This window comes from Microbacterium sp. AISO3 (assembly GCF_002204305.1).
GTDB classification, from domain to species: Bacteria; Actinomycetota; Actinomycetes; order Actinomycetales; family Microbacteriaceae; genus Microbacterium; species Microbacterium arborescens.
Genome location: NZ_NHRF01000011.1, coordinates 1 through 57671 on the forward strand (window position 1 = coordinate 1; position 57671 = coordinate 57671).

Genomic DNA, 57671 nt, shown 5'->3' on the forward strand with positions numbered 1-57671 from the left:
CGGTGCGGGGCCGAGCGTCTACCCGCTCATCTCCGGGGGAGCCGAACCGGGAGCCGCCATCGAGATCGTCGACGAGACCGGCACGGTCCGCGCCCGGACGACCTCGGACGAAACCGGTGCATGGTCGGTCTCAGATCTCTCGAACGGACGCGACCAGACGGATGCCGCGGCCTACCTGCCTGCGGGCGACCATGAGCTATCCGCACGGCAGACCAGCGCCGGCCGGACCTCCCCGCTCAGCGCATCGGCCCCCGTCTCCGTTCTGCCGCCGCCGGTGCCGACCTCGCCTCTCGCCGGCGCCGCGGTCCTGGCCGATGGGTTCGAGCTCAGGATCTCCGGAGAGCCGAACCTCCGGGTCCAACGCGCCAGGGTCGGCGATGCCGCGCCCTGGCGCAGCCAGCTCATGCGCCTCGACGGCGAAGGTGCGGTGACCGCGCGCTTCTCCGTCCCCGCTCCCGGCCCCGTCATGCTCGGGGTGCGCTACCTCGATCCCGCCACGGGGCGGTTCGGGCCGGCATCCTTCGTCTCGTTCACGGCGTACTGAACACACCGCGCAACGCAGCCCACGCGGTCAGTGCCCACCGACGTTGCCGGTCAGGCGCCCGTGCAGAGCGGACGCCGCGGCATCGAGCCCCTCGATCGTGACAGTCTTTCCGTGCCGGTCGTACTTGTTCACGACCGCGTCGAGCGCGGCCACGGTCGAGGCATCCCAGACGTGCGACCGACTCATGTCGATCACGACGCGCTCGGGGTCCTCGGCGTACGCGAACTGCGTCGTGAGGTCGTTGCTCGAGGCGAAGAAAAGCTCGCCGTCGACCTCGTAGCGCGCCACCGGCTCGTCGCCGGCAGGGTCGAGCCGGCGGGTGACGGTGACGAGATGCGCGACGCGACGGGCGAACATCACCATCGCGGCGAGCACGCCGAGGATGACGCCGACCGCGAGGTTGTGGGTCCAGACCGTCGCGACGACGGTGATGAGCATGACGGCCGTCTCGCTCTTCGGCATCCGCCGGAGGGTCGCGGGCCGGATGCTGTGCCAGTCGAACGTGGCCACCGTGACCATGATCATGACCGCAACGAGCGCCGCCATCGGCATGATCGCGACGACGTCGCCGAGCGCGAGCACGAGGATCAGCAGGAACACCCCCGCGAGGAAGGTCGAGATGCGCGTGCGCGCCCCCGACGCCTTCACGTTGATCATCGTCTGCCCGATCATGGCGCAGCCGCCCATCCCGCCGAACGCACCCGACAGGATGTTCGCGGCCCCCTGACCGAGCGCCTCGCGGGTCTTACGCGAGTGGGTGTCGGTGATGTCGTCGACGAGCTTCGCGGTCATGAGTGATTCGAGCAGACCCACGACGGCCATCGCGAGGGCGTAGGGCGCGATGATGCGGAGCGTCTCGAGCGTGAGCGGAACGTCGGGCACGAACAGTTCGGGCAAGCTCGCGGGCAGCTCCCCCTGATCGCCGACGGTCGGCACCTGCCAACCGAAAGCCACGACGGCCGCGGTGAGCAGCACGATCGTGACGAGCGGGGCCGGGATCGCCTTCGTCAGCCACGGCAGCACGACGAGGATCACGAGCCCCGCGACCACGAGCGGCCAGACGAGCCACGGGATGCCGGCACCGAAGAGCTGCGGCAGCTGCGCGAGGAAGATGAGGATCGCGAGCGCGTTGACGAAGCCCACCATCACCGACCGCGGGATGAACCGCATGAGCTTCGCGACGCCGAGCACCGCCAGCACGATCTGGATGACACCCCCGAGCAGGACGGTGGCGACGAGGTACTCGATGCCGTGCTCGCGCGCGACGGGCGCGATGACGAGGGCGATCGCACCGGTGGCGGCGCTGATCATGGCCGGGCGTCCGCCGAGGAACGCGATCGCGACCGCCATGACGAACGACGAGAACAGCCCGACGCGGGGGTCGACGCCGGCGATGATCGAGAACGCGATCGCCTCGGGGATGAGCGCGAGGGCGACGACGAGCCCCGCCAGCACCTCGCGCGTCAGCAGCCGAGGGCTGCGGAGGGCCTGCACGACGGTGGGTTCGATGCGGTAGCGCGACGCGCTGTCGCGGGCGGGGGTGACGGCGGTCACGCGGTGCCTTTCGGTCGGTGCCCGGCAGGGCGGGCGGGCGATCGCGCGAGCGCGCGCAGCGCCGGCTGTCCGACGCGGGAAGAATGAAGGGGGTCGGCGCGGAACGGCGCCGACAAGAATCTAACGTAACGTGAGGTTTGATGTCGAATCGCGATGAGGTCACCATGCGCATCGGAGAGGTGACCGAGCGGACCGAGATGTCGTTCCGCACACTCCGGCACTACGACGAGATCGGCCTCGTCACCCCGTCGGCGCGCACCGAGGGCGGGTTCCGCCTCTACACGGAGACCGACGTCGCCCGCATCCTGCTCATCCGACGCATGAAGCCCCTCGGCTACAGCCTCGACGAGATGCGGGAGCTGCTCGACGTCGTCGACGCCCTCACCGCCACCCCGGCCGACGCGGAGCTGCGCGCGCGCCTCGAGGCGATCCGGGCCGGCGCGGCCGAGCGTCGCGAGAAGCTGACCCGCCAGGTCGCGATGGCCGACGAGTTCCTCGCGCAACTCGGCGACATCTGACCGGTCTCGCACCGGGACGCCGCCGCCCGCTGCCGCAGCTCACGCGTAGGCCCGATGCACGTGCCACCCGCCCGCGCCGCAGTACACGTCGAACACGAACGCCTCGCCGTCGGCATCCGTCGCCTGGAAGCGCCAGCCGTAGAGCCCGCGTCGCCGGTCATCGTCGGCGGCGAGAGACCAGACCGAGTCGCGCAGACGGGTCGGGATGTCGCTGACGGTCCAGCGCCGGCCCGCGTAGAACATCCGCGCAGGGATGTCGTCGACGAGCCAGAGGGTCACGTCATGGGCGCTCGTCGTGTCGGTCATGACAACCGAGGATAGAACACATCTTCGATACTCGCCAGGGCGCGCCGTCGACACTCGGCGCGCCGGTCGCGTCAGCTCAGCCTTCGCCGCGGTCGACGCCGATTCCCGCCACGCCTCGGATGTCGTCGACGCCGACGACGTCCGCCATGGTCACGACCCCGCGAACATCGCGCTCGACCATGCGGGTCGCCGCGAGGGCCGCCACCCGCCCCGTCGCCAGCGACTGCCCCTCTCCCGAGGCCGAGAACCGCCGGCCGCTCTGCCGATGGACGGCGCCGACGCGCCAGCGACTCGTGCCGAGGTGCGGCGCGCGGCGAAGCAACGGCGCCAGCAGTGGAACGACCCCGACGGTGCGCAGCGCAGCCGTCGCCACCCTGCTGTCGAGCGCCAGCCAGCTCCGCACGGCGACGCCCGACCGCGAGCCCCACAGCAGATCGTCGGGGAAGTCCGCGCGGAGATATCTTCGATTCTCCGCCGCCGACCGGAATCGCCGGACCGACCGCAGGTTGACGATCCGCTCAGCCTCCGGCGCGGCGTAGAGCGGCGCGCCGGCGAGCCGGACCGTCCAGTCGACGGCTGCCGCACCATGCGACTCGCCGGCCCCGAGCATCACCGTGACGTCGACATCGTCGCCGGGGGCGGCACCGAGCGCGCTCGCCAGAACGGTGCTCACCCCCGGCGCGATCCCGGCCCCGAGCAGCACCGCCCCGCCGTCGGCGACGCCGCCCGCGAGCCGAGCGAGGTGGGATGCCGTCGCCGACACGTCGACAAGAGGCGTCGAACCGACCGCCTCCTGCACCGCGGTGATCTCGAGCCCGCTCGCATCGATCACGGCATCCGCTCGGCGCGCGGCGGCGGCGAGCACCTCGCGGCCCTCGAGCGTCGTGACATCGACGGCGAGACCGCCCGGCCCAGGGCGGCGCGATGCCCCCACGACAGCATGGCCGCCGGCGCGCAGCGCGTCGGCGGCGGCAGCGCCGACCGCTCCGCGCGACCCGAGGACGAGAACGGACAGTGGTGACATGAAAACCCCAAACGTCTGGTTGGAGACCACCGTACGCACAGAACGTCGAACACGCCAACCAGAAGGTTGGAGTTGCTAGGCTCGGATCATGGCGTGGGACACCGAGGCGACGCGGCGCCGCCTGCTCGAAGCCGCGACCGAGCACTTCTCCGCGCGCGGATACGCCGGCGCGCGCGTCGAGGCGATCGCCCGGACCGCCGGGGTGAACAAGGAGCGCATCTACTCGTACTTCGTCGACAAGGCGGGCCTGTTCGGCGCCGTGCTCGCCGCCGAGGTCGACCGCCTCCTCGACGGCATCGAGATCCGCGGCACCGGTGCCGACGCGCTCGGCGGGCTCGCCCACGACCTTTACGACCGAGCCGCGTCGCACCCGCAGCTCGCACGCCTGCTGTCGTGGGAGAGTCTCGAGCTCGATGCGCCGGTGTCGGGGCCCAGCCGTGCCGAGGGGTGCGCCGCCATGGTCGACGCTCTTGCTGCCGCTTTGCCGGGCCGCTCCCGCGACGAGGCGGCGCAGCTGCTGGTGAGCATCATCGCGATCGCGACGGCCGACGGATGCCTCCCCCACCTGGTCACGCTCATCACGGGCTCGGCATCCGCGGACGCCCGCCGAGACGCCGTCGTCGCGCAGGCCCGATCGCTCGCCTGAAGCGTCGACCGAATCTGTCTACGCTGAGGCGATGGACCTCCACAGCCTCTTCGGACTCTCCGGCCGACGCGCCCTCGTGACCGGCGGGAGCTCCGGCATCGGCCGCGGGATCTCCGAGGCACTGGCGGCCGCGGGAGCCGAGGTCGTCATCGCCGCCCGCGGTCGCGACCTGATCGACGAGACCGTCGGGCGCATCCGCTCCGAGGGCCGGCGCGCGTCGGGAATCGTCGCAGACCTGTCCTCGCGCGCGGGCTGCCACGAGCTCGCCGATCAGGCCGGCGACATCGACATCCTCGTGAACTCGGCGGGCATCAACATCCGCCCTCCCCTCCTCGAGCTCGATGAACCCGCCTGGGACGCCACGATGGCCGTCAACCTCGACGCGCCCTTCATCCTCGGCCAGCGATTGGCCCCCGGGATGATCGAGCGCGAATACGGCCGCATCATCTCCATCAGCTCGCAGCAGGCGAGCCGCGCCTTCGCGTCGAGCGGCGCCTACGGCGCATCGAAGGCCGCCCTCGAGGGTCTCGCCCGCTCGCAAGCGGAGGCGTGGTCGGCAGCCGGGGTGACCTCTAACGTGCTGGTCCCGGGTTTCGTCCTCACACGCCTCAACCAGCGCCTCGCCAGCGACCCCGACGTCGTCGACGCACTGGCCGCCCGCACCTTCGTCGGCCGCAACGGCCTGCCCGACGACTTCGCCGCCGCGGCGATCTTCCTCGCCGGCCCGGGCTCGGCCTATGTGACCGGCCAGTCGATCGCCGTGGACGGCGGCTTCTCGGTCCACTGAGGCTGACCTTCCTTCGCCCATACCAGGTGAGCGCTCCCACGGGAAGGGCTCCCCTTCGACCCGGGGCTCGGACAGACTGAGCCGCTAGGTCGATCAACACGGGGAGTCGTCATGGCAGTGCAGGGTGAGACATCGTCGGCATCGGCAGTCCTCGACGCGCTGTGGGCGTACGAGGCCGCGGAGGGCGCCATTCGACTGCGCCTGCGCGACTCGATGCTCGTGTGCGAGAACGACCTGATCGCGCTCGAGAAGCTCATCGAGGCACAGGACCGCGACATCGCGCTGACCCCGTCGAACATCACCCAAGAGCTCGGGATCTCGTCCGCGAGCACGACCGCCATGCTCGATCGCCTCGAGCGCTCCGGGTATCTCCGGCGGCAGCCGCATCCGTCCGACAGACGCAAGGTCTTCGTGACGCTCGGCGATCGCCCGGTCGAGCGCCTGCGCCAGTCGGGATCGGACGTGCAGCATCGCGTCGAGGACGTCATCGCCCATATGCCGCCCGGATCCGCCGCCGTGCTCGTCGATTTCCTCTCGCGCATGCGGGTCGCCGCCGAAGCGGCCTGACACGCCTCGGCCGAGCGGCGCGCCGCGCCCGCGATGCAAGGCATCCGCCCCGACACCCCGGCCCGGATGCCGCGTCCCCGGCGCGTCGCCCGCGATCCCTTGCATTCGAGCGCGGGACAACGCGACACATACGCCGGCCGGGTGCCGCCTAGACGGCGGCGGTTGACCCCCGCACGATCAGCTGAGGCTCGACCACGACGTGCGTGGGGCGCTGTCCTGTGCGGATTTCGTGATGAAGCATGCGGAACGTGTCGGCTCCGAGCGCCCGGAAGTCGAGGCGCATCGTCGTCAGGGGCGGTGAGAAGTAGCTGGCGACAGGCATATCGTCCACGCCGACGATGGAGTAGTCGTACGGCGCCCGCAGGCCACGCCGCTCCATCGCGCTCATGAACCCCAGAGCGAGTTCGTCGTTGGCGGCGAACACCGCCGTGAAACGGGCGGGGTCGGCCACCTCGCCCGCGCGAAAGCCCGAGACCGATGACCAATCCGTCGACACGTCGAGCACGTCCGGTTCGACTCCCGCCTCGCTCATCGCGTCGCGGTAGCCGCGCTCGCGTTCCACCGCCTCGTTGCGCGTCCCCGGCCCCGCAACGTGCAGGATGCGGCGATGCCCGAGACTCAGCAGGTGACGCGTCCCGTCCAGTCCGGCGGCGTGCGAGTGGGTGCTCGCCGATGCATCGATCGACGGCGGCAGCTCAGACACCGTGATGATGGGCGTCTCGGCGCCGATGGACGCGACGAGGTCGTCGGCGCCTTGAACGGGAGTCGACAGCACGATGCCGTCCACGGGGATCGACAGAAAGTGGTCGATGCTTCGCTGCGCCTCGTCCTGCCAGTCGCCGGCGTCGTAGTCGAGGTCGAGCTCGATGATCGACAGCGTGTAGTCGGCCTCGCGCGCGGCACGACTCAGCCCCGTCAGCACGCCCGCGCTCCCGTAGTTGAGGGCGCCCAGGGCGAGCACCCCCACCGTGTCGGAGCGGCGCGTCCGCAGGTTCCGCGCCGATTGATTGAAGCGATAGCCGAGCTCGTCGACCGCGGCGGCGATGCGCTCCTTCGTCTGGGCGCTGACGTAGCCGGTACCGGTGAAGTAGCGAGAGACGGTCTGGGCCGACACCCTTGCCGCGCGTCCGACGTCCGCCATGCTCGGCCGGCCCGCGGTCGATCGGGTGTTCGTCACATCAGCCTCCCCGCGCCGTCGGTAACGATTCAGTAACGGGCTTCGCCGCCCGATAGGTTATCGATCACTCTACCCGTAGGTTATCGATCACTGAAATTGGTCAACCGGTTTTAATTGCATCGGTCACGCCACATGAACAGAGAGTCGACGATGACGAGGATCCCCGCCACCACGGCATCCGCCCACCCGCGCGCACCGCGCTGGACGCTCGGTACCGCTCCCTGGCAGTCGATCGCCCCTCTCGGTGCGCCGCGGGCACGGGTCATCGTCGACAACGACTTCTCGGGCGATCCCGATGATCTCTTCCAGCTCGTGCACCACCTCCTGTCACCGAGCGTCGAGATCCCCCTCGTCATCGGATCGCACCTGCGCGCAGGTGACCCATTCGACGAAGGTCCCGACACGGCGACGCACGCGGTCCAGGTGATCGCCGACGTCTTCGAGCGCATGGGGCTCGACTCGACGGGAGTTATCGCTCGAGGGTCGGAGGAGCCTCTCGTCGACCGCACCACACCGCAACCCGCGCCGGCGGTCGATGCCCTCATCAGCGAGGCGCTGCGCGATGATCCTCGTCCGCTGTACTTCGTCGCGGGCGGAGGACTGACCGACCTCGCGTCGGCATGGCTGCTCGAACCTCGCGTCGCCGAACGACTGACCGTCGTCTGGATCGGCGGCGGCGAGCACGAGGGGATCGCCGTCCCGCCTCCCGGTGCCATGCCGATCGAGTACAACCTGCTCATCGATCCGGTGGCCGCCCAGGTCGTATTCGGCGATTCCGACCTGTCGCTGTGGCAGGTGCCTCGCGACGTCTACCGCCAGTGCCTGGTGTCGGATGCCGAGCTGCGCTTGCGTGTGGCGACCGCCGGTCCGCTGGGCGCGTACCTCTACGACGAGATCACCGAGGTGATGCTCCGTGCCGAGGCGGAGGGACGCGGCCCCGCCGAGACCTACGCTCTCGGCGACTCTCCTCTGGTCCTCCTGACAGCACTGCAGTCACTGTTCGAGGCCGACTCCTCGTCGAGCCGCCACGAGGTTCGTCCCACGCCGCGCATCGGAGACGACGGTCAATACTTCAGCCGACCCGACGGACGCGCCATGCGTGTTTACACCTGGGTCGACACACGCCTCATGTTCGAGGACTTCTACCTGAAGCTCCGCGAGTTCTCCGACTGGCAGACCTCCCGCGCCTGACCCACTCATCTCCGGGACGACCCGCGCCCGATTCACCCATCACCACGAAGGAAGCAATGATGCACTCCATCTCCAAGCTGGGCGTCGTCGCCCTGGCCGGAACGACCCTCCTCGCGCTCGCCTCCTGCTCGAGCGGAGGCACCGGCAGCGGTGACGCCGACGAGCTCGTCATCTGGATGCCGACACAGGAGGACAGCCAGGGCGAGGCCATGACCGGTCTCATCGATGCGTTCGAGAAGGCGAACCCCGGCACGACCGTCACCCTCGAGCAACGCTCGGTCGACGAGCACAAGACCGCGATGCGTCAGGTCGCTGGAACCGACGCCGGACCCGATATCTACTGGTACTGGGAGGGGTCGGGCCTGGGCGGCGAGCTGATCGATGCCGGCATGAGCCTCGACCTCAGCGACTACTACAGCGAGTACGGCTGGGAGGACCGCTTCACGCCGGCATCCCTCAGCGGCATCACCCAGTACGGCGGCTTCCACGGCGTCCCCTGGAGCCAGCAGGGCGAAGGCATCTACTACAACAAGACGCTCTTCGAGCAGGCGGGCATCACCACGCCGCCGGCAACCTACGACGAGCTGGTCACGGCGGCGCAGAAGCTCGCCGACGCGGGCATCACGCCGATCGAGTTCGGCGGCACCGTCAACTGGGACGTCATGCGACTGCTCGACTCGCTTGTCGAGACTGAGTGCGGCGCAGAGACGGCAGACGAGCTGAACACCGGCGACGGCGATTGGGGCTCCGAGGCCTGCGTCACGGCGGCCTTCACCGAGCTCAAGACCTGGGGCGACGACTTCTTCAACAGCGGCTACCTCGGCATCAACAATGACGACGCGGCCCAGCTCTTCTTCTCGGGCCAGGCGGCCATGTCGCTCGAGGGCACCTGGTACAACTCGCAGGTCGTCGACAACGGACTCGACCCCGCCGAGATCGGGGTCATGATGTTCCCGACCGGAACCGACCGGCTCTACGGCTTCGGCGAAGCCTTCTACATCAACGCGGCCAGCGACAAGGCCGACCTCGCGGCGGAGTTCCTCGATTTCGGCACCTCCGCAGAGGGCCAGGAGATCGTCGGCGATGCCTGGGCCGCCCTGTCCGTGAACAAGGACGTCCCGGTCGACGAGACGAACCCGCTCAACGCGGTCTGGGCCGACCTCTTCAACGCAGCAGACGGCGTCTACACCAACAACGACCAGAACTTCTCTACCGCCGAGACGACCGAGTACTGGCGCATCCAGAACTCGGTGCTCACCGGCGACATCGCACCCGAGGACGCCGGCGCCGAGTTCCAGAAGTTCCGCGACGCGCAGTAGCTGCGACCCCTCCGCGGGGCGGCGACTACCGGAGCGCCGCCCCGCGGACTCGAACCCGAACAGGAAGTCCCATGGCCACTGTCACCCTCGTCACACAGGGACGCCGGAAGCAGCGCAGCAGCACGCCGCGGCATCATCGCTTCGCCTTGGCGCTGCCCTACCTCATCCCCACGGTCGTGCTCTACGGCTGGTTCCTGCTCTACCCGATGCTCGACGCGGTGCGCCTGTCGTTCTTCGAGTGGTCGGGCTTCCGGACGCAGGAAGCGACGTTCGTCGGGCTCGACAACTACATCCGTCTGCTGACGCAGGATGCGGTGTTCTGGACGGCGCTGCGCAACTCGGTCATCTGGGTCATCGCCTCCCTCCTCATCCCGACCGTCATCGCCCTCCTCCTGGCCCTCGGCCTGAACCGCAAGCTCATCGGCCGCAACCTCATGCGCGCGGTCTTCTACATCCCTGCCGTGTTCGCCTCGATCACGGTCGCGGCCATGTGGCGCTGGATCTACAACCCCACTCTCGGCTTCGTCAACCAGGCGCTCACCGCGGTGGGACTGGGGGATTTGGGGCAGTCATGGCTGGGTGACCCGCAGTTCGCGCTCGGTTCGGTCTTCGTCGCCAACATCTGGCAGAGCGTGGGTTTCAGCATGGTCCTCTTCCTCGCCGGACTGCAGACCGTGCCGCCCGAGCTCACCGAGGCGGCGAAGCTCGACGGCGCGAACGCCTGGCAGCGCTTTCGCGCCGTCACCATTCCTGCGCTGCGACCCACCACGGTGGTCGTCGTCATCCTCACCATCATCAACTCGCTCAAGGTGTTCGACCTCGTCGTGGGCATGACCGGCGGCGGTCCCGCACAGTCGACACAGGTCCTGGCGCTCTGGTCGTACACGCAGTCGTTCACCAATCACCAATTCGGGATGGGCGGCGCCGTCGCCACCGTCCTGCTGATCGTCACTCTGGCCCTGGTCATCCCGTATCTGGCCTGGTCGATGAAGGGAGAAGACCGATGAGCGTCACCATCGCCCCACGCGTGCTCGATTCGGCGAACGTAGGCCAGACCGCCCCCGCGCGTCGCCCACCGCGCGACCATGTCGGCATCGGCCTGTGGGTGGCGCTCGCCATCACCGCGGCCCTGTGGTTCCTGCCGCTGTTTCTCATGTTCATGACCTCGGTGAAGTCCAAGCCCGACCTCAACACCACACCCCTGTGGGCGTTGCCGTCGTCGTGGGAGTTCGGCAATTACGCCGCCGCAATCGACACCGGCGACTTCTGGGTGACGGCCGGCAACAGCCTCCTGATCGCGATCATCAAGGTGCCGCTCGGGCTGGCGATCGCGGCCGCCGCGGCGTATGCCCTCGCCCGCATCCGATTCCGCGGCAGTCGTGGGCTGCTCATGGTGATCGCCGTCGGCTCGATGGTGCCGGTGCAGATCGGGCTCGGCCCGCTGTTCAACACCATGCTCGAGCTCGGGCTGCTCGACTCGCTCTACGGCTTGATCCTGCCCTACCTCGCCTTCGGCATCCCGTACCAGATCTTCGTCCTGTACGGCTTCTTCCGCGGGATCCCCGAAGAACTGGAGGAGTCGGCGCGTATCGACGGCGCCTCGACCTTCCGAATCTTCCGGCAGATCGTGCTGCCGTTGGCCAAACCCGCGCTGGCTGCGCTTTTCGTGCTCGACTTCGTCGCGACGTGGAACGAGTACGCGATGGCGACGACACTGTTGCGCTCCCAGGGCAATTGGACGATCCCGCTCGCCGTGCAGAGCTTCTCGACCCAGCACGGCACCGATTACGGCCCGATGAACGCCTTCATCTTCATGTCGGCGATCCCGGTGCTGATCGTCTACCTGCTGTTCCAGCGCTACTTCGTGCAGGGGGCTCTCGCCGGCGCCGTGAAGGGCTGATGCTGCGAATCACCCGTGCCCCGATGCAAGGCATCCGCCCCGACACCCCGGCCCGGATGCCGCATACCCGGCGCGTCGCCCGCGATCCCTTGCATCCGCGCACCCGAGGCACCGGCTCAGGACGTCAGCGGCACACCCGTCATCCGTCGCCCCGGCGCCCAGCCGAAGAGGAGCAGCGCCGCAGCGAAACTGATCGGCCCGACCAGGTGGAAGACCTGCGACAGCGCAGACACGTCACCACCCGAGGTGCCGAAGGTGTCGGCGATCGACATCCCGATCGAGAATCCGGCGAACAGCCGCAGGAACAGCGCGGCCCCGATGATCGAGAGGTACAGGATGCCGAGCCGGCGGGGCGTCAGCCATGCCCCTCCCCTCGTCAGCGCGGCGACTGTCACAGCGGCTGCCGCCACCAGCCACACCCCGCCCCACACGGCCACCGACTGTGCAGCCAGCGCCGGATCGAAACCGTCGGCCGCGATCATCTCGGCGTAGATGGCGCTCAACTCGTAGCCGGGCACCTTGGCGAGCGGGTTCCACACCAGCAGATCGAGCGCGCCGAGCACGAGCAACACCGTGATGAACACGAGCCCCGCGATCGCGACCGGCCGCCGCCGGGCGAGCGGCGAAGACCGGTCCTCCAGGACGAGCGGCGTCGAGCGCCAGGCAGCGGCCAGCCCGACCGCGGCGCCGCCGACCGTGAGGCCGACGCCCGCCGCGCTCACCTCCGCTGCCAGGGGATGCGCCGCGGCGAGCGCGAGGAGGAGGATGCCGAACGCGGTGACCGCGAACGCGACCCTCACGACCGCCGATCGCGACAGCGCGGCCGCGCCGATGAAGAGGGCGATGGCGAGCAGCACTCCCCCGAAGAGGGCCACGCTGAGCACGGAGCGTCCGACGGCGAGCGCAAGCTCGATGACAGCCGGAATGGCGACCGCAGGCGAGCCGAGATCCGCCGTCAGCCAGAGCGCGGCCGAGGTCGCTCCGACCGCGGCGAGCAGCGAGACACCCCGCCGGCTCAGCCTCCGCGAAGCGGTGCCTCGGGGCTCACCGGTCAGCATCGGAGCGTCGCGATCCGCGGTGAGCGCGACCGCGATCGCGCCGCGCACGACGTCACCCCGGCGCACCCCGGCTTCGTGAGCCCCCGCGACATCCGCCCGCCACTGCTCGAGATGGCGTGCGCGCGACGCGGCCGGCATCGTCCGGCTCACCGCTCGAAGGACGAGGTCGAGGTCGAGGTTCACGCGATCGCTCCCCTCGCGTCACCGCGGCCACGCCCGGGCTCGGGCTCCTGCCGACGCGCGCGGCGTCGCTGCATCCGCACCGCATGCTCATCGACGGCGGCGCGGGCTGCGGCGAGGCCGTCCGGCGTCAGGCGGTACAGGCGCCGCCGGGGTCCGCTGCGGCTCGGGTCGACCTCCCACTCAGAGGTCACCCACTCCATCGACTCGAGGCGTTCGAGGATCGGGTACACCGTTCCCGCGGGCCGCCCCGTTGTGCTGACGATGCGCAGCCCCCACACTCCCTCGGCTTCGAGGGTCAGAATCTCGAGCACGTCCACCGTGGCCGGCGTGATGCGTTTGAGCGGCTGCATGCTCGCACTCTATCTCTATATACCTAGAGATAGAGTGGGAGTCGGGCCGAGATGCAAGGCATCCGTCTCGACACCCCGGCCCGGATGCCGCTCCCCCGGCGCGTCGCACACGATCGCTTGCATCCGCGCACCGGCCGACACAGCGCACCGGCCGACACAGATCAGGGCGGTCCAGGTCAGGGCCGATCGTCGAGCACGCGGCCGATCTCGCGCCGGCTCGACACACCGAGCCGGCGCATGATGTTGGCGACGTGGTAGTCGACGGTCCGTTTCGAGAGGTGCAGGATGCCCGCGATCTCACCACTCGTGTATCCCTGGCCGACGGCTCGGGCGACCTTGCGCTGCTGCTCGGTCAGCCGCGCCGCAGGTTGCCCGCTCCGGTCCCCGAGCATCAGCTCGGCGGTCGATTGCGCCACGATGGCTTCGTACCTCTCGGCCAGCCCCGCCGCTCCCAGGTCGGAGAGTTCGGCGCTGGCCTCTTCATAGGCGGCCAGCGCCCGCACCGGGTCGGGCACCCCGAGCGTGCCGAAGCGGCTGTAGTAGATGCCCGCCACCGTTCGGACCCAGGCCCGGCCCAGCGGATCGAGGTCGGGCGACAGGCGGTCGAGGGAACGCGCGACGGCATCGGCCGCCTCGGGGTGCCGTCCGTCGTACTCGGCCAGGATCGACACGTACGCCCAGTAGTACGCGCTCTGCTCCGCACCCTCCATCCGCGCCCAGATCGCGACGCCGCGGCGGAACTCGTCGATGCGGCCGAGGTGCCACGCGGCCAGCAGGTTCAGCATCCACCACTCGTCGCGCCGGTACGGCCGCCGGTAACCCGGCTCGGCGGCATCCTCGAGCGTCCGCCTCAGCCCGGTCCAGTCGCTTCGCGTGATCGCCACCATCAGTCGGGCATGCGTCAGCACCATGTGCGCGAGGAACGACGGAGTGTCTCGGCAGAGCAGTTCGGCGCGTTCGAGCACGAGCCCGCCGGCCTCGAGGTCGCCGCGAAGAGCGAGCAGCAGCCCGTGCACGGCCAGAGCCTGCGGCTCGAGCCAGTCGTGTTCCACCGATTCGAGGGGCGCGACGGTCGCGCGCACGACATCCACGGCATCCCGCCACCGGCCCTGCCGGATGCGGACGAACGCGAGCTCGACCTCACCGTGGATCCTCACGCCGGGTCTCCACTCGGGAGCGAGCCGGGCGCCGCGGCCCAGGTTGATCGCTGCTTCACCGAGACGGCCGGCGGTGTGCTCGATGCTGCCGAGGCAGATGAGCGCGAGCGCGTGGTCGGCGGTGAGGGTGTTGCGCATCCGGAGGGGCGCGATCGTCTCGGCGAGGGCGCGGCGTGCGCTCATGCCCCCGCCGGTGTGCAGTTCGACGAGCGCATCGAGGCCGAGCAGGTCGAAGTGCAGGTACGGGGGAAGCGCGGCCGCGCCCTCGCCGGCATCAGCGGATGCGGTCGCCACCGCGGCACGCGCCGCATCGATGCACTCGCGCGCCCGGACCCACGCGCCCGAGGCGGCAGCGCCGGTGGCGAGGTAGGTCAGCAGCAACGGCAGCAGGGGCCCCTCCTCGCCGAGAGGGTCGGGGTCCGCTCCCGGGAGGCTGTCGCGGGCGACCGCCGTGATGCGCGACATCGCACTGTCGAGGTCTCCTGCGCCGATTCTCAGCACGGCGAGCACCCCATCGCGGAGGACGCCCGCGGACATCGCGGCGACGTCGGCCCGGTGCGCTTCCAGCAGGTCGGCGCGATACGCCCGGAGCGCGATGGAGCAGGCGAGAGGCAGCCCCTCGGCGTCGCCCTGCGCGTGCGCGCTCATCGCGGTGCGCACCGCGACCACGGCCTCGCGCCGCCGCCACGCCGCGCGGGCCTCGATGATGAGCTGGTCCGTCGCCATCTGCTTCCTTCGGTTCGGGTCAGTCTGCCAGGCCCGATGGCCAGGGACACCACACAGCGCCCGGTCGGAATTCGCGTCGCGGCGTCCACCCGGTCGCGAGTAGCATTCGCCGTCACGCCGTGACCGCCGGACGGCTCTCGGGGCGGGAGAGCCGACACGCCGGTTAGGCTGACGGGGTCGTCCAGCCCTCGACGGAAAGAGCTCCCGATGTTCGAGATCATGACCGTCTGCACCGGTAACGTGTGCCGCTCCCCGCTCGCCGAGCAGCTCCTGCGCACGCGTCTGGCGGGACTGCCCGGAGCCGTCACCAGCGGCGGCACCTACGACATGGGCGGTGCGCCGATGCCGGCCGAAGCCCAGCGCCTCGCGGTCGAGAACGGCGTGAGCGCCGAGATGGCCGACGCGCACCGCTCGCAGCTCATCTCGCCGGCGCGCCTGTCGTCGCCGGATCTGATCCTGGCGATGGCGCGCGAGCACCGCCGCAGCATCGTCGAGCTCGCACCCAGCCGCCTGCGCGCGGCGTTCACGCTTCGTGAGTTCGCGCGGCTGGCTGCCGACGCGAGCGACGACGAGATCCGCGGCGCCGCGGATGCGGCAGGCGACGATCCGTCGGCGCGTCTGCGTGCCGCCGTCGCCGTCGTCGCGTCACACCGGGGCATGGCGCTGCCGCCCGAGTCTCCCGACGACGACGACGTCATCGACCCCTACCGCCGCTCGTGGAACACCTACCAGCTGTCCGGGTCGCAGCTCGTACCGGCGATCGACGAGGTCGTCCGAGCCGTCCGTCTGGCCGTCGCCGCCTGACAGGCCCACCACCCCGCCGACCAGGTCGACTCGCCGCTGAACGCGGATCCTGCACCGCGAGCATCCGCAGTTCCTGGCGAACCGACCGAGGACGGGCTCAACCCGGGGCCTACGGGAGGATGACGGCGCCACCGGGAAGTGTGCCGTCTCCTCCGGTGTCCCCGCCCGTGCCGTCGCCGCCGGACGATCCGTCGCCAGTGCCGGAGCCGTCTCCGCCGGTATCCCCTCCGCCGGTGTCGCCGCCCGTGGCGGGATCGCTCGGTGTGGGCTCGGGGGTGACCGTGCCGCCCGTGTCGCTGTTGCCGCTCCCCGTGCCCGGGCTGGTCGACCCGCGGCCGGTGGTGTTCCGCGCGGCCTCGCGCTCGGCGATGATCGCGGCGATCGCCCGTTCGTGGTCGCGGTGCAGCGCGTCGACGAGCGGCGGATACGCGACCATCTCAGCAGCCCCGAGGCCACCGGCGGCCTGCGCGGCAGGCACGGCAGCAGCGGCCGCGGTCACAGCGTCGCGGAACGACGGCAGCGCCTCGGCGTACTCGGTCACCTCTGCCTCCGCGGAGGCCGGGAAGCTCGCGCCCAGCGCCGCGATCGAACCCACGAACGCATCGCGGAGGGCGACGACCTGGCTTCGCACGGCCCGCGTCTGCTCGGTCATCGCCGTCAGCTCATCGGAGCGCTCGCGCACGACGTCGATCTGGGCTCCGACCTGCGCGAGGTCATCCGTGTCGATCGCGGGCCGGGTATATGCGGCGGGAGTCGACGGCACCTCGATCGCGTCGAGTCCGGCCCGGAGGTCGGCGACCGCCTGCACTGCGGCCGCCCGCGCGGACTCGTCGACGTATCCGGCGACCGTCGCGAGCGCGGGCTCGACCCCGTCGGCCTCGGCGCGCGCCTCGGCCATGAGGGTCTCGATGCGGGTGACACCTGACTGCACGGCCTGCTCGCCGTTGGCGAGGGAGGCCTCATCGACCGAAAGCGCTCGAAGAGCGGATGCCGCGGGGCTGGCGTTCGCGAACTGGATGGCGCCGAACACGCCGACCACGGTGACGACGGCGACAGCGAGCACGGCGAACGCGACGTTGAGCCAATCGGTGCGCTTGTGACCGCGACGCGGCATCTTCGGAGCGCCCGACTTACCCGCGATGTGCACGGGGCTCGCGGACTGTGCGGCGGCGGCGACCATCGCGACGAGCTGCCCGGTCTCATCGGGTCGGGCGAGTGGGACGGCCTGCTCCATCCGCGGGGGGCCGACGAGCGCGGCGAGGCGGCGCTCGTCGATGATGCTGTCCGCGGCGCGGATGCCGTCGTCGCCCGATCGGCGATCGTCGGTGAAGAGATCGGCGAGAGAGTTCATCCGGAAGTGCCTCGGACTCGGACTCGGGCGCACGGAAAGCGCGCGGATGTCGGTGGAGCGTCTGGTCTCGTGAAAGGATACCCGGCGACACCGACGACAGGAGAAACGTGGAACTCCACGACTACATCCGCATCCTGCGCCGCAACATCGTTCTGATCATCGCGACCACGCTGATCGGCATCGCCGCGGGCGCGGCGTCGGCGCTCCTGACGCCGCCGCGTTACGACGCCACGACTCAGCTGTTCGTGGCGACGCAGTCCTCGGGCGATGCGTCCAACAATGAGCTGCGACAGGGCACCGACTTCGCCCGGCAGGCGGTTCAGAGCTACGTCAACATCATCCCGACGGCGCTCGTCCTCGACCCGGTGATCGCCGATCTCGGCCTCGACGAGAGCGCCGCGCAGCTCGCCGAGCGGGTCTCGGTCTCGGCGACCCAGAACACCGTCGTCATTTCCATCACCGTGTCCGACCCGGGTCCCGAGGGCGCGGCGCGCATCGCCAATGCGATCGCCGACAGCTTCACGACCGTCGTGTCCGAACAGCTCGAGCGCTCGACCGCCGAGCGTCCGAGCCCGGTGCGGATCGAGACGGTCCAGCCGGCCCAGGTGCCGGTCGATCCCGCGGCCCCGAACATGCGCCTCGCGCTCGCCCTCGGCGCGCTGGTGGGTCTCGCCGCGGGTATCGCCGTCGCGATCCTGCGGGCGGTCGCCGACACCCGCATCCGCACCGTCGAGGACGTCGAGAAGATCGTGCCCGCTCCGCTGCTGGGGGGAATCGCGCTCGACCCGGAGTCGAAGAAGCGGCCCCTCATCGTCGCCGCCTCCGCCCGCGACCCCCGCGCGGAGGCCTTCCGCGCGCTGCGCACGAACGTGCAGTTCCTCACGACGACCGGCGGGCCGCTGGCGTTCGTCGTGACGAGCGCGAACCCGTCGGAGGGGAAGTCCACCACCGCCGCCAATCTCGCGATCGCCTTCGCCGAAGCGGGGTCGAAAGTCGTCCTCGTGGATGCCGATCTGCGGCGCCCGAAGACGGCGGAGTATTTCGGCATCGAGGGCGGCGTGGGACTCTCCGACGTCCTGGTGTCCCGCGCGAGCCTGCTCGACGTGCTCCAGCGGTGGGGCCAGGGGACGCTGTTCATCCTCCCCTCTGGCGCTGTCCCGCCGAATCCCGCGGAACTGCTCGGATCCACCACGATGTCCAAGCTCCTGGACGAGCTGCGAACCGCGTTCGACGTCGTCATCATCGACGCCCCGCCGGTGCTCGCGGTGACGGATGCCGCTGTCGTCGGCCGCGCCGTCGATGGCGTCATCCTCGTCGCGGCGGCGGGCTCCACCACCCGCGCGCGCCTCACCTCGGCGGTGAAGAACATCGAGACCGCCGGATCGCGTATCGCCGGGACCGTCGTGACGATGCTGCCGACGGCGGGTGCCGACAAGACCTCGTACGGCGTTTACGCCTACGTCGCAAAGGGCGATTGATCGTCCGAACCCACCTCTTGTCCGGTACCGGATGAGCCGTGTGGAACAATGACAGAGCCGTCGCACCGGACACTCATAGGGGGAATTACTACGTGGAACTCCGCGATTACCTGCGCATCCTGCACAGGAATTGGATTCTCCTTCTCGCTCTCCTGATCATCGGAACAGGAGCCGGGGCGGCATATGCCCTGCTTCAGACGCCGCGGTACGAGGCATCGACCAGCCTGTACGTCTCGGTCCGCACCGAGGGTGCCGCCACGGGAGAACTCGTGCAGGGCACGACGTTCGCCCGCCAGATGGTCACCAGTTACGTCGACGTCATCCCGACCTCGCTCGTCCTCGACCCGGTGATCGAGGAGCTCGATCTCGACCAGACCGTCGCTCAGCTCGCGTCGCGCATCACGGCGACCACTCCGGTGAACACGGTGCTGATCAATATCGGCGTGACCGACACCGACCCCGAGCTCGCCGCAAGAATCGCGAACGCGACCGCCGACAGCTTCACCACAGCGGTGCAGAACACCATCGAGCGCCCCGCGGACGGTCAGGGGACGAGCCCCGTCCAGGTCACCGTGACCCAGCTCGCGACCGCGCCCGAGGCGCCCGCGAGCCCGAATGTCCCGCTGTACATCGCCGTCGGGGCGCTGCTGGGCCTCGCCCTCGGCGTCGGCTTCGCCGTCCTGCGGTCGGTGCTCGACACCCGTATCCACACGCTGCACGACATCGAGCAGCTCACCGACAGGCCCATGCTGGGCGGCATCGCGTTCGACAACGAAGCGTCGAAGCGGCCCCTGATCGTGCACGCCGATCCCCGCAGTCCCCGTGCCGAGTCGTTCCGCACCCTTCGCACGAACCTGCAGTTCCTGAACGTCGAAGACGGCCCGCGCAGCTTCGTCGTCTCGAGCGCCGGCCCCGGCGAGGGCAAGTCGACCACGACCGCGAACCTCGCGATCGCCCTGGCCGAGACCGGCGCCCGGGTCGCGCTCGTCGACGGCGACCTGCGACTCCCCCGCGTCGCCGACTACATGGGCATCGAGGGCGGCGTCGGCCTCACCGACGTCATCATCGGACGCGTCCCGCTGGTCGACGCGCTGCAGAAGTGGGGCCAGAACCAGCTGTTCGTGCTGCCCAGCGGCCCGGTGCCGCCGAACCCGAGCGAGCTGCTGGGGTCGAGCTCGATGGACAACGTGCTCGCGGCTCTCACCGAGCACTTCGACTACGTGCTCATCGACGCGCCGCCGCTGCTGCTCGTCACCGATGCCGCGGTGCTCAGCAAGAAGACCCGCGGTGTCATCATGGTCGCCGCCTCGGGCCGCACGAAGAAACAGGAGCTGCAGGGAGCGTTCCGCACACTCGACACAGCCGGCGGAACGCTGCTCGGTGTCGTCGTGACGATGCTCCCGACAAAGGGACCCGACAGCTACGGCTACGGCGCCTATACCTACGGTTCGACGCACGTCGTCGACCAGGCGCCCGTTCAGCTCAGCCGCGCCGACGCCAAAGCCAAGCGGCGAGCGGACCGCGCCGAGTCGACGGGCGTGCGTCGCAGCTGAAGCCCCTGGTTCTCGATCGAACGAGCCCGCGAAGTCGTAGAGCTTCGCGGGCTCGTTCGTTCACACGGTGCGATGACTCAGCCCGCGGGACAGACGACGATGCCCGGCGCCTCCGCCAGCGGGGCCGCAGCACCGCACAGGTCGGCTCCGCCCAGGTCGAGTCGGGGGTAGCCGGCGATGTTCTCGGGCGGAGCGTCGAGCAGCGCGACGTGCGCGCCGGACATCACGACGACCGCGACGAGTCCGCCCCAGTGCGTCGCGATCCAGTCGGCCTCGACCGAGGCGACGGCGGCCGCCTGCTCGCGCTGCGCCGCGAGCTCCGTGCCATCCCGACCGGCAGCGGTGACCCCGGCGCTGCTCCCGGAGACGACGAGGCAGCCCGCGAGAGCGGCGGACACCACCACAGATGCCGCGCGCGCGGCGGCTCCCGACCGCCACAGCTGTCGCACTGCCGGGATGAGCGCCGCCACGAGCACGGGAGCGAACGCGAGGATGCCGGGGGCCGGATGCCGCACCCACAGCGGCAGGTGGCCGGCGGTCGACCACCAGCCGACGAAAGCTCCGAATCCGAGCACGGCTGCGGCGGCGAGGTGCGCGCGCGGCTCCGCGGCGAGCGTCGCCCAGAACCGATCGGTGCTCGGCCGGTAGCGCAGCACGAGACCGGCGATCAGCACGACGATCGCGAGCACGACGGCGGCGACGACGACGGCGGCGGGCAGGTACCAGGACGAGGCGAGGGTCGTCAGCTTCTCGCCGAACGTGGTGTGCGCGACCTGTCCCCCGCTCCGGATGAAGTCGCGGGTCGCGCGCAGGTGGTCGACGAAGCCGCGGGGTCCGAGCGAGATGAAGGCGAAGATCTCGACGAGCACGGTCGGCACCGCCAGGGCGATCGCGGGCGCGATCAGGGCGCGCAGGCGCCGCATCCAGGGCCGCCCGTGCTGGAGCAGCAGCACCGCGACGACGAAGGCGGGGAGCGAGAGCAGGGCGATGTACTTCGCCTGGATCGCGAGTCCCACGAGAAGCCCCGCCAGCCACGGGCGCGTGCGCAGCGCGACGAGCGCCCAGGCGAGCAGGGCGGCTGCCGGTACCTCGCCGAGCACGTCGGCGGGACCCTGGATCGGTGAGGGCAGCGCGGCGGCGGTGAACGCGAGCGGGACGGCGACGGCGACGAGCGCGCCCCAGCGTCCGCCGATCCGGCGGCCCAGGATGCCGACAGCGACGAGCAGCGCGACGAAATACGCCGCCGGCACGAGACGGCCGCCGACGACCAGGTCGACGCCGGTCGCGAGCACGGCGGCGATCGGCAGGAGCACGACCGGTCCCGTCGAGATGCGCGCGTCGAAGGGCGTCAGCTCGCTGCCCGAGAGGGTGCCGTCGCTGGTGTAGCCGAGTCCTTGGAGGAGGTTGACGGGCACGGTCAGGTTGAACGCCTCGTCCTCCCAGAGCCGCGTGGCCGAGATGCTCTGCCAGAGGACGATCCCGTGGGCGGCGACGAGAAGCGCCGCGACGATCCAGAATGCGACGGTCCGGAGCGTGCGGGTCACGTCAGGCCTCCTGGCGAGCCTGCTCGCGCACGCCGCGCATGGGGGCAGCCGGGCGCAGCGAGAGCCGCCACAGCTCGATCAAGGCGTCGCGCGCGAAGGCCCGCAGGCGCGGCGGTGGCAGCATCGGCTGTCCGCTGGTCCCCCACATGGTGCCGGTCGTCTCAGCGCCGCGGCGCGGAAGACTCCGAACGGCGACGTAGCGCACGCTCATGCGCCGGCGCGCTTCCGCGAGCGAGAAGTGCACGTGCGGCACGAGCGCATCGGCGCCGACGGCGTCGAGCAGCGTCGCGATCACCTCGGGCCGGTAGGCGCGGAGCGGGGTGTTGATGTCGGGCACTGCGCGTCCCGCGAATGGGCGGACGATGAGCCGCAGGCCGGCGCTCAGCACACGGCGGTACCAGGGATCATCGCGGCCGCGGCGCACGCCGTGCACCACGTCTGCGCCCTCCGACTCCACAGCCCCCACGACACGTGCGATGTCCTCGCCGGCGAACTGCCCGTCGCCGTCCACGTGGACGATGAGGTCCGCTGATGTCGCGAGCCCGGCACGGTAGGCGGCGAGCGCGGTGGGGCCGTGTCCGCGGTTGGCGGGCTGGGTCTGCACCTCGACGCCGGGCAGCTCGAGGTGCGCGACGACAGACGCGGTGGCGTCCGTCGATCGGTCGTCGGCCACGATGATGTCGAGGCGGTCGCAACGCGACGCGAGATGCTCGTGGATCTCCTTGAGGAACCCGGCGATCCCGTCGGCCTCGTTGTACGCGGGCATGACGATGGCGATATGCGTGAAACTCACGTGGCTCCCCGTGCTTTCCGGTGATGTCCCCGGGCGCGGACAACGCCTGTAGCCTAGTCGAGCCATGTCACTGCCCCCTCGCGTGAAGCGCGCTGCCGCTCTGAGCGCGCGCTTCCTCACCGTCGGTGGCATCAGCACTCTCATCGAGGTCGTCACCTTCAACATCCTGCTGTTCGGGCTCGGATGGGATGCCGTCGCCGCGAAGATCGTCGCGTCGCTCGTGGCTCTCGTGAACGCCTACTTCGGCAACCGGCAATGGACGTTCAAAGACCGTGCCCGTCGGCGTCGCTGGGTCGAGATCACACTGTTCGTGATCGTCAACGCCGTCTGCACCGCGCTCGGTGCGCTCCTCGTGTGGGGCGGCGTCGAGGCGGCATCCGCTGTGCTCGGACGCCCCGCCGGACCATTCGTCGTGAACGTCGTCAACCTCGTGAGCATCGTCGTCGTCGTGCTCGCCCGCTTCGGCTTCTATCACTCGGTCGTCTTCCGCGCGTCACCGACCGAGCCCGCCGCGCGCTAGCCCGACCGCCACCGAGGACGCATCCCCCCGCCGAGGACGCACCTCCCGCGGTGCGTGCTCGCGTCGACGGTGCGCGTTCGCGTCCCACGCCGCGTCTCGCGCCGACTGCGAACGCGCGAGTCCCCGCGACCGCCGTCCGGCCGCGGGGACTCGTGCTCGTGCTCGTGCTCGGTCAGTCCCCCATCGAGATGCCGGTGAAGTCGATCCACCAGCTCTTCGGCTGCTCGTAGCCGGTGACGGCCGACGACATCGCACGGGGCGCGGTGTCGTTGACGACGAACAGCCATGCGGCGTCCTCGGTCACCAGATGGCCGACCTCGGTCAGCAGCGCGGCGCGCTCCTCGTCGTCGACCGTGGTGAGCGCCTGGTCGTACAGCGCCTCGGCCTCGGGGTTGCAGTATCCGAAGAAGTTGCCGTCGCAGCCGAACCAGAAACCCTTCCAGCTCGAGGGCTGCTCGAGGCTGAAGGCCTGGTTGGCGGCCTGCCAGCCGGTGTCGCCTTCGCCGAGCTTGGCGTACATGCCCGAGAAGTCGACGGGCTCGAGCGAGACGTTGATGCCGACGGCCGCGAGCTGCGTCTGCAGCGCCTCGTTCATCGACTTCGCCTGCATCGCTCCCGAGCCGGCGGTGATGTAGCCGACCGTGACGTCGAGCCCGTCCGGGTAGCCGGCCTCGGCGAGCAGTGCCTTCGCCTTCTCGGGGTCGTAGTCGTAGAGGTCGTCGTCCTCGGTGTAGTACAGGCTCGCGCTGGCGAACATCTGGTGCGCCGGCACGGCTGTGCCGTGCAGCAGGTCGTCGGCGATGGCCTCGCGGTCGATGGCGTAGTTCATCGCCTGGCGCACCCGGATGTCGTCGAACGGCGCCTCACCGGTCATGAGCTGCCACGACCACTCCCAGTCGAAGGCGTTGCCGGTGGCGACGAAGCCGGCCGACTCGAGGCTGGCGAGGTCGTCGGGCTGAGCCGCCTCGATCCAGTCGACGCGGCCCGAGCGGAGGGCGGCCGTGCGGGCGGACGGGTCGGGGATGAGCTCGACCGTCAGCCGGTCGAGCTGGGGCACCTCGCCCCAGTAGTCGTCGTTGCGGACGAACGAGATCGACTGGTTCTGCTGCAGCTCGTCGAACACGAACGGGCCGGTGCCGACGGGGTTCGTGGCCTGACCTGCGGCGCCGTCCTCGTCGAGCGAGGTGGGGCTGGCGAAGTAGACGTTGTAGAGGTCGGCGAGGAAGAACGCGAAGGGCTGGTTGAGGGTGAACGTCACCGTCATGTCGTCGACCTTCTCGACCGAGTCGACGAAGGTCAGCACCGTGTAATAGGTGATGAGAACGGGGTCGTAGTTCGGATCGGTCTCATCCATGTACCGGTTGATGTTGTAGATGAGGGCGTCGGCGTCCCAATCGGTGCCGTCATGGAAGGTGACGCCATCCTGCAGGGTGAAGGTGTAGCTGAGGCCGTCGTCTGCGACCTCCCACGACGACGCGAGGGCGGGGGCAACCCCGGCGGGCGCGTTGGGATCGGAGACGTCGCGCTTGGTGAGGCCCTCGTAGACGAGGTTGCCGATCAGACGCTGCCCCTCGTAGCCGGCGGTCGTGATGGCGCCGGTGTCGAGGCTCGGGAACGACGCCATCTGCGAGCCGATGACGAGCGTCTGCTCGCCGTCCTCCGACGACGAGGCACCGGCCGCGCACGACGACAGGGCGAGGGCGGCGGCGAGGGCGACGGTGACGCCGAGCAGCGTCCGGCGTCGCGGTGAGGTGAGGGATGGCATGGTTCTCCTGGAGGTGGAGGCCACGTCGCAACGGGGCCGGTGAGTGGGTGCGGGGTGTGGTGCCTTCAGGCGGGGATCGGGTGACGTGCCGCCAGAAGCTCTCGGGTGTACGCGTCCGACGGTGCGCTCAGCACGTCGGCGGTGCGGCCGCCCTCGACCGCGCGGCCGCGGTTGAGGACGAGCAGGTCGTCGGCGATGTGCTCGACGACGGCCAGGTCGTGGGTGATGAAGAACATGGCCACGCCGAGCTCGGACTGCAGCTCGGCGAAGGTGTTGAGCACCTGCGCCTGCACCGACTTGTCGAGCGCCGAGACCGCTTCGTCGCAGACGAGGAGCTTGGGTCGTCCGGCGATGGCGCGGGCGATGGCGATGCGCTGCGCCTGCCCGCCCGATAGCTCGTACGCGTAGGCGTGGGCGTAGTCCGCGGAGAGGCTGACGGTCTGCAGCAGGTCGTTGATGCGCCCCCGCCACTCGCGCCGGGCGATGCCCTGCGCCGACAGCTGGAACGCCAGGCTCTCCCCCACGGTGGCGGTGGGGTTGAGGGCGTTGCGCGGGTCCTGCGGCACGAGCTGGAAGTCGCGTCGGGCACGCCGCAGCTGGGTGCGGCTCAGCGCGAACAGGTCGCGGCCGGCGAGCCGCACGGTGCCGGCATCCGGCCTCATCAGGCGCATGACGATGCGGCCGAGCGTCGACTTGCCGCTGCCCGACTCGCCGACGATCCCGAGCGTGCGGCCGGGTTCGATGCGGAAGTCCACGCCGTGCAGCGCGGTGAAGTCGCCGAACGTCTTGACGATTCCCTGGCCTTCGAGGATGGCGCTCACTGGGCGAACTCGCTTTCTGCCGCGACGGCGTGACCGGGGGCGACCTCGAGCAGCGGGCCCCAATCGCGGCGCGACCGCACCGCTTCGGGCACGACGGCGAGCTGTCCGCGGGGGACGCCCGCGGAGGGCTCGGCCGCGAGCAGCGCGCGGGTGTAGTCGTGGCGGGGCGAGCCGAGCAGCGCCGGCGCGAAACCGAGCTCGACGATCTGGCCGCCCAGCATGACGGCGACGCGGTCGTGCGGCTGCGACGCGATGCGTGCGGCGATCCCGATGTCGTGGGTGATGAAGAGGATGGCGGTGTGCAGCCGGTGCCGCAGGTCGTCGAGCAGCCCGACCACGTGGGCTCCGACCGAGGCGTCGAGCGCGCTCGAGGGCTCGTCCGCGACGATGAGCTCGGGTCCGCAGCTGATCGCGATGGCGATCGCGATGCGCTGCCGCATCCCGCCCGACACCTCGTGCGGGTAGCAGCGGATGACGCGACGCGGCTCGCGGATCTGCACCTGATCGAGCAGTTCGACGGCACGCTCCTTCGCCGAGGCCCGGGTCGCGACCTGCCGGTGCTGCAGCAGCGTCTCGGCGATCTGGGCGCCGATCTGGCGCATCGGGTCGAGCGACGAATTGGGGTCCTGCGGCACGACGCCGATGCGGTCTCCGTGGAGCGCCCGCAGCTGGGCGCGCGATCCGGCCACCAGGTCGACGCCGTCGAACACAGCACTGCCGGTCACCGTGGCGCTCGGCGGAGCGAGGCCGGTGATGGCCCGCGCGAACACGGTCTTGCCGCTGCCCGATTCGCCGAGCAGCACGGTGACCTGGCCGCGCTCGAGCCCGAGCCCGATGCCGTCGATGACGGTGCTGGGGGTCTTGCCCGGGCGCGGGAACGAGACCCGGATGTCGGTGGCGTCCAGCACGAGCGGCACCGTCGGCGCGAGACCGCCGGCGGGGACGGTGGCGAGCAGATCGCTCATGACTGGCCTCCCTTTCCGGCGATCGCGTCGCGCAGGCCGTCGCCGACGAGGGGGAAGAGCATCGACAGCATGAGGATGACGACGACCGGCGCGAGCGCGAGCGACACGTCGGTGTAGACCGCCGCCTGCATCTCGAACAGGATCGAGCCGAGCTCCGGCTGCGGCGACGGCACCCCGAGGCCGATGAACCCGAGTCCGCCCGCGATCGCGACGTTGGCCCCGACGAGCGACGTCGAGTACGCGAGCACCGCCGGCAGGGCCACGGGGATGATCTGGCGCACGAGGATGTCGATGTCGGTCGCCCCGCTCGACCGCGCCGCGGTGACGAAGTCGAGGTCGCGGATGCGGGCGACCTCGGTCTCGGCTATGCGCGCGACCGGAGCGATCCAGACGAGCGTCAGGGCGAGGATGAGGGTGCCGAGTCCGACGCCGAGCGAGATCGCGAGGAGCAGCGCGAGCAGCACCCCGGGAAAGGCGAAGAGCAAGTCGACGCCGCGCATCAGGATCGTGTTGACCGTCTTGTTGGCGAGTCCCGCGATCGTGCCGATCGCGAGTCCGAGCACGGTCGCGATCACGATCGGCACCACGCCGGCGACGAGCGAGGTGCGGGTGCCGTACAGCAGGCGACTCAGCATGTCGCGGCCCTGCGTGTCGGTGCCCAGCAGATGCCCGTCGGTGAGGAACGGCGAGAGCCGGGCCGACAGGTCGCCCCCGAGCGGGTCGGCGATCGGGAGCAGCGGTGCGGTGACGGCGAACACGGCCAGCAGCAGGATGATCGACAGCGCGACACGGCTGCGCAGCGGCATCCGTCGGAGAATCGAGCGGCGGCGGAAGCGGGGAGCTGCCTCGATCGGCACCCGCTCCTTAATGAGGATGGAGGTCACGCGCGTCCCTTTCTGATCCGCGGGTCGAGCAGGGCGTTGATGACGTCGGCGAGCAGCAGCACGACGACGAAGATGACGGCGATGAGCAGGGCGACGGCCTGCACGAGCGTGTAATCGCGCAGCCCCACCGACTGGACGACGAGCGCGCCGAGACCGGGGATGCTGAAGATCTGCTCGACGAAGAGGGCGCCGCCCAGCATCGTGCCGACCTGGATGCCCAGCACGGTGATCATGGGTGGCAGCGCGTTGTGGTGAGCGTGCACCGTGATGCGCCACGGTGAGAGCCCGCGGGCGCGGAGCGTCGGCAGCAGCTCGGACGCCGACAGGGTCGAGATCGAGGTCTTCAGCGACCGGGCCATCTGCGCGCCAGGCGCGAGGGCGAGGGCGATCGCGGGAAGCGCGAGGTGCGTCAGCACGTCGACCGGCGACCCGTCCCCGCGCGTGCTGATGCCGCCCGCGGGGAAGAGCGGCACCAGCACCGCGAAAGCGATGAGCAGCAGCAGGGCAACGGTGTACTGCGGCGCCGACAGGAACAGCGCCTCGGCGGCGTCGACGGTTCGGCGCAGTCCACGCCACGGCGACGTCGCCAGGTTGCCCATCACGATCGCCAGGAGGATGGCGATGACGCTCGCGGCGGTGCCCAGAAGCAGGGTGTTCTGCAGCGCCGGGCCGATGATCTCGGTGACCGGGCGGCCCTGGCTGTACGAGTACCCGAGGTCGCCCGAGAACAGATGCCCGAGCCAGATCGTGAACTGGGCCAGGAGGGGCTGGTCGAGTCCCATCACCGTGCGCAGCCGCGCCCGCTCGTCGGGCGTACTGTCGGTACCGAGGATCGTGAGCGCCGGGTCGCCCGGAATGGCTCGGATCGCGAAGAACACGACGATCGCGATGAACAGCGCCGTGACGATCGTCATCGCGAGCCGTCCGACGACGAGCCGGATGAGCCGGTTTTGCGCTATGGCTTTGTAGTCCATAATTGGAATTAGTAGTGGAGCGGTGTTACGGCCGGGTTTCCGAACCGTGAAAGTGTCGAACACGGCACCGTGACACGACGCCCCGTTAGCATCGACGAAACCGGCACCGCGCGGCTGCGCGCTCCCACCGCCGGCGAAAGGACTGAGATGGCCCTGCGGCACGCGATCCTCGCAGCACTCTCGCGCGGTCGCCCGCGCACCGGGTACGACCTCAACGCGAGCTTCAACGACGTCAACGACCGGGCATGGCACGCCAGCCCGTCGCAGGTCTACTCCGAGCTCGCGAAGATGGAGGGCCTCGGCCTCATCGACATCACGGAGCGCACGGAGCGCGGGCGCACGAGTTACGTCATCAACGATCAGGGTCTCGACGAGCTCCGTCGCTGGCTGCTGCACGACCAGCCCGATCACGGCATCCGCGACGACGCGTCGTTGCGCCTGCTCAACCTCTGGGTGCTCGACCCGGGCGACGCCGACCGTCTACTCGACGCCGAGGTCGCCTTCCAGCGCCAGCGCCAGTTCAGCCTGCGGCACCTGCTGCTCAACTGGGACGACGATCGCGAAGACCCCGACAGTGCCGTGTGGCGAAGCCGCCGGGCGCTCTACACGCTGTGGCTGCGCCAGACCGACCTGATGCTCGAGTGGCTCGACGAGCTGCGAGCCGTGCTCCACGATCCTGCGACCCCGTTCCCCGAGCTAGTGACGGGCGCGGTCCCCGAGAAGGTCTGACTCCTCGCGACCGCGCCCGCCCGACGGTCAGGCCCCGATCGTCCCGAGATCGGCGGCCGTGCGCCCGTATCCGGGCGTGGTGAAACGACGGTCCCAGGCGGCATCGGGCGCGAGCAGCTCGCGCCAGGGGGCGACCTCGACGTAGAGCACGCGCAGCGAGTCGAGCGCGCTGCGGTGCAGGGCCTCACCGTCGGTCGAGACCGCGTCCTCGGGAACCGCGACGTCGAAGTTCTTCATCATGCCGGTGCGCGACGTCGTCTCGACGCACACGTTCGTCTGCAAGCCTGCGACGACGAGGCGGGTGACGTCGAGGTTGCGCAGGATCTGGTCGAGGTCGGTGTTGAAGAACGCATCCCACCGGTGCTTCTCCATCACGATGTCGCCCGGTGCGGGCGCGACCGCGTCGAGGATGCGCGAGCCCCAGTCGCTGTCGGCGCCGATCGGCGACTCGTCGGGCGCGGGCGCATCGGCGAGCAGGCGGCGCATGCTGGGCGTCATGTCGGCACCGTCGGCCCGTGACGTCTGCCGCGTGTAGATCACCGGGACGCCGGCTTCCCGGGCGGCGGCGAGCAGCGAGGCGCACTCGTCGACGACGCGGTCGAACTCCCAGATGGGCGGCCAGCCGAGCGCACTGCGGCGCTCCTGCTGCAGGTACATGTTCTGCATGTCGATCATGATCAACGCGGTGCGAGCGGTCATGCCGTTCCCAATCTCGTAGTGTGGTTTGATAGTCCAATTCTGTTATAGAGTCTGGATGTTTCTTCAGTGTTTCCGCTATGGAGGTCTGCGTGTCCGCATCGTCGAGGTCGGCACCCCTCTCGCCCACGAGACGCCGGCGGGTGTTCGCCGTGCTCGTCGCGGCCGCCGCGCTGACGATCCTCGACGTGTCGAAGCTCGGCATCGCCCTGCCCGCCATCCAGGCCGATATGGGCGGCGACCCCGCCACGGTGCAGATCATGCTCGTCGGCTACACGCTTGCTTACGCGGCGACGCTCGTTCCCGCGGGGCGGATCGGCGACGTCCTGCCGCGACGCACGGTCTTCCTGGTCGGCGCATCGATCTTCGTCGCTGCGAGTATCGCGTGCACGGTCGCTCCAACGACGGAGCTTCTCGTCGCCGGCCGGATCGTCGAAGGTGTCGGGGCCGGCCTGCTCATGCCTCAGGTGCTGGGGCTGATCCAGCGCATCTACCCTGCCGCCGAGCGTGCCCGCCCCCTCGCGACGCTCGCCGCCGTCATGACGGTCACCTCCCTCGGCGCGCCCGTGCTGGCCGGGGTGATCATGGATGCCGCCGGCGATGCCCTCGGCTGGCGCCTGCTCTTCGTCGTCACCGTGGTCGCCGGCGCTGTGGTCGTCCCGCTCGCCGCGGTCATGATCGTCGAACCGCCGTCGGTGCGACGCGCGGGCTTCGACCTGGGCGGCGCGACTTTGCTCGGACTGGGAGTGGTGCTGGCGATCGCGCCGCTGTCGGCGTCGTCCGGATCACTCCCCGACACGCTCTGGCCGTATCTGATCACCGCCGCTGGCTTCGTGCTGATCTTCGTCTTCGTGCTGTACGAGCGCCGCGTGGCCCGTCGTGGCCGAGAGCCCCTCATCGATCCCGAGCTGTTCGGGCTTCGCCACTTCGGCTCCGGAGTCGCTGTCTCGGGGTTCATGCACGCCGCCGCGACGGGTGGCACGCTCATCGTCACGATCGCGCTCCAGCAGATCGTCGGATTGTCTCCTCTCGAGACCGCCCTGTGGATGCTCCCCTCGGCCATCGCGAGCCTTACGGGCGCGTGGATCGCCTCGCGCGTCGGCGCGACCAACGGCCCGCTCGTCGCGATCGGCACCGCCACCGGAGCCCTCGCCCTCGCGGCCATCGGCTTCGCTTTCGGCTTCGTTCCCGCCGACGAGCTGCCGTGGGTCGTCGTCGCACTGCTGAGCATCAGCTCGCTCGGCGCCGGAGCGGCCGCGCCCGCCAACCAGGCCCGTACCCTGCAATACGCACCGGAGCACCGTTCGAGTGTCGCCGGATCACTGATCCAGTTCGCCCAGCGCTCCGGTTCCGCCATCGGCATGGCCGCCGCAATGGTCGTCTACTACACGTTCTTCGCCGTGCCCACGATCGGTGGTCAACCTGCGGCGGGGCCCATGCTCGCCCTGTGGGTCGTCGCCGGACTCCTCGCCGTCGGTGGAGTGATCGCGACGATCGACCACGTGCGCAATCACGGTGCGGCAACGGCGCCTGGCAGCGGCGAACACCCAGCCGGGCACGATGAAGAGCGCGCGGACGAGGCTTTGGACCGCGGCCTGCTCGTTGCCAACGCGACGAGAAAAAGCCGTTGACAGCCATCCACTCCGGGGTCTGGGAGTACTGACCTCGGCCGTTGTTGATTCGGTGGATGGGTGCGCGGCCTCCGATGCCGAGGTGGCGTCTCTCTAAGTAGTAGTGGTCAAACCCTGCCGTCAACCCTGCTCGGCGGTCACTGTTTGAGGTCAAAGGCCGAGCGTATGTCCACTCGGTAGCGCGGGTCCGGTTGGGGCGTTCGACTTCCCCGTTAGTCCAGCGACAGTGCGGACGGATGAACTTCTGCGTGATGCCGTGAGCGTCGATCGCGGCACGGAACGTGCCGAGTGGCGGTACACGAACGCGCCGTCGCTGATGAGCCGCTCAACGTTCACTCCTGGCGGCTCGGCAGAACGTCATGGTTCGATTGAGGACTTCTACCGTGCTGGCGCCTTTCTCGTCATCGTAGAGCTGCGCATGGGCGACGCGTGAGTTACCGTCGATGACGGTGTACACATAGGCGTAGCCCGGACCGCATTTGCGAGCGGGACGTTCGACGCGCCCATTCAGGTGCCACCCGCCGCCATCCGGAGTCTGTATGGGCTCCTTCACGTCGACGTGGATCGACGACCCGGGGTGGTCGTGCTCGTAACGCATCGCGGATCGACAGCTCGCGCGGATCACCGTCCCGGTTGCCGAGTCCAGCTCGCGCAGCAGCGGCACGGCGGCAGGACCTCCACGAACTTCGTCGCCTGCAGTCCGCTCGTAGCACAGTTGGAGCGCCGCGGGTCCGATGAGTCAGGTCACGCAGCGTTCCACATCGCCACCGGAATTGCCGTCGTTAGAGCCGGGAGACGATCGGCACGACGATCTGCGACAGTCGTGTGCCGCTCCCTCCAAGCGCTTCAACCGTCAGCTTCGCCGCCGAGCTACCGGCAGACAGGGTCCGCTCGATCACCTGCTCATTCATCCCGGCCCCAAGCGCGACAGTAGTCGATGCTATTCCGGGGCCCGAGAATCGGATCCGGTCAGGCGAGCGCCGCGAGGTCGCCGCAACGACGCAGCGAACCGACACAGCACCGTCGGAGCGAGCGTGCGCCTCCGCTCGCATCGGAACCGGATCGCCGCTCAGCAACGAGATGTCGATGTTGATACTCGTCTCGAACAGGACAGTGACCCGGTGAATCACGCCGCCCGCGATCTTCGCCGCACTAGGGCGGATGAACACTCGACGATCCCCGGGCCCGAAGGTCACGAGCATGCTCGCTTGCCCACGTTTCAACGTCAGACTATGCGCGTTGACCTCGCGCCCCGCATCCCCCGAGTGCATGACCGAGCCATCGGAGAAGCGCAACTCGTCCCCCTCTTTCACGAGGAGGGGAAGAGTCTGTCGGCACTCGCCGGAGCGTTGTGTGGCGAACGCAAAGCCCAAGCCTCCATCCCAATACTTCCAACGGATCGCGTAGTCCTGGGCGTTGGGTGTCGCCTCCGCGCGCTGCGAAAAGAATCCACTCACATCATTCACGGCAGAGGAGTCGATCGCCGGGGCGCTAGAGGTGAGACCTTCGAAGTAACTACTTGTAGAACTGGACCGTCTCGTCGAGAACGTTTTGTCGGGCCCAGCCGTCTCCCACCCCTCCGGGACATCCGGGTCGTTCGTACCGACCAGCACCGTCCCCATAACGGGACTCCAGAGAGTGCCCAACTGTCGAGTTGACAGCCCGGACGGGTGCGCGCCGAACACGCCAGCCGCGTAGTACGAGGGGCGTCGCACGAACAGATAGATATCCCCGGCAGAACCGTTGGCCAATTTCGAGAATCGCGAGTCCACGAGCACGGGAAGCGAAGCTTCTCGGGCTTCGCGCGCAGCCGCGGTGGGACCGACGGGAGCGAGTGGCCCGTACATCCAGGTACGTGGCGACGTGTGCGGCTTGATGAGCGGCTTGATTGGGTCGCTCGACGAACGAAACTCCGCCCGAACCTTGGCCTTTTCTTCTCGCGTGGGAAGGAGTAGAGCAATATCCGGCACTGCATCTAGGAACGTTTTGGCGAGCGCCGCGCGGTCGTCGAGATCATCGGCGGGCCGGTAGAGCGAACTCGTCACATTTCTGTTGTTCATCGCCGGCACAAGAGAGAACACCTTCACGCCAGGCTCCGGGACAACGACGTACCGCATGAAGTCCACGTACCGCTGGACCATAGGCACAATGCCCGGATGACTCGTATGGAGATAGAGCCACGCGAGATCGGGCATGGCCACCGCGAAGTTGTATCCGAAGTCCATGCCGTACGGTTCGTGAGGGAACCCTGCCGGAGCGACACCGTTTTCGAGGAGGAAGGACAGCCGCTCGTCGATCTGACCCTGCGTTACCGCGGGGTGTTCCAGCACCTGGAGAGCTCGTTGCGCGCCCACGAGGCCACCGCCAACCTGGTTGAAGTAGCGGATGGGGGTCTCCCAGTGTTCCGCCGTCTGGTCCATGAACCACTCCAGGGCCCTACTGATACTCGCGGCCAGCTTCTGCTGGCTAACCCGAGACGCGCCGGCGTCTCGAAGCAGCTCGAAGGCGTCGGCCTGCGCGACCATCCCGAAGGTCGTCGAAGCCAGCGATGAGCGTCCGCGATACTCGGGGTACGAGCCATCAGAGAGCTGGAGTCGCGTGTAGTACTCAATCGCCGCTTCGAGCCGCGTCAGGAGCGCTGGACTTCTGTAGAGTTCCGCGTCCTCCCGATTCCAGGCCCGCTCGTTCGCATAGAACCAAGCGAGCGTCGAGACATGCTCCATGATGCGGGAGTTCATCTTGCTGTGGGTGCGCTCCGGTCTCCACCATCCGCCACCCATGAAGCCGAGGTCGGGCCCTTCACCCACAATGTCATTCGCCATGGGAACAACGCTCATGAGGTACCGAGCGAACACTTGTTGCTCGTCTGCGAACAGGTCTCTGGCCGGGGCTGGGAATGACCTGAGGCTGGGGAGGGTGGAGCTTTCCGGCCCAGGAGAACCCGGAGCTAGAACGGGGACCAATCCGACGACTCCCAAACCGGCCGCCAGGCGCAGCATGGCCCGGCGCGTCAACCCACCTCTCCAGAACGATTCCGAAGGCACCGCGCTGTTCATCAGTGGCTCGGGACCGACAACACGTTGTGCGAGGTCAGCGCCCGCAGTTCGGGGCCTCGATGTTCAACGCCGTGTCCCTCACCATCGGAGTGTGCCAGATCTGAAGGGGCCCATACTGGTCCCCCGCAGCTCCGGTGAAAGTTGCGGAGACGGTTCTCGTGGTCGCAGGGTCGTTCACAACATTGATCTTCACTGCCGGGCGGCCAAGATGCTCGATCGGGGTCACGTCGACCGCGACACCGTCGACTGCCGCGGAGACGAGATTGGCGCCGACGGGCCCGTAGAGAACGACGTCGGAACTGATCACGCCGCGCGGGAAGAACCGCGCGGGCGATATGTAGCGCGCAAGTCCATCTACCTCGTCCGGCTGGAGCGACGAGGTAAGCGACGAGGTAACCGTGAAGGACGGCGCAGTATCACCACCAACCGCGCACACATCGGATACGACGCTCACAGAAGTGTCGAGGTAGTAATCGAGCTTCCCCTCGGAGATGTCGTTGACGTAGGAGCCAATCATGGTGATCGCGTCGTTTGATGACGGCAGCTCGCCGGTCATACGACTGCCTGCGATGACCTCGGCTTCCGCCTCCGACTTCGGGACATAGAGGATGCGACCTTCCTGCGCGGCCCGGGCAACCTCGTCCACCAGGGCCCGTGGATTGGAAACAGAGGTGATGGAGTCGAAAACTGCTCCCGCCGCCGACGCGAAGTATGCGTCCTGGACGCGCGGATCCTCGAAGCGGAAATAGACCTCGTTGAGGAGAGACTCCACGACGTTCGAAGAATCAAGCTCGTCGCCGTTCGGGAGTACCACCGGTCCGGAGGCCTTCATGATGTAGCTCAGGGCCACGGGGTCGATCGAGAGAGTCCCGTCAATCGGTGTTCCGAATTGCTCCTCCCAGAACGCACCCATGATGCGTGCGGAGTCGGCGAAATCAGGAGTAGTCGTGACGTCCTGCATGTATCTGCCGATCTTGTCTCCGTAGAGGGCGACTGCCGCCGGATCGAGATCGACGATCGGGTTCTTCCGACCATTGACGAAGTCTGTGCTGGATGCTTGCTGCGTGATCGCGATCGCGCCATTGTCCGCTGTGAGCATCACCAGCGACGCAGGGTTGCCTCCGGTACCTCGCGACTCAGCGTTGTTCTGCACCAACACGAGATAATTGCGCGGCCCATCGGCACCGAGAATCCCGGGAAGCACAGACAGGGTCTTCTGCGCGGGATCGATGACCGGCTCGATTTGGGCGAGCGCCTCGTCGAGCTGGTTCACACCGGCCGAGACTTGGTCGATCACCTCCGATCGATCGATACCATCAACCGTCGCGCGGGCTTTCGCCAAAGCCGCAGCGGCTCGATCCAAGATGCCAGAAGCGATGTCGAGCTGCGAGACGTCGATCCGGCCGTCCCTGGGAGCGAGGCTTGCGAGGCTCAGGCCCGAGGCTGGCTCGAGCGCATTTACAACGAGGTCGTCGATCGTCTCTGCGACCGCGCGGACCGCCGTGAGGTTGGCGCCGGCGACCGGGACGTTCTCGGCGAATGTCCAGAGGCCTCCGCCTGCTTGCTCTCGCGCTTCGGCGGTCAGTGCCTTGAGCTCGGCGACCGTAGACGCTGCCCCTTCGGTGTCGCTCGCGAGCACTTGCTCCTTAGCGGTAGACGCGAGCGGTATGGCGGACTGAAGCGCGTCGCGGGCAGCGAGCGCGCGGTCGGCAAGCGTCTTCGCAGCGAAAGCCCCGAGGGCGCCGAGCACGACGATGAGAAGAAGTAGCCCGACGGGAACCCACAACCTGAAGCTGCGAAGGAACGGCCTCCTCGCTCCGCGAGGGCGGCTCGACTGGCGGGATCGGCGAGTATGTTCGGACACGAGGTCAGTCTAAGAGAGCGTTCCTGCGCATCACCCCGGGGGAGGCGCAGCCGCTCAGAGCGAGGCACGTTTACACGCTGGACACACGCTGAAGGTAGCCTGAACGTCTGCGATGTACCGAACGAGGGGTGCGGTGTGACGTCGGAGGCAGGATATGCGATCAGGGCAACCGAAACGTTGTCCCGATCATCGACGGGCGAAGGCGGCGCATCGCCGCCGGTGACCGCCCCGACCACGACGCTGCCTGCAGTCAAAGACTGGAGGCCTGCCTACGCCAGGCGTCTCCGGTTGACCGATCTGCTCGTGCTGATCATGGTGGTCTTTGGCGCCCAGGTCATTTGGTTTGGCACCGGCAACGTCGAGGTGGCGATCAGAGCGGACTACCGCGTATCCGAACTGTCTTACTGGTACTTCTCTACCGGGCTGGTGCTCGCCTGGATGCTTGTTCTGCATCTGATTGACTCGCGTAGCCATCGTGTCGCGGGTACCGGTATGGACGAGTACAAGAAGGTCGTCGACGGGAGCTTCCGACTGTTCGGCTTCGTCGCGATCTTCGCGTTCCTACTCCAAGTGGACGTCGCGCGAGGTTTCCTACTCATCAGCCTCCCGGCGGGGGTGACTGCGCTCGTGATCGAGCGGTGGATGTGGCGCCAGTGGCTGCTGCGACGACGCAGGCGTGGTGAATACTGCGCTCGGGTTCTTCTCGTGGGATCGGAGCAGTCAGTTGCGCACATCGCGGCTGAGCTTTCGCGAACGCCGCAAGCGGGCTACTCGGTCGTTGGGGCCTGTGTTCCGAGCGGCAGGATCGCAGACGTCATCGCCGGCACATCGATTCCGATCATGGGCCACGTCAACACGATCGAGCGGGCGCTGCGCGTCACAGGTGCAGACACCGTTGCGGTCACCAGCACAGATGATCTTCCCGCGGCCAAGGTGAAGCAGATCTCCTGGCAGCTCGAGTCGGGTCGGCAGCACCTCGTTCTCGCACCGAGCATCATCGACATCGCCGGTCCGCGTCTGCACACGAGGCCGGTAGCGGGTCTGCCACTCATTCACGTCGAGACACCGCGATTCAGCGGCGGCCAGCGCCTCGCAAAACGGATGGTGGATCTCATCGTCAGCATGATCGGTATCATCGCGATCAGCCCGATCCTCGCCCTCCTCGCGATCACAGTGCGGTTGACGTCAGAGGGACCTGTCCTCTTCCGGCAGAAGCGCGTGGGGCTCCGCGGGCGAGAGTTCACCATGCTCAAGTTCCGGTCGATGGTGGTGAACGCCGAGGAGATCCTGCCCGACCTGTTGGCGGGACAGCGAGACGCCGGGAATGAGGTGCTCTTCAAGATGAAGAACGACCCCCGCGTCACTCGTGTGGGCCGACTCATGCGAAAGTTCAGCCTCGACGAGCTTCCCCAACTTTTCAACGTCGTAGCCGGGTCGATGTCTCTGGTTGGGCCCCGCCCGCCCCTGCCCAGTGAGGTCGAGCAGTATGCAGATCATGTCCATCGACGTTTCCTTGCGAAGCCGGGCATAACCGGCCTCTGGCAAGTCAGCGGCCGGTCGACTCTCTCCTGGGAAGACTCAGTGAGGCTCGATCTGTCCTACGTGGAGAACTGGAGCCTCCTCGGAGACGTAGGGATCATTCTGAGAACTGCTCGTGCCGTAGTTGCGCCTGGCGCGACATCGGCGTGACGGCTCTACTCTCCCTCAACCGTCCCTTTAGCAGAGATTTGATCTGATCGTGTCCGTCAACGTTGTGCATTGGAACCCTGAGCGGCCCGTCTTCGGCGGCATTGTGGGCCGCGCACTCCCGCTTCGTCGCCCTCTCAACAACTTCGGCGACCTCCTTGGCCCGGTGATCGTCGAAAGAATGGTCGATCGACTGGGCCTGACCGAAACCGACAGGAAGAGTCGACTCCTCGCCGTCGGATCGATATTGAAACTCGCTCAAGACGGAGATGTCGTCTGGGGCATCGGCGCAAACGGCAAGTCTCTAACGGGCCCATTTGACTTCTCTCGGCTCGACGTGCGGGCCGTGCGCGGCCCGCTGACGAGGGATTTCCTCGTTTCTCGCGGGGTCGAGGTTCCCTCGGTTTTCGGAGACCCTGGGTTGCTCGTCGGCCACCTGTGGCAGCGCGACGAGCTCGCGATGCGAGCTCCGGCAGGTACACCTCGCATCGTCGTCCTGCCGAACTTTCACGACTTCAAGCAGCAGAGGAAGACGCATCGCAACGCCGTCGACCCGACCACCGGTCTTTGGGAAGTCATCGGAGCGATAGCCCAGGCAGACCTCGTGGTCGGATCCTCGCTTCATGGGATCGTCATCGCAGAGAGTTTGGGGGTTCCCGCAAGGCTCGTCAGATCCCACACCGAACCAGCCTTCAAGTACGACGACTACTTCCAAGGCACCGGTAGGGCCGAGGTGGGCGTGGCGGCGACAGTCGATGAGGCCCTAGCTATGGGCGGTAGTTCACCACTGAAATGGGACCCCTCACCCCTGGTCCAAGCATTTCCTGCCGAGCTATGGTCGCGTTGATGCTCAGCCGCGCACCATTCAGGTTGCCTACCCATTCGAATCGCTCGAAGCCCGGTCCTCGCACATGAGTCTCGCAGCCGCAGCCGCGCGAGGCGCTGCAGTCACTTTTCTCGGTCAGTGGATCAAGTTCCTTATAATCCTCGTAGGCACAGGCGTACTCGCAAGACTCGTCGAGCCTTCCGACTTCGGCTTGCTGGCGATGGTGACCGCAGTCTCGGGCATCGGCCTCCTCATCGCCGATTTTGGACTGTCGACGGCATCGATACAAAAACAAGGCATCACCTCGCAGGAGAAGAGCAATCTCTTCTGGCTCAACACCGCACTGGGCACGGCTCTAGCAGCGATCTTCTTCGTATTAGCGACCCCGCTGAGCCAGTTCTATGGCGCTCCCGAGGTGGAGAACATCGCGCGATACATCGCGATCGTTCTCGTCCTCAATGCGCTTGCGGCTCAATCGAAGGCCGAGATATCGCGTAAGCTACGCTTCCGTCAGCTGGCTGGCATCGACGTGATGTCTCAGGCCGCTGGGATCGCGGTGGCGGTGTCCGTGGCGGCTGCCGGTGGCGGGTACTGGGCACTAGTGTGGCAGCAAGTCACACCGGCCGTGGTGCAGTTCATCGGCTACGCGATACTCGCGCGATGGGTTCCGCGTCTACCCCGACGCACTGGCACCATGAAACCGCTGCTGGCTTTCGGAATGAACAGCCTCGGGACACAGAGCCTGAACTACGCCTCGAACAATTTTGATTCCGTGATCGTCGGCAAAGTTCTCGGCGCAGACTCGCTCGGCATCTACTCACGCGCTTTCCAGCTTTTCAAGGTGCCGATGCAGCAATTGGCCGCACCGATGACACGAGTCGCCTTCCCAATCCTCTCGCGCCTCAATGGCACAGACAAATACGACTTGTACATCGCGCGAGCGCAGCTGCTGCTGACGTACAGTCTCGGCGGTGTGTTCTTCGGAGCGGCGGCACTGGCGGACCCCCTCATCGACATCTACCTCGGCCCAGGTTGGGACGAGGCAAAACCGGTGTTCTATATCCTGTCCGTCGGAGGCGTTTTCCAGGGGATGGGCTATGTGTACTACTGGATCTTCCTCTCGAAGGCGATGACGGGCCTTCAGCTCCGGTTCACGATCATCTCCCGACCTATCATGATCGCGCTAACGGCGGCGGGGGTTTTCTGGGGCATCAACGGCGTAGCTGCCGGCTTCGCAGCCGGCCTGGTTGTGAACTGGGTCGTGTTGACAGCATTCGCGCTCCCCCGCACTGGCGTCAATCGCAAGCTTCTCCTTAAAGCGACCCTGCGGCCGCTCGCCCTCTACAGCCTGATGTTGGCGCTATTGACCATTGTGAGCCTGAATCTCAAGTACGTCCTCGGCCCCGTGCCACTGCTACTGCTGTTGATCACACTGGCCCTCATCTACCTCGCCGCCGCGATCCTGGCAGTGAAACCCATTCGTAGGGACGCGAGCACGATCTACGCCTCAGTGAAGCTCATCCGACGACGAGGAAACTAGAGTCGCCTACAATCACGCTCACTGACACCCTCTCGTTCGGATTGACGTCATCCGATGCGCCATCCGATGCACCGCCAGAGGACGCAGGGCGGGCTCCCCGGACTGCGAGCAGCAGTCCGGAACCGCGCTCAAGCGTCAGCTCACGCGCGACCGCGATCCAACTCTGAATCTGACTCCGAGTGCTCCCCGACAGCGATCGTGGATGCGGCCGTCAATACGCCGATGATGCTCCACAGAATCTGAGGAACGCCATTGGTCGAAAAAGGCGAGTTGATGAGGAACGTCACCACCAGCGACACAAGTACAACGAAGATCGGCGACGCGCCCGACCCGAGGACAGCACGCGAACGTTTGATGACTACGAACATTGCGACGAGCAGGAGGATGAACGCGAAGAGCTCAACGAGCCCGCCTCGCACCAACACAGCCAACCACTGCGACTCCGGCGAGGCCCAGCTGAGCAACTTCGGTCGGATCGGCCAATCGGGTGAGAAGTCGTACGTCTGCTGCCCCCACCCAGTGAGGGGTCGCGTTAGCCAGGTGGGCACGGTTTCATTTTCCCAGATGCGCACCCGGTAGGCGATTGTGGACGGGAGCCAGCGCAGCGATTCGTCTGTATAGCGACTCACCGTGGATTGCTGATCAAGGCGCCCTTCAATATCGCTTCCGAATATTTGCCATCCGATAATGCCGGCTGCGCCCGCAAGAATGACGAGGGTGGGGTTCCCCTTCAACTTGAGGAACGTCACGAGAAGCACGGCGGCAGCTGCGCCCACGGTGGAGAAGGTCAGCGTCGTCATCTCTCCGGCGAAGAGAATCGCGATACAGATGAAGATGAATACCGATCGACCACGACGCTTGGCCGACCGATCCATGATGAGCACAGCGCAGAAGCTAGCGATCGCCACCGCAAGGTAGCCCCCCAGCGCGGTCCAATGCCCGATTGTGCTCGTGGAGCGTAGGTCTGTACGCCCGGCCTGCACGCGGGCCTCGAGGCCGCCCACGCTCACGTTAGCGAGGATCCAGTCGAGAACGCCCGGGAAACGAAGCATCTGAAGGATCGCAAGCACTGCTACGCCGACCGCGGGGACAGCAAGCCAGAACAAGAAGTCGCGCACATCCCGCTTCGTCTTGATGACCAAACGCGCTGAAATGCTCGCGAGCCACAGAAAGAACCAGGTGGTGAAGATACCAGAGTGAACGGCGTGATTCAGCTCGACCGCATTGACGAACTCACTGAACAGTCGCGCGCTCAACAGGAAAACGAGCGCGGCGTCGAACAACCCGAACCGTAGACGCAACGCGTCTTTCCCGGCACTACCGAACGCAAGCACGGTGGCCAACACCGTGAGCACAGTACTGGGCGACGGCAAGAAGCCGAGTGAAGAAGGCCACAACAGACTGGGAACCGCTGCCGCCAGCCCCAGAACGACTGCGACATGCCTTACAGAAGAGGCTGGCCGATCGGTCTCGGCCGGGAGTGACGACCTCGCGATTACGCGAGCGCGGTGTGGCTCAGACATCCTTGAGCATCAATCGATAGAAGCTGCGATGCCGTTCGGCAACAGAGGACCAGTCACGGTTGTGCAGATCGGGCGCGCCCTCTGCTGCGCGGCTGGCCCTCGAGATCGCGTCGCCGAGGTCCGCGGACGTCAGCGGCCCATCGAACAGGACGAGCCAGTCTGCCCCTACCTCGCGCTGCAGTTCCTCGTTCACCGGCGACCGCGGAGCAAGGACGACTCGACCGAGCGACAAGGCGACGAGAATCACACCAGAGTTGTGCATCTCGGAGTACGGCAAGACGACCAGCTCCGCGCTCGTCGCCGCCCGGACGAGCTCAGCGTCCTCGACAAACTCGAGGCGCACGGTTACCCGCGAATCTCGAGCAGCCGCGCTCTGGATTTCTCTCCCAAGGCGGGGCGTGTTCGGCTTCCCCACAATGTGGAGGCTGAGGTGGTCCCCCTCAACGCCGCTGAATGCGTTCAGAAGCGCGGGCACATTCTTGTACGGCCTGATCAAGCCGAAGAAGAGAACACGTCCGGAAACAACCTCAGCTCGGTCGTAGGATGCGAACCTTTCGATGTAATGACCGTGTGGTATGTGCACGGTTCTGCCCTGCGTGGTCGTGGACGACTGATTCAGCGCGATGTACCCGTTCGTCCGAGAGTTGAGGACTCGGAGGACGTAGCGCTCCAGCGCACCTCCTTGCTCGTGAGAATCGAGATTATGGAGTGTCCGCACTACCTTCGTGCGCGTCAAGGTGATCCGAAAAGCCAGAAGGAGCAACAATCCATACTTAAGCCATCGCCGCGGGGCGGTGCGGCCGCGCACCAAGTATTCGGGCCAGTGGATGTGTAGTACGTCGTAGTTAGAGAGCAGAGCGCGTCGCCAGGAGAAGAACGAGACCACCGTGTCATCACTGGCCGCGGCCTGCATGTGATCGGCGTATCGGGTCACCTTGCCATCGGGCGCCGCCATGGAATGCAAGACACGAATCAGCCTCGGCTGCTCTGTCCCGCCCGGCAGGGAAGTCGCAAGTCGATCGAGTTGCGCGCGAGCTTCCGCCACCGTGGCTGGAACCTCACTCAGCGAGGACAGTGCGGCTCCAATCTTCCCACCCTTCGGCCCTTCCTCGATGTCGTCCAGAGATACAACGCAATCGGCGAAGCCTGCCGCATCGAGGGTGCGCCCGGCTTTTTCGGTCGAGGCCACACCGAACGCTCGCGGGACCGCCCCCTCGGTCGCCGCCACCAGAAGCGCATGCACCCGGTCACTCAATATGAGGGCCGTGCGGCTGTACAGATCACGGACGGCCACCTCCGCCTCCGCATGGTTGCCCTCTCCCCACAGAAGTATTTCGCCTCCCAGCCGCGCGTGCAGATCGCGGGCCAGATCGTCGTCGGCTGCTACTTGCGAGACCACCGCGAGGCGAAGTCCGGCGGCCTCCGCAAGGCTAGCCACTGCGGACACCTCGCGTTCGGATGGCCAGACCCGATCTCCGCGGAGCGACACTGTCAAATGATCGCGATCGGAACTCGTTTCGATCTGAGGGGGCCCCTCGCCCATCGCCCAGTCCGGCGCGACGCTGCCGCGCCCGATCGTGTCGCGGCTCCACCGATCACGCCACGTCAAGGTGGATGCCACTCGGGATGTGAGGCGCAATGGCCAGACCCACTTCCCCAGCGGGCTCCTCACGCCTACGCCTGTCTGATGGATCGACCCCCCGCGCAGTCGCACAGCCAGCCCGAGCGCCGCGAAGCCCAAACGCATAGGCACACTGCGTCGGTCCGCGATGGCCTCGCCTGGACTCATGTGCACGAATGTGCGACGCCACGCAGCGCTCCTCGCGATCGCAAGGAACCACCGCAGTTGTGAGGTGTACAGGACCGCATCAGAGGGCGCTTGGAGGCCAGCGAGGTAGCCGGGCGAGCAATTACCTACGTAGATGTGCTGCGGGCCGAACTTGTTCAAACGTCGCACAAGGCCCCGACGCAGTATCGAATCACCGAGATTCGAATCCAGCCCCTCACCCCAAGAGAAAACTCGCTGCCTCATGACACCCTCCTCGATGACGCGACTCTCAGACGGTTGCGGAAATCGAAGAGTCGCAGGGCGGCGACCGTCACGGCCGTGTACGCCACCGGACCCAGCCGAATGAGCGTCATCTCCAAGAAGAGCCTGGAATCTGTCGACAGGAGCTCTCGCGTCCGGACTCCGCGGAGACCCTGGCGAGCGAGCGCGTAACCTTGCTTCCGCACCTCGGGCGACGCTCCCTGCCTTATCGGGACAAAAGCAAGCGCGTGCACGTAGAACCGGCAGTCGAATTCAGTCAATCGAAGCACGCTTGCTTCGGCGGCCCCGAACGACGCGACGGTCTCGTGTACCACCGACCTTGCAGCGGCGAAGTTCCCAAACTCGATTCGCTTCTTGCGCGTAATAGATCCGGGCCGCCAGAGGTAGTGGTAGACGATTGTTGGAATCATTCTCACGCGACGTGCGCGACCCAGCATCGCCACCACACCACAGAAATCCGACTGCGAAGACAGGAGTGGGAACGGATCACTTCCCAGGATTTCTGTGCGGAACAGCTTGCACCACAGATAGCCGTGGATCTTCCCCTTCAAAACGAGCTGCAGGGCGTCTCGAGCAGTCAGCTCCTGATCGCTGTCGATTCCGTCGACGATACGCCCGGGAACTAGAGGATCGGTCCGGTAGTCAGCTCTCGCCAACAGAATGTCAGCCTGCCCGATACGCGACACCATGTGAGAGATGGCCTGAGGCAACCACTCGTCGTCGTGGTCTACGAACCACACGAACTCAGTTCGAGTCTGCGCGACGGCACGATTACGAGCGTGAGCCACGCCACGACTCTCCGACTCTTCGAGAATCGAGAACCTCGGATCAGCAGCGACGTGCTCGGTCAAGAGAGAGAGCGTGTCGTCATCTGACGAGTCGTCGATGAAGATAACGCGGTCCTGATCTCTCAAGGAGCCGATGAGCTGAGAGACCAACCCCGGGACATACGATGCCGCGTTTTTCACGGGAGCAATGACGGTGACTGCCCCGGGGAGAAGGTCAGAGCTTGCGGACTGCATCGAAATACTCCCTGACGATCGGACCATAGACGGCCTCCGGGCTTGCCCGCTTTTCTACATAATCCAGGGCTAGAGATGTCTTCTTCTCCGTGGAGAGGTCAAACTCCGTACCACTTAGAAGGGCGGAGGCGAGCTCACGATCTGTGGCCGTGGCATCGACGATGGTGCCTCGCCCCCCTCCAAGGAGCTCACCCATGCCCCCGAGCGCGATCCCGACCACCGGCCGCCGCCGCGCGAAGGCCTCCAGAATCACAAGACCGAGGCCCTCCCAACGCGATGTGATCAGAAGCCCGTGAGCTCGATCGAGTTCGCCGACCACATCGCGGCTCTCGCCGACGAACTCGACTGGTGACCCCAGGTCCGACGCGAGCTTCTTGCATGTTTCATCAAGCGACCCGGCTCCCAGCCAACGACCGGCCACGTTTGCGAGCTTGGAGGCTTCGGCGATGGCTCGCACAAATCGCTCAGGGTCTTTTTGCTCCTCGAGCCTTCCAATCCCGAGGATCAAGCGGGGCTCATCTAATGCAGGAGCGACCCGCTCGATGACGGGAGTGTCCGAGGAGTTGAACGGCACACCACCGACGACGGTCACCCGTTCGGGGTCGCGGCGGAAGGTCTGTACGACCATCCTCTTGACATCCTCACTAACCGCGAAAATTCTCTTGGACCTGAAGGACAAGAAGCGAAGCCTGGTATCCGGAAGCGTGTTATGAGCATGCTCGACGACAGAGATACCCAACCCCGCGCTGGCTATATGCGAGATCAGAGCATCGTGACGCTGGTGAGCATGGATGACGTGAGGACGAAATTCTCGAAGGATGCGCCTGAGCTGAACAATCTCGCTTAGCGGCCCTACACGGGAGTGCTTTCTCCGCCAATCGAGCGCTGAAGAAGCTACTTCTTTTTCCAGCGGACCCCCCGCGCTCACGAGGACACTCTCGACTTGAGATTCTTGCCGCGCCCACGTCGCTAGGGCGATCACGACACGCTGCAGACCCCCGCTGTTGAGCGTATTGAAGACATGAACTACGCGGGGGCGCTCCGCCTCATCGTCAAACATGAACGACCCGCCTCACTGCAGCCTGCTCTATGGCAGATCGGACGTTTCCGTCCGCCTCGACATGTTGCGCGATTTGCAACTTCGATGTCAACTGCGCAATCTGTTCTTGGTGGTCGTCCACGTGCTCGCCTCTGTCCCGCCGCCGCGGGACCACTACCGGATGTATTCCCTTCTCGAGCAACGCGAGTATCGTTCCGACGCCGGCGTGGGTGACGACCACATCCGCCGCATCACACTCTTTTGCAAAGTCCGCGTCTTTCATGTATGCGACAGCCGTACCAGGTAGGTCGTTCCGGCTTGTCTCACCCAGCTGCCATACGGTGTGCTCGTTGACCATTCCGGACGCGAGGAGCTGGTCGACTACCGCATCAAAACGGTAGGGGCGGATGGTCCCGAGAGTGACGAAAATACGCATCGGAAGTGCGGGCGGCTCAGAACGTTCGGCGCTCTCGAACCGCGAGAGAACAGCGGGGAATTGCCGCCATCGCTTCGTTGCCCACCGCTCATGCTGAGTTCGCAACGAAACGAGTCGAGATGCAGCGAGAATTCTCCCGGTCAGCGATGGTCCGTCTGTTCGCGACACGCTCTCGATGTAGTACGCAGGAATACCTTTGACCCGCATCAATGGCAGCACAGCGACCGCAAGCGCCGCACCCGTGCTGACCACGAGGTCGAAGTCTCCCTTGCGCACCGACTTCGCGACGATTCGTGAGGCCTTGAACGTCGCCGCAAAATCCCTAGGTTTGACATACGGCACGCGCAGCACTTCGTCGTGCGCCAGGAGAGAGTCGGTTTGGGGAGAGTCGAAGGTGACCCAAAGAGAGCCTGGGGCAGGGTTGAGTGATCCTGAGATGCGTTTCAGCTGAGCCAGGTGGCCGCCGGTTGATGCGACGAAGAGGATCCGCCGAGGTCGCGTGGAGTCGAGAAGAGGATCCTTCGCGTGCGCGTGCATTGGTGCCTTCCGTCGATCGGCCCTGCCGGATCGAGGATACACGCGACGATGTTACCTACCGTTTCCGAAGAGTCTCCGGCCCGTGAACGTCAGCGGGGAGGCTGGGTCTCAGCGGCCTTCAAGATGCGAGCTCGCGCCACACCACCCCGTCCCACGTGAGCGCGAGTTGATCCCCCTTTCTCAGGGCCCTCGTAGCCGCGCCTCGCAGGAGAGTGTTCGCGGCCCCTCCGTGTGGGACGCGCCAGACTCCTGAGACAGTATCCTGCACCCAGAACCTCGCTACTTGACCTCGGAAGTATCCCGGGAGGAAGACAGTGGAGGTAACGGTCGCGGTACCTGGATTCACCTTGACGATGATGTTCGGATCCGGCGACTGCCGCACCTTTGTCATGGGGGACCCCAGTTCGCTGGCGCCGAGGTAGAAGTACGCCGAACCGAGGTCCTGAACGTCACCGCCCGGATCACTCGAGACGCGCCACTCGAAGAGCGACGAGGCGTCCCTATCACCGGGAAGCACGGGGAACGGGTACGAGAACTCCACACGGCGACCCCGTACACGATGACTGCCGCCGATGAGAGGACGGTTCACACGATCGGCAACGGACTTCGTCGCACGAACCGTCAGCTCATTGAGAATCGAGTCCTGAGTTCCCGGCGACCAGCCCTGACCGCTGGATACGGCAAGAATCGCCTGCGGCTTGCCAGCCGTGTTCGCTGTGTAGTCAAGCAGGACGCCGGCTGAGTCTATGAATGAGTTGCGGTTAGTGATTCCGTTGTATTCGGTGCCGTCCACACCGATGGGCGCGAAATACAGCGCATCACGTAGCACAACGTTTCCGTTCGTCGTCGCCAACATCCTCCTGCTGTCTCGAGCAGTGACGCCGCGGGCGTTCAAGCTCACCTGGGTGAGACGTTGCCTGGCTGCGGGATGCGAGTCACCCTGAACGTTGACAAGGAGCGCCGAGTTTGTCGCACCGGTGACGACGAGGTCGGTGACCGTATGCCCGTAGGACAAACCCCCTCCACCCTCGGTAAAGACGGTGACCCCTGTTTCCATGTTTACCGAGGTGCATGCAGACACACGATGATTTTTGCCGCGTAGCCCGAAAGCCGCGTAACCTTGGTCCGTTCTGGGGATACCGCTCGAAGCGGAGCAGCCCACGAACTCCACGCCCTCCGAAGCGTGATGGGTATCGAATGCGTTGTTGGTCGTCATACTCGCGCTACACCCTATGATCCTCGTGCCGTACGTCCTGCCAAATCGCAGGATGTCACCGCCGGCACCCATACGAGGCGTGTCGTCCGTGTACCCGTGTCTCAGGTAGCGGAACGTGCAACCGATCACCGTTCCAAGGGAGGAGCAGTTGTCCAGGATTCCGTAGCCGAGCTGACCATTCGCTAGGTCCTCGCGGACATGATCGACTACGAGGTTTTCTACTGTGTAACTCAAACAGGACGTGAGCTGAAGCCCAATAGAAGATGCCCGCGCGATATGGACGTTGCGAACCGTAGGAGAGCGCAGCCCCATCAAATGGACCGCAACTCCGAACGACGTAGTCAGGCCGTCATCGGAAAGGTCGAGCTCGACTCCTTCGAGCCTGAATGTTTGCGGGCTGATGCGCGCTGCCCTGACCGCCGTTTGATACTGGTCGCGTAGGAGCCCAGCGAGGGTGACCTGGCGACCGCTCACTTGGTCGACCGAGACAAACTCCCCTCGACGACTGGACGATGAGGCGGTCCCCGGACGCGCCTCAGGAATGGGGTCGTCGGAGACGATTTTCAGAACATCGCCCGGGCGCCAATCCACGTTTGACGATGTGGTCAGCACGGTCACCGGAGCCGAGGCGCCACTGGGGAAGGTGCGCACCTCGGTGGAGACGCCGCTGATCGATGTTGCGCTCGAGTAGGTCCCTACCGCAGTCACCAGGGGGCCGGCGGCCGCGTGAACAAGAGTCGCCCCATACCCGACGATGCTCATCGATCGTCCGGCTGGGACGCTCAGAGTGCCGTCGACCCGATACCGTCCTTCAGGCAGAAGCAGGGTGCCGCCCTCGGGCGTCGCACCCAGAGCCCGCTGCAGCCCCGACGTGGAGTCAGATTGTCCTGATGGATCGATGCCCGGATAGTCGTTCGGGTCGGCAACAACCGAGGTCACACGGGTCTCCGAAAGAGCCTGGGCCGACGGGGGGTTGAACAGGCCGCCGGCCGCAACTCCCACAGCCAATCCGGAAGTTGCTATGAACGCCCGGCGCGAACTACCCGGCTCTCGATTGGTTGTCACAGCTGTGTCCTCTTCTCAACGTGTGGCAGGGCATTGACACCGTCGCGTGAGGTCTCTAGCAACGCGCAGACGCGCCCCGCCTGAGGCCTGCATCCCGAGGGGAGGCGGCTTGGACAAACAGTAGCCGTCTGGAGTCTCCTCAGGCATGCTTGCAATCCGCCGTGTCCTTCCCGGTTGCTAACGTGCCGCTCAGGAGGCAGCCTCATGACCGATGAACTCGACCGCGAGATGCTCCACGCCGTCGCGGCCTACCTGAAGCGCGTCGCCGCGTCCGAGAGCGACGACCAGCACGCGGTGAAACGAACACCGCTGGGCGACGTCATCTCCGAGCATGTGGGTGCGGATGCGTCGCAGATCGCGGTGGTCGCGGAGTCGATCGCCGATCATCGTCTCGTCGATGCAGACATCGCACTCCAGACGTTGGCCGGGGCGGAGGGGACGCTCATCGGCGTCGGTGGTGGTGAGCAGCGACTGCATCAGAGCTTCGCCGAGCTGATCGCCAACCCGTACGCGCGTTTTCAGACGGGTCCGGTCGACTACGCCGAGCGCGCGAGCGGACCGTCGAGCACGCGCCGGGTCGTGGCGATGGGCATCTGGCTCCTCGTGTTCGAGGGGACTCCCCTCGCGGTGCTGCAGCGCGCGGCGTCCCCCCGCTCCGGTCGCGACTCGGCGACCCTCGAGGTGCTGGCCGGCGACCACGACGTCACAGGCGCGTTCCTTGCACGGGTACGCGAAGTGATGATCGAAAAGAGCGTGCTGCGCGGCCAGGTGCTCTCCTTCCAGCCGACGCAGTTCGGCCACGAGGCAGGCGCCACGTTCCTGCCGCGGCCGTCGGTGGCGGCCGATGACATCGTCCTGGCCGACGGTGTGCTCGACGAGGTCGTGCGTCACGTCGTCGGCATCGGCGAGCACCGGGACGAGTTACTCCGGACGGGGCAGCATCTCAAGCGCGGCGTCCTGCTGTACGGCCCTCCGGGAACCGGCAAGACACTCACCATTCGGCATCTCGCAAGCCGCGCGACGGAAGCGACCGTCGTGCTGCTGACCGGCGATAGCATCCGGTTCATCCCATATGCGACCGAGATCGCGCGCACATTCCAGCCCTCGATCGTCGTTCTCGAAGACATCGACCTCGTCGCGATGGAGCGACACATGTCTCCGCAGCCGCTGCTGTTCGAAGTGCTCGAAGCGCTCGACGGGCTTGCGGGCGACGCGGACGTCACGTTCGTGATGACGACGAACCGGGTCGAGGTCCTCGAGCCCGCTCTCGCGGAGAGACCGGGACGCGTCGACCTCGCGGTCGAGATCCCCCGTCCCGGTCGCCGTGAGCGCGAACAGTTGCTGCGCCGCTACGCCGGAGGTCTGCCCTTCTCGGATGCAGCGATCAGCTCGGCCGCTGCCGCCACCGATGGTGTCACGGGGTCCTTCGCGAGGGAGCTCATCCGCCGTGCTGTGCTCGCCGCCGCGATCGAAAGCCAGCCTGTGACGGATGAGCATCTCGCTCGCGCGCTCGACGGGCTTATGGACTCACGCCAGCACCTCACACGGCGGATGCTCGGTGCCGAGGCGGGCGGCTGAAGAGGCCGTCGATGGGCCGGCCACCGGTCAGCGCACCTCCGCCTCGAGTCGGGCGGTGGAACGCGAGCGACGTCAGCGCGCGAGCGCTCCGGGCGACCAGCCGTTCCGGTTGCCCGAGACCTGTCCGCTCTGCACGATCAGCCGCTCGACGAGCGGGATCTGCGCGGTGGGGATGCTCACCCGGCTGCGCAGCATCGCGATGCCGACGAGGGCGATGAACCCCGAGAGCATCTTGTCGATGACCGACGTGAGGATGTTGGCCGAGAAGGCCGCGGCGACGACGGGCAGGCCGAGTCCGGCGATCGACGAGGTGACGTTGTCGGAACCGTGGCCGGAGTACCCGCCGAACATGAGGACGCCCAGCGGAGCACCCACCAGCGAGCACGCCACCGCCACGAGCAGAGTGAGGTTGACGTAGCGGAAGAGGTCGGCTCCCATGCCGAACCGGCGGATGCCGTACCCCCACACGAGCGCTCCGGCGACGTTCACGAGCGCGAAGGGAGCCGCCCCCGGGGCGCCCACGACGAATCCGAACACGTTCGTGCTGAGCCCGACGACGACTCCCGCCCAGGGACCGAAGACCATCGCCGCGACCGCGGTGCCCGCCATGTCGAGGTAGATCGGCAAGTGGAGCAGCTGCACCGTCGACATGCCGATGAAGTTGACGATGAGGCAGCCGAACATGATCAGCGCCTGCGTTCGCCGGGAGACGAGCGGGGGCGGCGCTGTCAGCGAGGTCGGCGCGACCGGCGATTCGCTCGCGGGGCGGGGACGCCGCGGCGGCGAGACCCGGGGAGCCACATCATCGGGCCGGCGTGCCTGCTGATAACGACGGATCCAGCGGTCGGCCTCGTCTGAATCTGCGCCGAGCGCCAGCACGATGTCGCGCAGCAGCCCGATGTCGACCCGGGCCCGGCCCGGCCGGAACGCGTCGTACACCGTGGTACGCGGAGGCGTGGCGGCCGCCGGGTTGACGCCCCTCTCGACGCGCAGTTGTGCGATGCGACGGACGAGTTCGGCGTACGACACCGGCCCGGCGGCATCCTTCAGCGCGAGCAGATCCCGCGCGATCGCGTCGAGTGAATCGGGCTCGCCGAATCGCGTGTCATCGTCCTGCACGTGCGCTCCCCCGCCCTCGAGCGGATGCATGTCGCAAACCGCATACGCGCGGCGGATCCCCTCGCCCCGCGGCGATCACTCTATCGACACTGGCCGCCGGGGTGTTCGGGATTGTTCGCACACGCGCGTTGCGGGCCCGAACGGCCCGCGTCGTCGGGCGACCGATGCCAGCGTGAGAGGGACGGCTCGCCGACTGGGGCGCGGGTCGCGATTCGCTCTCGATGAGGATCCATGAAGAGAAGACATCCCTCCCTCGCCGCGGCCTCGGCCGCCCTGATCGCAGCGACGCTCGTCGTCGCCGGTATAGCGCTCCCGGCGCATGCCGACGAACCGGCCGGAGGCGTTGATCCGGCGGGGCCGACCGCGGCAGCCGAAGTCGAGGTGGCAGCTGCCGAGGTGGTGGCTGAGGCGCTGGTTGCGGACCCGGAAGCCGCGGAGCCGGTTGGGGAACCGGATGCCGCGGAGCGCGTCACCGCCGAAGCATCCGCACCCGCACCCGCATCCGCATCCGCACCCGCACCCGCACCCGCACCGGAGTCCGCTGAGCCCGCGGCAGCCAGTGCGGTGCCCGGCTACGTGAATGACGACGGGTCCGGCGCTGGCCACGATGACGACGACAGTGTCGCCGATCTGCCGCCGCAGACGGGAGTCACGATCAGCATCCGGGTCGATGGCGCAGAGATCGGCGTCGGCCCGATCGGCGAGCGCGGACCGATCGAGCGATACGAGCTCATCGTCCGTCCCATGGACGGCGGCGAGCCGATCACGCGCACCTCGACGACCCGGACCGTCTTCATCCTGACCGGGCTGAAGCCGGGCACGTACGAGATTGAGGCGAGCCTGCACAACAGTCACGGCTCGACGGGCGCCCGCGACATTCGGTTCGCGGTGCCGGAGGTTCCCGGCGAGCCGACGGTGACGATCCGTGACAGTAGCCCCACGGCGCTGCTCGGCGAGATCTGGGCGGCCCCGCTGCAGAACCCGTTCCCGGAGGGGGTCTGGCCGTTCTATCTGCCCACCACCTACACCGCGACCCTCACGGGCGGCGGCCGCACCGAAACGCGCGAGGTCGACGACGTGCAGGGTCTCGGACGCTTCGGGTTCACCGGCCTCGAGCCCTCGACGACATACACGCTGACGGTCGTCGCCCGGAACGCCGCGGGGCAGAGCGCGCCCGTCTCGGTGCAGGCATCCACGAGTCCCGTCACCGGACCGGCCGCGCCCGATCCCGACGCGCTGACCGGCGATAACCGCGGCGGGGTCGTCGTGAACGGCGCATCCGTCCCCGGCACCACGGTGACGGCGAACGTCGGACGCGAGCTGGCGGGTATGGCGGTCCACGGGTGGCTGTTCTCCGAGCCGCGATATCTGGGCGTGGCCACGGTCACGGCAGACGGCATCGCGACGTTCGCACTTCCCGCCGACATCCCCGCGGGCGCCCACCGCCTCGCACTCACCGCGGACGACGGCAGCACGCTCGGCTGGAGCCCTGTCGAGGTGCGCGCCGCTGAGGTGACCACTCCGCCCGCCACCGGTGGCCCGGGTGGGCCCGGCGCTGGGGCCGGAGCGGGTGCCGGGTCTGGCGCTGGGGTTGACGGGTCTGGGGCTGGGGTTGACGGGTCTGCGTCGGAGGGCCGAGACGGCGCGACCTCGGCTGCGGGTTCTGTCGCGTCGGCGGCGAAGACGCGCGCTCTGGCATCGACCGGCGGTGCGGCGCCGTGGGAGCTCGCTGTGTGGGCTGCGGCGCTTCTCGCGGCCGGCGGGCTGGTGATCGCGAGACGACGAGTCGTCGACTGACGCTCATCGAGAGAACGATGTGCGGGGCACCGACCATGGGGGGCGGTGCCCCGCACATGCTTTCACTGCGCCATTTCGCTTCGCCCGCATTTCGCCGCGTGCGCCGTCCGACAGAGGCCGCCGATTCCTCCACAATTCGACAACGAGAAACTTCTCCACACATATACGGATACTCGATGTCAATGTCCGACCCCTTGGGCAGAATGGGAACATGGCATCGAACGGCGACAGCTCATACGAACCGCAGGCCGGCTCGTCGGCGTCGCCATACGCCGGTGTCGTCGACCGGGTCTCCGAAGCAGACGAACTGCTTCACGCGGCCCACATCGCGATGACGCGCGCTCTCGCCGAGGCGGGGCGCAGCGCCCTCCGGCAGGCAGCGCGCTCGCGAACGCGGCCGCGCGGTATGGGCTCCGACATGGAGATGCGCTCGATCGCCGCCGAGGTCGCCGGAGTGCGACGCTCGCACGACCGCCGCGTGCAGAGCGAGATCGACCACGCACTGACCATCGTCGACGACTACCCCGCTGTGTTTGAGGCGTGGGAGCAGCAGCGCATCACGCGCGACCATGTCGATGCGGTCGTCCGGATGGGATGCGGCCTCGCCGACGACATCCGCGACGACTACGCGCTGCAGGCGATCTCGATCTGCGAGCGTGACATCGCGTCACGGGTGCGCGAGGCGCTCCGCAACCTGGCTGCCCGGATGGGATCCGAGTCCTTCGCCGAGCGGCACCGCACGGCAACGGCGAAGCGACGCGTCTGGGTGACCCACGGCACCGACGGCATGTCCGAGCTCGGCGCCACCCTGCCGACCGTCATCGCCGCAGGCATCCACGACCGCCTCACCGCCATGGCGCAGTCCGTCAAGGATGCGCGCGCCACCGACGGGTCTCCACCCGCGGATGCTGCGCCGGGAGTTGCCGTTGCGGGTGATGGTGCCGCGGGTGCGGAGTCTGCGGATGCGGATGCCGCGGCGCCCGACGAGCGCACGATGGATCAGCTGCGCGCCGACATCCTCGGCGACCTGCTGCTCGGCGGCGCTCCGGTCGTCGACCCCACCTCTGGCAGCGACGCCGCGGGGCCGCTGGGTGCGATCCGGGCGCAGGTACAGGTGACGCTGACCTCTGAGACGGTGACCGGCGCCGACGAGGCCCCCGCCGAACTGGTAGGCGCCGCGCTCATCGACGCCGACACCGCCCGCAAGCTCGCCGGCCGGGCGAGAATCTGGAACCGGCTCTTCGTCGATCCCATCACCCGCACACCGGTCGAGGTCGACACCTACCGACCCACCGCGGCGATGAGCAGACTGCTCAAGGCGAGAGATCAGCACTGCCGGTTCCCCGGATGCCGGAGGGCGGCGATCCGCTGCGAGCTCGACCACACCATCGACTACGCCCTCGGCGGGCACACCCACATCTTCAACCTCGCCCACCTGTGCCAACGACACCACTCCATGAAGCAATTCACGAAATGGGAAGTCAGACAGATCGGCGGCGGGGTTCTCGAATGGACCTCACCCCTCGGCCGGATCTACCGAGAAGACGTGCCGGTTCCGTCCGTGTGCTTCGTTCCCGATCCCGCCAGTCCGCCACCCGGGGCTGGCAGGGACGAGCCACCGCCCTTCTGACCCGGGCTCTTCACGAACTCGCCGGCGCCCCGGCGCGGCCGTCTATGCGATCCGGAGGCGCTCCGCTTCAGCGAGCACGACGGGATCCTCGCATCCGCGCGCGAAGCCGGCGATCCGACGGTCGATGTCGCGCTGCAGGATGACGCTGCCGATGCGCTCCGCGAGCGGCGCGAGCCACGCGGGGCGGCAGGCGAAGTTGTAGCGCCACACCGCCAACGAACGCGATGGGTCGCCCTCGACCGGACTGAACCGCCACCCGCCGCCCATACGCGCGAAGAACCACGAACCTTTCGTCATCTTCATCCCGACGTTCGACGGCGGGTTGTACGAGACGTATTCGCTCTCCATTGCCAGCCCGAAGCGCTGCACGGTGTACGTGCGGACGCCCTTCGCGGGCCGTTCCGCCCCGATCAGGTGCTGTCGCCGAATGAATGGATCCCACCGCTTGCGCACCGCGCCCTGCGTCTGCGACACCGCGAACGCGACGTCGGCGGGCACAGGCACGACGCAACGCGACTCGACGACCGGCACTCTCCCATCGTGGCACGGTCCGGCGCGCATACTGAAAGAGCAGCACCACCGTCCCGCCCCTGAATCAACGGAGAATCATGCGCAGCGTCCCCCTCGGTCGGAGCAACATCCAGGTCCCCAACGTCGTCGCGGGCATGATGAGGATCGAGGAGCTCTCCGACGACGACATCCGAGCCCTCTACGACCGCTGCCGCGAGGTCGGTGTCGACTTCTTCGACCACGCCGACCTCTATGGCTCCTCGCGCCACGCGTGCGAGCGGCGCTTCACCGAAGCGCTCAAGCTCACGGCATCCGAGCGCGACGAGATCACGTTGCAGACCAAGACCGGCATCGTCGCCGACGACTGGCACTTCGACCACTCGTACGAGCACATCGTGACCTCCGCCGAGGAGTCGCTCGAAGCGCTCGGCACCGACCGCATCGACGTGCTGCTGCTCCATCGTCCCGACGCTCTCGTCGAACCCGACGAAGTCGCCCGCGCGTTCGACCACCTCGAGTCATCGGGCAAGGTCCGCGCCTTCGGCGTCTCGAATCACACGCCCCGTCAGATCGACCTGTTGAAGACGGCGGTGACCCAGCCGCTCGTCGCGAACCAGGTGCAGCTGTCGATCACGCACTCGACGATCATCGCCCAAGGGCTCGCGTCGAACATGGCCGGCGAAGACGACTCGATCACCCGTGACGGCGGCGGACTCGTCGACTACTCGCGTGTCAACGGCATCACGCTCCAGGCGTGGTCGCCGTTCCAGAAGGGCTTCTTCGACGGCGTCATCTTCGGCGCCGAGGAGTACCCCGAGCTCAACGCCAAGCTCGACGAACTGGCCGCCAAGTACGGCGTTACCCCGACCGCCATCGCGACCGCATGGATCACCCGCCACCCTGCCGGGATGCAGGTCGTGCTCGGCACGACGAATCCTCAGCGCGTCGCGGATGCCGCCGAGGGCAGCGACATCCCCCTGACGCGGGGCGAGTGGTACGGACTCATCCAAGCCGCCGGGCACAAGGTGCCCTGAGCCCGGCGAGCCCTGCCTACTCGCAGCCGATGCCGTCGCCGTCGCGGTCGAGGTGCCGCCCGTAACCGGGGTCATCCGCTCGGACGGGGGCGGCACCTGCATTCCGGGCCGCCGTGCAGTTGTCGTAGTACACGGATGCCGGCGCCTGCGCGGCGGGCGCCTGAGCAACAGGCGCCTGAGCAACGGGTGCCTGCACCGTCCGGGCCGACAGCTGACCCTCGAGATCCGCGATCCGCGCGGCGCGGGCGTCGAGCTCGGTCTGCGACGCCGTCGCCGCAGTCTGCATCTCGGTCACCTGGTCGGTGGCGGTCTTGAGCGACGCAGTCGCCGCGGCGAGGTCCCCGAGCGCTCGGTCGAGATCCGCGCGGGCCTCGGTCAGCGCGGTGTCGTTCTCGACAGCGACGGTCTCGGCGTCGGCGACGTCCGTCTCAAGCGAGGTCACCTGATCCTTCAGCGACGTCACCTCGGACTGGGCTCCGGCGCCGCCGGCCCCGCCGCCGAGTAGCAGTCCGGCGACCAGCGCGGATGCCGACGTGATCAGCGCCGCCTTGCGCGACATCGGACGCGCGAGGAACGTCGGCTTGCTGTCGGTACGCAGGCTGGATTCGGACATGTACTTCTCCCCCAT

Annotated in this window: 50 protein-coding genes and 1 pseudogene; 22 read left to right on the top strand and 29 right to left on the bottom strand. The window is 67.5% G+C overall.

The features are described 5' to 3' along the window. On the top strand, window positions 1-544 hold a 544-nt coding region (locus tag CBF90_RS18455; protein WP_172407857.1), incomplete at its 5' end, for a hypothetical protein. 27 nt (window positions 545-571) lie between these two features. Here CBF90_RS18455 and CBF90_RS14225 read toward each other — a convergent pair. Continuing rightward, the gene (locus CBF90_RS14225) at window positions 572-2098 is read right to left on the bottom strand and encodes a SulP family inorganic anion transporter (RefSeq protein ID WP_088380900.1); all 1527 of its coding nucleotides are present in this window, start codon (window positions 2096-2098) and stop codon (window positions 572-574) included. 140 nt (window positions 2099-2238) lie between these two features. On the opposite strand from CBF90_RS14225, the gene CBF90_RS14230 reads away from it, so the two are divergent. Then, window positions 2239-2616 (top strand): MerR family transcriptional regulator, encoded by a 378-nt coding sequence (locus CBF90_RS14230; RefSeq protein ID WP_036304788.1) that lies wholly within the window; start codon window positions 2239-2241, stop codon window positions 2614-2616. A 39-nt stretch (window positions 2617-2655) separates the two neighbouring features. Here the strand turns inward: CBF90_RS14230 and CBF90_RS14235 are convergent, their stop codons facing one another. Together CBF90_RS14235 and CBF90_RS14240 are read right to left on the bottom strand one after the other, a co-directional pair. Further along, on the bottom strand, window positions 2656-2922 hold the full coding sequence (locus CBF90_RS14235; protein WP_023954252.1) for a hypothetical protein: 267 nt from the start codon (window positions 2920-2922) through the stop codon (window positions 2656-2658). 76 nt (window positions 2923-2998) lie between these two features. Beyond that, window positions 2999-3946: a saccharopine dehydrogenase gene (locus CBF90_RS14240; RefSeq protein ID WP_088380901.1), complete on the bottom strand. Its 948-nt coding sequence runs from the start codon at window positions 3944-3946 to the stop codon at window positions 2999-3001. An 88-nt stretch (window positions 3947-4034) separates the two neighbouring features. Here CBF90_RS14240 and CBF90_RS14245 point away from each other — a divergent pair, with 88 nt between their 5' ends. The 3 genes from CBF90_RS14245 (at window position 4035) to CBF90_RS14255 (ending at window position 5946) form a co-directional block, all read left to right on the top strand. Next, a complete protein-coding gene (locus CBF90_RS14245) occupies window positions 4035-4592 on the top strand; it encodes a TetR/AcrR family transcriptional regulator (protein ID WP_023954248.1) in 558 nt (185 codons plus the stop codon). Between the two features lie 31 nt (window positions 4593-4623). Continuing rightward, window positions 4624-5379, top strand: coding sequence for an SDR family NAD(P)-dependent oxidoreductase (locus CBF90_RS14250; protein ID WP_088380902.1), 756 nt, complete (start codon window positions 4624-4626; stop codon window positions 5377-5379). Window positions 5380-5490: 111 nt separating this feature from the next. Further along, window positions 5491-5946, top strand: coding sequence for a MarR family winged helix-turn-helix transcriptional regulator (locus CBF90_RS14255; RefSeq protein WP_023954245.1), 456 nt, complete (start codon window positions 5491-5493; stop codon window positions 5944-5946). Window positions 5947-6094: 148 nt separating this feature from the next. Here CBF90_RS14255 and CBF90_RS14260 read toward each other — a convergent pair whose 3' ends face one another. Then, the gene (locus CBF90_RS14260; protein ID WP_088380903.1) at window positions 6095-7123 is read right to left on the bottom strand and encodes a LacI family DNA-binding transcriptional regulator; all 1029 of its coding nucleotides are present in this window, start codon (window positions 7121-7123) and stop codon (window positions 6095-6097) included. A 150-nt stretch (window positions 7124-7273) separates the two neighbouring features. On the opposite strand from CBF90_RS14260, the gene CBF90_RS14265 reads away from it, so the two are divergent. The 4 genes from CBF90_RS14265 (at window position 7274) to CBF90_RS14280 (ending at window position 11533) form a co-directional block, all read left to right on the top strand. Continuing rightward, the gene (locus CBF90_RS14265) at window positions 7274-8314 is read left to right on the top strand and encodes a nucleoside hydrolase (protein WP_088380904.1); all 1041 of its coding nucleotides are present in this window, start codon (window positions 7274-7276) and stop codon (window positions 8312-8314) included. A gap of 59 nt (window positions 8315-8373) precedes the next feature. After that, a complete protein-coding gene (locus CBF90_RS14270) occupies window positions 8374-9633 on the top strand; it encodes an ABC transporter substrate-binding protein (protein WP_023954239.1) in 1260 nt (419 codons plus the stop codon). Between the two features lie 71 nt (window positions 9634-9704). Then, the gene (locus CBF90_RS14275; protein WP_088380905.1) at window positions 9705-10640 is read left to right on the top strand and encodes a carbohydrate ABC transporter permease; all 936 of its coding nucleotides are present in this window, start codon (window positions 9705-9707) and stop codon (window positions 10638-10640) included. Then, a complete protein-coding gene (locus CBF90_RS14280; RefSeq protein WP_088380906.1) occupies window positions 10637-11533 on the top strand; it encodes a carbohydrate ABC transporter permease in 897 nt (298 codons plus the stop codon). The genes CBF90_RS14275 and CBF90_RS14280 overlap by 4 nt, the downstream gene beginning before the upstream one ends. A gap of 116 nt (window positions 11534-11649) precedes the next feature. On the opposite strand, the gene CBF90_RS14285 is transcribed toward CBF90_RS14280, so the two are convergent. From CBF90_RS14285 to CBF90_RS14295, 3 genes are all read right to left on the bottom strand, one after another. Continuing rightward, window positions 11650-12774: a hypothetical protein gene (locus CBF90_RS14285; RefSeq protein WP_088380907.1), complete on the bottom strand. Its 1125-nt coding sequence runs from the start codon at window positions 12772-12774 to the stop codon at window positions 11650-11652. Further along, window positions 12771-13124, bottom strand: coding sequence for a PadR family transcriptional regulator (locus tag CBF90_RS14290; RefSeq protein WP_088380908.1), 354 nt, complete (start codon window positions 13122-13124; stop codon window positions 12771-12773). Before CBF90_RS14290 ends, CBF90_RS14285 begins: the two co-directional genes overlap by 4 nt. A gap of 176 nt (window positions 13125-13300) precedes the next feature. Further along, on the bottom strand, window positions 13301-15007 hold the full coding sequence (locus tag CBF90_RS14295) for a LuxR family transcriptional regulator (RefSeq protein WP_023954229.1): 1707 nt from the start codon (window positions 15005-15007) through the stop codon (window positions 13301-13303). A 207-nt stretch (window positions 15008-15214) separates the two neighbouring features. Between CBF90_RS14295 and CBF90_RS14300 the strand changes: the two genes are divergently transcribed. Then, window positions 15215-15811, top strand: coding sequence for a low molecular weight phosphatase family protein (locus tag CBF90_RS14300; protein WP_071919100.1), 597 nt, complete (start codon window positions 15215-15217; stop codon window positions 15809-15811). Window positions 15812-15920: 109 nt separating this feature from the next. Here the strand turns inward: CBF90_RS14300 and CBF90_RS14305 are convergent, their stop codons facing one another. Continuing rightward, window positions 15921-17162: a hypothetical protein gene (locus CBF90_RS14305; protein WP_088380909.1), complete on the bottom strand. Its 1242-nt coding sequence runs from the start codon at window positions 17160-17162 to the stop codon at window positions 15921-15923. A gap of 107 nt (window positions 17163-17269) precedes the next feature. On the opposite strand from CBF90_RS14305, the gene CBF90_RS14310 reads away from it, so the two are divergent. Next, on the top strand, window positions 17270-18640 hold the full coding sequence (locus CBF90_RS14310) for a polysaccharide biosynthesis tyrosine autokinase (RefSeq protein WP_064955406.1): 1371 nt from the start codon (window positions 17270-17272) through the stop codon (window positions 18638-18640). A gap of 92 nt (window positions 18641-18732) precedes the next feature. Beyond that, window positions 18733-20193 carry a polysaccharide biosynthesis tyrosine autokinase gene (locus CBF90_RS14315; RefSeq protein WP_088380910.1) on the top strand — a complete coding sequence of 487 codons (1461 nt, stop codon included), beginning with the start codon at window positions 18733-18735 and terminating at the stop codon, window positions 20191-20193. Window positions 20194-20270: 77 nt separating this feature from the next. Here CBF90_RS14315 and CBF90_RS14320 read toward each other — a convergent pair whose 3' ends face one another. Next, entirely contained in the window at window positions 20271-21737 is a 1467-nt protein-coding gene (locus tag CBF90_RS14320; RefSeq protein WP_064955408.1) for a glycosyltransferase 87 family protein, read from the bottom strand. 1 nt (window position 21738) lies between these two features. After that, on the bottom strand, window positions 21739-22530 hold the full coding sequence (locus tag CBF90_RS14325; RefSeq protein ID WP_172407858.1) for a glycosyltransferase family 2 protein: 792 nt from the start codon (window positions 22528-22530) through the stop codon (window positions 21739-21741). Between the two features lie 64 nt (window positions 22531-22594). Between CBF90_RS14325 and CBF90_RS14330 the strand changes: the two genes are divergently transcribed. Further along, window positions 22595-23050: a GtrA family protein gene (locus CBF90_RS14330; protein WP_088380912.1), complete on the top strand. Its 456-nt coding sequence runs from the start codon at window positions 22595-22597 to the stop codon at window positions 23048-23050. A gap of 172 nt (window positions 23051-23222) precedes the next feature. Here the strand turns inward: CBF90_RS14330 and CBF90_RS14340 are convergent, their stop codons facing one another. From CBF90_RS14340 to CBF90_RS14360, 5 genes are all read right to left on the bottom strand, one after another. Continuing rightward, a complete protein-coding gene (locus tag CBF90_RS14340) occupies window positions 23223-24815 on the bottom strand; it encodes an ABC transporter substrate-binding protein (protein ID WP_088380914.1) in 1593 nt (530 codons plus the stop codon). A gap of 65 nt (window positions 24816-24880) precedes the next feature. After that, complete coding sequence (locus tag CBF90_RS14345) at window positions 24881-25636, bottom strand: ABC transporter ATP-binding protein (protein WP_088380915.1); 756 nt, start codon at window positions 25634-25636, stop codon at window positions 24881-24883. Next, entirely contained in the window at window positions 25633-26601 is a 969-nt protein-coding gene (locus tag CBF90_RS14350) for an ABC transporter ATP-binding protein (RefSeq protein ID WP_023954209.1), read from the bottom strand. Before CBF90_RS14350 ends, CBF90_RS14345 begins: the two co-directional genes overlap by 4 nt. Continuing rightward, complete coding sequence (locus CBF90_RS14355; protein ID WP_023954207.1) at window positions 26598-27485, bottom strand: ABC transporter permease; 888 nt, start codon at window positions 27483-27485, stop codon at window positions 26598-26600. Before CBF90_RS14355 ends, CBF90_RS14350 begins: the two co-directional genes overlap by 4 nt. Next, window positions 27482-28459: an ABC transporter permease gene (locus CBF90_RS14360; protein ID WP_023954205.1), complete on the bottom strand. Its 978-nt coding sequence runs from the start codon at window positions 28457-28459 to the stop codon at window positions 27482-27484. Before CBF90_RS14360 ends, CBF90_RS14355 begins: the two co-directional genes overlap by 4 nt. A 147-nt stretch (window positions 28460-28606) precedes the next feature. On the opposite strand from CBF90_RS14360, the gene CBF90_RS14365 reads away from it, so the two are divergent. After that, window positions 28607-29188, top strand: coding sequence for a PadR family transcriptional regulator (locus CBF90_RS14365; RefSeq protein ID WP_023954203.1), 582 nt, complete (start codon window positions 28607-28609; stop codon window positions 29186-29188). A gap of 27 nt (window positions 29189-29215) precedes the next feature. Here the strand turns inward: CBF90_RS14365 and CBF90_RS14370 are convergent, their stop codons facing one another. Continuing rightward, window positions 29216-29887 carry a cysteine hydrolase family protein gene (locus CBF90_RS14370; protein ID WP_023954201.1) on the bottom strand — a complete coding sequence of 224 codons (672 nt, stop codon included), beginning with the start codon at window positions 29885-29887 and terminating at the stop codon, window positions 29216-29218. 89 nt (window positions 29888-29976) lie between these two features. On the opposite strand from CBF90_RS14370, the gene CBF90_RS14375 reads away from it, so the two are divergent. Further along, window positions 29977-31515, top strand: coding sequence for an MFS transporter (locus CBF90_RS14375; RefSeq protein ID WP_172407859.1), 1539 nt, complete (start codon window positions 29977-29979; stop codon window positions 31513-31515). Window positions 31516-31585: 70 nt separating this feature from the next. Here the strand turns inward: CBF90_RS14375 and CBF90_RS18935 are convergent. The 4 genes and pseudogenes from CBF90_RS18935 to CBF90_RS14395 form a co-directional block, all read right to left on the bottom strand. Continuing rightward, a pseudogene (locus CBF90_RS18935) lies at window positions 31586-31783 on the bottom strand (integrase core domain-containing protein); the annotation flags it as partial. Between the two features lie 57 nt (window positions 31784-31840). After that, on the bottom strand, window positions 31841-32179 hold the full coding sequence (locus CBF90_RS14385; RefSeq protein WP_088380917.1) for a DDE-type integrase/transposase/recombinase: 339 nt from the start codon (window positions 32177-32179) through the stop codon (window positions 31841-31843). Between the two features lie 118 nt (window positions 32180-32297). Further along, window positions 32298-34337 (bottom strand): hypothetical protein, encoded by a 2040-nt coding sequence (locus CBF90_RS14390; protein ID WP_141097174.1) that lies wholly within the window; start codon window positions 34335-34337, stop codon window positions 32298-32300. Window positions 34338-34605: 268 nt separating this feature from the next. Continuing rightward, complete coding sequence (locus CBF90_RS14395) at window positions 34606-36321, bottom strand: DUF4012 domain-containing protein (RefSeq protein WP_141097175.1); 1716 nt, start codon at window positions 36319-36321, stop codon at window positions 34606-34608. 333 nt (window positions 36322-36654) lie between these two features. Between CBF90_RS14395 and CBF90_RS14400 the strand changes: the two genes are divergently transcribed. The 3 genes from CBF90_RS14400 (at window position 36655) to CBF90_RS14410 (ending at window position 40487) form a co-directional block, all read left to right on the top strand. Continuing rightward, window positions 36655-38124 (top strand): sugar transferase, encoded by a 1470-nt coding sequence (locus tag CBF90_RS14400; protein WP_242435689.1) that lies wholly within the window; start codon window positions 36655-36657, stop codon window positions 38122-38124. 49 nt (window positions 38125-38173) lie between these two features. Beyond that, the gene (locus tag CBF90_RS14405) at window positions 38174-38968 is read left to right on the top strand and encodes a polysaccharide pyruvyl transferase family protein (RefSeq protein ID WP_088380920.1); all 795 of its coding nucleotides are present in this window, start codon (window positions 38174-38176) and stop codon (window positions 38966-38968) included. Window positions 38969-39032: 64 nt separating this feature from the next. Beyond that, on the top strand, window positions 39033-40487 hold the full coding sequence (locus CBF90_RS14410; RefSeq protein ID WP_088380921.1) for a lipopolysaccharide biosynthesis protein: 1455 nt from the start codon (window positions 39033-39035) through the stop codon (window positions 40485-40487). 140 nt (window positions 40488-40627) lie between these two features. Here CBF90_RS14410 and CBF90_RS14415 read toward each other — a convergent pair whose 3' ends face one another. From CBF90_RS14415 to CBF90_RS18240, 6 genes are all read right to left on the bottom strand, one after another. After that, window positions 40628-41833 carry an O-antigen ligase gene (locus tag CBF90_RS14415; protein WP_172407860.1) on the bottom strand — a complete coding sequence of 402 codons (1206 nt, stop codon included), beginning with the start codon at window positions 41831-41833 and terminating at the stop codon, window positions 40628-40630. A gap of 169 nt (window positions 41834-42002) precedes the next feature. After that, a complete protein-coding gene (locus tag CBF90_RS14420; protein ID WP_172407861.1) occupies window positions 42003-43448 on the bottom strand; it encodes a glycosyltransferase in 1446 nt (481 codons plus the stop codon). A 590-nt stretch (window positions 43449-44038) separates the two neighbouring features. Next, on the bottom strand, window positions 44039-45082 hold the full coding sequence (locus CBF90_RS14425) for a glycosyltransferase (protein WP_172407862.1): 1044 nt from the start codon (window positions 45080-45082) through the stop codon (window positions 44039-44041). After that, a complete protein-coding gene (locus CBF90_RS14430) occupies window positions 45063-46142 on the bottom strand; it encodes a glycosyltransferase (protein ID WP_088380925.1) in 1080 nt (359 codons plus the stop codon). Before CBF90_RS14430 ends, CBF90_RS14425 begins: the two co-directional genes overlap by 20 nt. Beyond that, on the bottom strand, window positions 46135-47094 hold the full coding sequence (locus CBF90_RS14435; RefSeq protein ID WP_088380926.1) for a glycosyltransferase: 960 nt from the start codon (window positions 47092-47094) through the stop codon (window positions 46135-46137). The genes CBF90_RS14430 and CBF90_RS14435 overlap by 8 nt, the downstream gene beginning before the upstream one ends. 118 nt (window positions 47095-47212) lie before the next feature. Continuing rightward, on the bottom strand, window positions 47213-49072 hold the full coding sequence (locus CBF90_RS18240; RefSeq protein ID WP_141097176.1) for a hypothetical protein: 1860 nt from the start codon (window positions 49070-49072) through the stop codon (window positions 47213-47215). A 507-nt stretch (window positions 49073-49579) separates the two neighbouring features. On the opposite strand from CBF90_RS18240, the gene CBF90_RS14440 reads away from it, so the two are divergent. Beyond that, complete coding sequence (locus CBF90_RS14440; RefSeq protein ID WP_088380927.1) at window positions 49580-50953, top strand: ATP-binding protein; 1374 nt, start codon at window positions 49580-49582, stop codon at window positions 50951-50953. Window positions 50954-51025: 72 nt separating this feature from the next. Here the strand turns inward: CBF90_RS14440 and CBF90_RS14445 are convergent, their stop codons facing one another. Continuing rightward, entirely contained in the window at window positions 51026-52102 is a 1077-nt protein-coding gene (locus CBF90_RS14445) for an ECF transporter S component (RefSeq protein ID WP_088380928.1), read from the bottom strand. A 201-nt stretch (window positions 52103-52303) separates the two neighbouring features. Here CBF90_RS14445 and CBF90_RS14455 point away from each other — a divergent pair, with 201 nt between their 5' ends. Beyond that, window positions 52304-53869 carry a fibronectin type III domain-containing protein gene (locus CBF90_RS14455; RefSeq protein WP_141097177.1) on the top strand — a complete coding sequence of 522 codons (1566 nt, stop codon included), beginning with the start codon at window positions 52304-52306 and terminating at the stop codon, window positions 53867-53869. 211 nt (window positions 53870-54080) lie between these two features. Then, entirely contained in the window at window positions 54081-55499 is a 1419-nt protein-coding gene (locus CBF90_RS14460; protein WP_242435686.1) for an HNH endonuclease signature motif containing protein, read from the top strand. A gap of 42 nt (window positions 55500-55541) precedes the next feature. On the opposite strand, the gene CBF90_RS14465 is transcribed toward CBF90_RS14460, so the two are convergent. Then, the gene (locus CBF90_RS14465) at window positions 55542-56030 is read right to left on the bottom strand and encodes an SRPBCC family protein (protein WP_023954159.1); all 489 of its coding nucleotides are present in this window, start codon (window positions 56028-56030) and stop codon (window positions 55542-55544) included. Window positions 56031-56107: 77 nt separating this feature from the next. Between CBF90_RS14465 and CBF90_RS14470 the strand changes: the two genes are divergently transcribed. Next, complete coding sequence (locus CBF90_RS14470; RefSeq protein WP_088380931.1) at window positions 56108-57043, top strand: aldo/keto reductase family oxidoreductase; 936 nt, start codon at window positions 56108-56110, stop codon at window positions 57041-57043. Between the two features lie 16 nt (window positions 57044-57059). Here the strand turns inward: CBF90_RS14470 and CBF90_RS18820 are convergent, their stop codons facing one another. Then, window positions 57060-57656: an excalibur calcium-binding domain-containing protein gene (locus CBF90_RS18820; protein WP_242435687.1), complete on the bottom strand. Its 597-nt coding sequence runs from the start codon at window positions 57654-57656 to the stop codon at window positions 57060-57062. Between the last annotated feature and the right edge of the window lie 15 nt (window positions 57657-57671).

What these genes read in the sequence shown, in the direction of transcription:
- CBF90_RS14235 (WP_023954252.1), bottom strand. Translation starts at nt 2,922, where the DNA reads ATGACCGACACGACGAGCGCCCATGACGTGACCCTCTGGCTCGTCGAC.
- CBF90_RS14340 (WP_088380914.1), bottom strand. Translation starts at nt 24,815, where the DNA reads ATGCCATCCCTCACCTCACCGCGACGCCGGACGCTGCTCGGCGTCACC.
- CBF90_RS14255 (WP_023954245.1), top strand. Translation starts at nt 5,491, where the DNA reads ATGGCAGTGCAGGGTGAGACATCGTCGGCATCGGCAGTCCTCGACGCG.
- CBF90_RS14240 (WP_088380901.1), bottom strand. Translation starts at nt 3,946, where the DNA reads ATGTCACCACTGTCCGTTCTCGTCCTCGGGTCGCGCGGAGCGGTCGGC.
- CBF90_RS14425 (WP_172407862.1), bottom strand. Translation starts at nt 45,082, where the DNA reads ATGCAGTCCGCAAGCTCTGACCTTCTCCCCGGGGCAGTCACCGTCATT.
- CBF90_RS14295 (WP_023954229.1), bottom strand. Translation starts at nt 15,007, where the DNA reads ATGGCGACGGACCAGCTCATCATCGAGGCCCGCGCGGCGTGGCGGCGG.
- CBF90_RS18240 (WP_141097176.1), bottom strand. Translation starts at nt 49,072, where the DNA reads ATGAGCATCGTCGGGTATGGGGCGACTCTTGTTCACGCGGCCGCCGGC.
- CBF90_RS14440 (WP_088380927.1), top strand. Translation starts at nt 49,580, where the DNA reads ATGACCGATGAACTCGACCGCGAGATGCTCCACGCCGTCGCGGCCTAC.
- CBF90_RS14245 (WP_023954248.1), top strand. Translation starts at nt 4,035, where the DNA reads ATGGCGTGGGACACCGAGGCGACGCGGCGCCGCCTGCTCGAAGCCGCG.
- CBF90_RS14430 (WP_088380925.1), bottom strand. Translation starts at nt 46,142, where the DNA reads ATGTTTGACGATGAGGCGGAGCGCCCCCGCGTAGTTCATGTCTTCAAT.
- CBF90_RS14230 (WP_036304788.1), top strand. Translation starts at nt 2,239, where the DNA reads ATGTCGAATCGCGATGAGGTCACCATGCGCATCGGAGAGGTGACCGAG.
- CBF90_RS14360 (WP_023954205.1), bottom strand. Translation starts at nt 28,459, where the DNA reads ATGGACTACAAAGCCATAGCGCAAAACCGGCTCATCCGGCTCGTCGTC.
- CBF90_RS14350 (WP_023954209.1), bottom strand. Translation starts at nt 26,601, where the DNA reads ATGAGCGATCTGCTCGCCACCGTCCCCGCCGGCGGTCTCGCGCCGACG.
- CBF90_RS14305 (WP_088380909.1), bottom strand. Translation starts at nt 17,162, where the DNA reads ATGAACTCTCTCGCCGATCTCTTCACCGACGATCGCCGATCGGGCGAC.
- CBF90_RS14460 (WP_242435686.1), top strand. Translation starts at nt 54,081, where the DNA reads ATGGCATCGAACGGCGACAGCTCATACGAACCGCAGGCCGGCTCGTCG.
- CBF90_RS14330 (WP_088380912.1), top strand. Translation starts at nt 22,595, where the DNA reads ATGTCACTGCCCCCTCGCGTGAAGCGCGCTGCCGCTCTGAGCGCGCGC.
- CBF90_RS14300 (WP_071919100.1), top strand. Translation starts at nt 15,215, where the DNA reads ATGTTCGAGATCATGACCGTCTGCACCGGTAACGTGTGCCGCTCCCCG.
- CBF90_RS18820 (WP_242435687.1), bottom strand. Translation starts at nt 57,656, where the DNA reads ATGTCCGAATCCAGCCTGCGTACCGACAGCAAGCCGACGTTCCTCGCG.
- CBF90_RS14280 (WP_088380906.1), top strand. Translation starts at nt 10,637, where the DNA reads ATGAGCGTCACCATCGCCCCACGCGTGCTCGATTCGGCGAACGTAGGC.
- CBF90_RS14410 (WP_088380921.1), top strand. Translation starts at nt 39,033, where the DNA reads ATGAGTCTCGCAGCCGCAGCCGCGCGAGGCGCTGCAGTCACTTTTCTC.
- CBF90_RS14470 (WP_088380931.1), top strand. Translation starts at nt 56,108, where the DNA reads ATGCGCAGCGTCCCCCTCGGTCGGAGCAACATCCAGGTCCCCAACGTC.
- CBF90_RS14390 (WP_141097174.1), bottom strand. Translation starts at nt 34,337, where the DNA reads ATGGCGAATGACATTGTGGGTGAAGGGCCCGACCTCGGCTTCATGGGT.
- CBF90_RS14370 (WP_023954201.1), bottom strand. Translation starts at nt 29,887, where the DNA reads ATGACCGCTCGCACCGCGTTGATCATGATCGACATGCAGAACATGTAC.
- CBF90_RS14275 (WP_088380905.1), top strand. Translation starts at nt 9,705, where the DNA reads ATGGCCACTGTCACCCTCGTCACACAGGGACGCCGGAAGCAGCGCAGC.
- CBF90_RS14265 (WP_088380904.1), top strand. Translation starts at nt 7,274, where the DNA reads ATGACGAGGATCCCCGCCACCACGGCATCCGCCCACCCGCGCGCACCG.
- CBF90_RS14270 (WP_023954239.1), top strand. Translation starts at nt 8,374, where the DNA reads ATGCACTCCATCTCCAAGCTGGGCGTCGTCGCCCTGGCCGGAACGACC.
- CBF90_RS14445 (WP_088380928.1), bottom strand. Translation starts at nt 52,102, where the DNA reads ATGCATCCGCTCGAGGGCGGGGGAGCGCACGTGCAGGACGATGACACG.
- CBF90_RS14250 (WP_088380902.1), top strand. Translation starts at nt 4,624, where the DNA reads ATGGACCTCCACAGCCTCTTCGGACTCTCCGGCCGACGCGCCCTCGTG.
- CBF90_RS14455 (WP_141097177.1), top strand. Translation starts at nt 52,304, where the DNA reads ATGAAGAGAAGACATCCCTCCCTCGCCGCGGCCTCGGCCGCCCTGATC.
- CBF90_RS14435 (WP_088380926.1), bottom strand. Translation starts at nt 47,094, where the DNA reads ATGCACGCGCACGCGAAGGATCCTCTTCTCGACTCCACGCGACCTCGG.
- CBF90_RS14290 (WP_088380908.1), bottom strand. Translation starts at nt 13,124, where the DNA reads ATGCAGCCGCTCAAACGCATCACGCCGGCCACGGTGGACGTGCTCGAG.
- CBF90_RS14365 (WP_023954203.1), top strand. Translation starts at nt 28,607, where the DNA reads ATGGCCCTGCGGCACGCGATCCTCGCAGCACTCTCGCGCGGTCGCCCG.